Annotated in this window: 43 protein-coding genes and 1 pseudogene (1 of these 44 cut by a window edge); 24 read left to right on the top strand and 20 right to left on the bottom strand. The window is 43.3% G+C overall.

Annotation, left to right across the window (positions count from 1 at the left end; translation table 11 throughout):
- The first annotated feature begins 118 nt into the window (after positions 1-118).
- The 9 genes from V7R35_RS12855 (at position 119) to V7R35_RS12815 (ending at position 5,289) form a co-directional block, all read left to right on the top strand.
- Positions 119-802: a hypothetical protein gene (locus V7R35_RS12855; protein WP_334015263.1), complete on the top strand. Its 684-nt coding sequence runs from the start codon at positions 119-121 to the stop codon at positions 800-802.
- Positions 803-885: 83 nt separating this feature from the next.
- Entirely contained in the window at positions 886-1,245 is a 360-nt protein-coding gene (locus tag V7R35_RS12850) for a hypothetical protein (protein WP_278712019.1), read from the top strand.
- Positions 1,246-1,360: 115 nt separating this feature from the next.
- Positions 1,361-1,741, top strand: coding sequence for a hypothetical protein (locus tag V7R35_RS12845; RefSeq protein WP_334015262.1), 381 nt, complete (start codon positions 1,361-1,363; stop codon positions 1,739-1,741).
- A gap of 119 nt (positions 1,742-1,860) precedes the next feature.
- Complete coding sequence (locus V7R35_RS12840; RefSeq protein WP_334015261.1) at positions 1,861-2,106, top strand: DUF2164 domain-containing protein; 246 nt, start codon at positions 1,861-1,863, stop codon at positions 2,104-2,106.
- Between the two features lie 206 nt (positions 2,107-2,312).
- A complete protein-coding gene (locus V7R35_RS12835) occupies positions 2,313-2,894 on the top strand; it encodes a hypothetical protein (RefSeq protein WP_334015260.1) in 582 nt (193 codons plus the stop codon).
- 218 nt (positions 2,895-3,112) lie between these two features.
- Positions 3,113-3,493 carry a VOC family protein gene (locus V7R35_RS12830; RefSeq protein ID WP_334015259.1) on the top strand — a complete coding sequence of 127 codons (381 nt, stop codon included), beginning with the start codon at positions 3,113-3,115 and terminating at the stop codon, positions 3,491-3,493.
- 131 nt (positions 3,494-3,624) lie between these two features.
- On the top strand, positions 3,625-4,104 hold the full coding sequence (locus V7R35_RS12825) for a DUF6438 domain-containing protein (protein ID WP_334015258.1): 480 nt from the start codon (positions 3,625-3,627) through the stop codon (positions 4,102-4,104).
- A 97-nt stretch (positions 4,105-4,201) separates the two neighbouring features.
- Entirely contained in the window at positions 4,202-4,681 is a 480-nt protein-coding gene (locus V7R35_RS12820) for a hypothetical protein (protein WP_334015257.1), read from the top strand.
- A 149-nt stretch (positions 4,682-4,830) separates the two neighbouring features.
- Positions 4,831-5,289, top strand: a complete 459-nt coding sequence (locus V7R35_RS12815; protein WP_334015256.1) for a hypothetical protein — start codon at positions 4,831-4,833, stop codon at positions 5,287-5,289.
- 82 nt (positions 5,290-5,371) lie between these two features.
- Here V7R35_RS12815 and ggt read toward each other — a convergent pair whose 3' ends face one another.
- On the bottom strand, positions 5,372-7,132 hold the full coding sequence (ggt, locus tag V7R35_RS12810; RefSeq protein ID WP_438823476.1) for a gamma-glutamyltransferase: 1,761 nt from the start codon (positions 7,130-7,132) through the stop codon (positions 5,372-5,374).
- A 10-nt stretch (positions 7,133-7,142) separates the two neighbouring features.
- On the bottom strand, positions 7,143-7,907 hold the full coding sequence (locus V7R35_RS12805) for an enoyl-CoA hydratase (RefSeq protein ID WP_334015254.1): 765 nt from the start codon (positions 7,905-7,907) through the stop codon (positions 7,143-7,145).
- 110 nt (positions 7,908-8,017) lie between these two features.
- Here V7R35_RS12805 and rrtA point away from each other — a divergent pair, with 110 nt between their 5' ends.
- Entirely contained in the window at positions 8,018-8,602 is a 585-nt protein-coding gene (gene rrtA, locus V7R35_RS12800) for a rhombosortase (RefSeq protein WP_334015253.1), read from the top strand.
- Positions 8,603-8,664: 62 nt separating this feature from the next.
- Here the strand turns inward: rrtA and V7R35_RS12795 are convergent, their stop codons facing one another.
- Positions 8,665-11,160, bottom strand: a complete 2,496-nt coding sequence (locus tag V7R35_RS12795) for a S9 family peptidase (protein ID WP_334015252.1) — start codon at positions 11,158-11,160, stop codon at positions 8,665-8,667.
- 190 nt (positions 11,161-11,350) lie between these two features.
- Between V7R35_RS12795 and V7R35_RS12790 the strand changes: the two genes are divergently transcribed.
- On the top strand, positions 11,351-11,905 hold the full coding sequence (locus V7R35_RS12790; RefSeq protein WP_438823473.1) for a glutathione peroxidase: 555 nt from the start codon (positions 11,351-11,353) through the stop codon (positions 11,903-11,905).
- A 132-nt stretch (positions 11,906-12,037) separates the two neighbouring features.
- On the opposite strand, the gene V7R35_RS12785 is transcribed toward V7R35_RS12790, so the two are convergent.
- Entirely contained in the window at positions 12,038-12,637 is a 600-nt protein-coding gene (locus tag V7R35_RS12785; RefSeq protein WP_334015251.1) for an FMN-dependent NADH-azoreductase, read from the bottom strand.
- 255 nt (positions 12,638-12,892) lie between these two features.
- On the opposite strand from V7R35_RS12785, the gene V7R35_RS12780 reads away from it, so the two are divergent.
- Positions 12,893-15,364: a CHRD domain-containing protein gene (locus tag V7R35_RS12780; protein WP_334015250.1), complete on the top strand. Its 2,472-nt coding sequence runs from the start codon at positions 12,893-12,895 to the stop codon at positions 15,362-15,364.
- Between the two features lie 143 nt (positions 15,365-15,507).
- On the opposite strand, the gene V7R35_RS12775 is transcribed toward V7R35_RS12780, so the two are convergent.
- Both V7R35_RS12775 and V7R35_RS12770 read right to left on the bottom strand, forming a co-directional pair.
- Positions 15,508-16,749: a cystathionine gamma-synthase family protein gene (locus tag V7R35_RS12775; RefSeq protein WP_334015249.1), complete on the bottom strand. Its 1,242-nt coding sequence runs from the start codon at positions 16,747-16,749 to the stop codon at positions 15,508-15,510.
- 88 nt (positions 16,750-16,837) lie between these two features.
- Complete coding sequence (locus tag V7R35_RS12770) at positions 16,838-17,485, bottom strand: 1-acyl-sn-glycerol-3-phosphate acyltransferase (protein WP_334015248.1); 648 nt, start codon at positions 17,483-17,485, stop codon at positions 16,838-16,840.
- 265 nt (positions 17,486-17,750) lie between these two features.
- Here V7R35_RS12770 and V7R35_RS12765 point away from each other — a divergent pair, with 265 nt between their 5' ends.
- The 3 genes from V7R35_RS12765 (at position 17,751) to V7R35_RS12755 (ending at position 22,450) form a co-directional block, all read left to right on the top strand.
- On the top strand, positions 17,751-18,560 hold the full coding sequence (locus V7R35_RS12765; protein ID WP_334015247.1) for an NRDE family protein: 810 nt from the start codon (positions 17,751-17,753) through the stop codon (positions 18,558-18,560).
- 286 nt (positions 18,561-18,846) lie between these two features.
- Positions 18,847-21,012: a S46 family peptidase gene (locus V7R35_RS12760; protein WP_334015246.1), complete on the top strand. Its 2,166-nt coding sequence runs from the start codon at positions 18,847-18,849 to the stop codon at positions 21,010-21,012.
- Between the two features lie 247 nt (positions 21,013-21,259).
- Entirely contained in the window at positions 21,260-22,450 is a 1,191-nt protein-coding gene (locus V7R35_RS12755) for an amino acid aminotransferase (protein WP_334015245.1), read from the top strand.
- Positions 22,451-22,529: 79 nt separating this feature from the next.
- On the opposite strand, the gene V7R35_RS12750 is transcribed toward V7R35_RS12755, so the two are convergent.
- From V7R35_RS12750 to V7R35_RS12730, 5 genes are all read right to left on the bottom strand, one after another.
- Complete coding sequence (locus tag V7R35_RS12750) at positions 22,530-24,092, bottom strand: hypothetical protein (protein WP_334015244.1); 1,563 nt, start codon at positions 24,090-24,092, stop codon at positions 22,530-22,532.
- A 237-nt stretch (positions 24,093-24,329) separates the two neighbouring features.
- Positions 24,330-24,794: a YaiI/YqxD family protein gene (locus V7R35_RS12745; RefSeq protein ID WP_334015243.1), complete on the bottom strand. Its 465-nt coding sequence runs from the start codon at positions 24,792-24,794 to the stop codon at positions 24,330-24,332.
- 28 nt (positions 24,795-24,822) lie between these two features.
- On the bottom strand, positions 24,823-25,584 hold the full coding sequence (locus tag V7R35_RS12740; RefSeq protein ID WP_334015242.1) for an SDR family oxidoreductase: 762 nt from the start codon (positions 25,582-25,584) through the stop codon (positions 24,823-24,825).
- A 30-nt stretch (positions 25,585-25,614) separates the two neighbouring features.
- Positions 25,615-26,382, bottom strand: a complete 768-nt coding sequence (locus V7R35_RS12735) for an SDR family NAD(P)-dependent oxidoreductase (RefSeq protein ID WP_334015241.1) — start codon at positions 26,380-26,382, stop codon at positions 25,615-25,617.
- An 88-nt stretch (positions 26,383-26,470) separates the two neighbouring features.
- A complete protein-coding gene (locus V7R35_RS12730) occupies positions 26,471-28,273 on the bottom strand; it encodes an acyl-CoA dehydrogenase (RefSeq protein WP_334015239.1) in 1,803 nt (600 codons plus the stop codon).
- 137 nt (positions 28,274-28,410) lie between these two features.
- Between V7R35_RS12730 and V7R35_RS12725 the strand changes: the two genes are divergently transcribed.
- Positions 28,411-29,403 carry a GlxA family transcriptional regulator gene (locus tag V7R35_RS12725; RefSeq protein WP_334015271.1) on the top strand — a complete coding sequence of 331 codons (993 nt, stop codon included), beginning with the start codon at positions 28,411-28,413 and terminating at the stop codon, positions 29,401-29,403.
- 234 nt (positions 29,404-29,637) lie between these two features.
- A pseudogene (locus tag V7R35_RS12720) lies at positions 29,638-31,914 on the top strand (TonB-dependent receptor).
- A gap of 76 nt (positions 31,915-31,990) precedes the next feature.
- On the opposite strand, the gene V7R35_RS12715 reads toward V7R35_RS12720, so the two are convergent.
- The 4 genes from V7R35_RS12715 to V7R35_RS12700 all read right to left on the bottom strand — a co-directional run bounded on the left by V7R35_RS12715 (position 31,991) and on the right by V7R35_RS12700 (position 39,075).
- Entirely contained in the window at positions 31,991-32,347 is a 357-nt protein-coding gene (locus tag V7R35_RS12715) for a hypothetical protein (RefSeq protein WP_334015238.1), read from the bottom strand.
- 162 nt (positions 32,348-32,509) lie between these two features.
- Positions 32,510-34,666, bottom strand: a complete 2,157-nt coding sequence (locus tag V7R35_RS12710; RefSeq protein WP_334015236.1) for a prolyl oligopeptidase family serine peptidase — start codon at positions 34,664-34,666, stop codon at positions 32,510-32,512.
- A 47-nt stretch (positions 34,667-34,713) separates the two neighbouring features.
- Entirely contained in the window at positions 34,714-37,848 is a 3,135-nt protein-coding gene (locus V7R35_RS12705) for an efflux RND transporter permease subunit (RefSeq protein WP_334015235.1), read from the bottom strand.
- On the bottom strand, positions 37,849-39,075 hold the full coding sequence (locus tag V7R35_RS12700) for an efflux RND transporter periplasmic adaptor subunit (RefSeq protein ID WP_334015234.1): 1,227 nt from the start codon (positions 39,073-39,075) through the stop codon (positions 37,849-37,851).
- 458 nt (positions 39,076-39,533) lie between these two features.
- Here V7R35_RS12700 and V7R35_RS12695 point away from each other — a divergent pair, with 458 nt between their 5' ends.
- Positions 39,534-39,842 (top strand): isoamylase early set domain-containing protein, encoded by a 309-nt coding sequence (locus tag V7R35_RS12695; protein WP_334015233.1) that lies wholly within the window; start codon positions 39,534-39,536, stop codon positions 39,840-39,842.
- A gap of 131 nt (positions 39,843-39,973) precedes the next feature.
- Here the strand turns inward: V7R35_RS12695 and V7R35_RS12690 are convergent, their stop codons facing one another.
- The 3 genes from V7R35_RS12690 to V7R35_RS12680 form a co-directional block, all read right to left on the bottom strand.
- Positions 39,974-40,792 carry a PEP-CTERM sorting domain-containing protein gene (locus tag V7R35_RS12690; RefSeq protein ID WP_334015232.1) on the bottom strand — a complete coding sequence of 273 codons (819 nt, stop codon included), beginning with the start codon at positions 40,790-40,792 and terminating at the stop codon, positions 39,974-39,976.
- A 328-nt stretch (positions 40,793-41,120) separates the two neighbouring features.
- A complete protein-coding gene (locus tag V7R35_RS12685) occupies positions 41,121-42,047 on the bottom strand; it encodes an electron transfer flavoprotein subunit alpha/FixB family protein (RefSeq protein ID WP_334015231.1) in 927 nt (308 codons plus the stop codon).
- A complete protein-coding gene (locus tag V7R35_RS12680) occupies positions 42,044-42,796 on the bottom strand; it encodes an electron transfer flavoprotein subunit beta/FixA family protein (protein WP_334015229.1) in 753 nt (250 codons plus the stop codon). Before V7R35_RS12680 ends, V7R35_RS12685 begins: the two co-directional genes overlap by 4 nt.
- A gap of 370 nt (positions 42,797-43,166) precedes the next feature.
- Here V7R35_RS12680 and V7R35_RS12675 point away from each other — a divergent pair, with 370 nt between their 5' ends.
- The 5 genes from V7R35_RS12675 to fldA all read left to right on the top strand — a co-directional run bounded on the left by V7R35_RS12675 (position 43,167) and on the right by fldA (position 47,110).
- Complete coding sequence (locus V7R35_RS12675; protein WP_334015228.1) at positions 43,167-44,816, top strand: electron transfer flavoprotein-ubiquinone oxidoreductase; 1,650 nt, start codon at positions 43,167-43,169, stop codon at positions 44,814-44,816.
- Positions 44,817-44,931: 115 nt separating this feature from the next.
- On the top strand, positions 44,932-45,330 hold the full coding sequence (locus tag V7R35_RS12670; protein WP_334015227.1) for an H-NS histone family protein: 399 nt from the start codon (positions 44,932-44,934) through the stop codon (positions 45,328-45,330).
- 76 nt (positions 45,331-45,406) lie between these two features.
- The gene (locus V7R35_RS12665) at positions 45,407-46,180 is read left to right on the top strand and encodes an alpha/beta fold hydrolase (RefSeq protein WP_334015226.1); all 774 of its coding nucleotides are present in this window, start codon (positions 45,407-45,409) and stop codon (positions 46,178-46,180) included.
- 160 nt (positions 46,181-46,340) lie between these two features.
- Positions 46,341-46,559: a DUF2788 domain-containing protein gene (locus V7R35_RS12660; RefSeq protein WP_334015225.1), complete on the top strand. Its 219-nt coding sequence runs from the start codon at positions 46,341-46,343 to the stop codon at positions 46,557-46,559.
- Positions 46,560-46,585: 26 nt separating this feature from the next.
- Complete coding sequence (fldA, locus tag V7R35_RS12655; protein WP_334015224.1) at positions 46,586-47,110, top strand: flavodoxin FldA; 525 nt, start codon at positions 46,586-46,588, stop codon at positions 47,108-47,110.
- A gap of 67 nt (positions 47,111-47,177) precedes the next feature.
- On the opposite strand, the gene V7R35_RS12650 is transcribed toward fldA, so the two are convergent.
- Positions 47,178-49,184 carry a methyl-accepting chemotaxis protein gene (locus V7R35_RS12650; protein WP_334015223.1) on the bottom strand — a complete coding sequence of 669 codons (2,007 nt, stop codon included), beginning with the start codon at positions 49,182-49,184 and terminating at the stop codon, positions 47,178-47,180.
- Between the two features lie 354 nt (positions 49,185-49,538).
- Here V7R35_RS12650 and fur point away from each other — a divergent pair, with 354 nt between their 5' ends.
- Positions 49,539-49,967 (top strand): ferric iron uptake transcriptional regulator, encoded by a 429-nt coding sequence (gene fur, locus V7R35_RS12645; protein ID WP_334015222.1) that lies wholly within the window; start codon positions 49,539-49,541, stop codon positions 49,965-49,967.
- Positions 49,968-50,103: 136 nt separating this feature from the next.
- Here fur and V7R35_RS12640 read toward each other — a convergent pair whose 3' ends face one another.
- A protein-coding gene (locus tag V7R35_RS12640) for a D-amino acid aminotransferase (RefSeq protein ID WP_334015221.1) crosses the window boundary here: on the bottom strand, positions 50,104-50,618 show its 3' portion. Its footprint extends 352 nt past the window's final position; 515 of the gene's 867 nt are visible here — the last part of the coding sequence; the start codon falls outside the window, past its right edge; it ends in the stop codon at positions 50,104-50,106.

Below are 50,618 nucleotides of genomic sequence, written 5' to 3'. Positions count from 1 at the left end.
CCCAATCAACTCACTCACTTCGTTCGCTGGGACGCATACACGCGGGGCGGCTTCGCCATTGTGCCCCACATGTCTGCGCCCGTTATTGGAAAGTTAAGTTTCATCGAATTGGATACTTATGGATAAATTAGAAGGACATTGGGCAAAAAGGACGATTCTCGAACCTGACACTGGAAATGCCTATAACAAATATTTTTACAAGAGAAAGCCTGCTGATCGGGTAGTAGTAGATACCCCAAAAGCAAATGTTCTAGCTGGTTATACTTTGATTGAAAAAGATCTTCGCAGCGCCCTGATCTGGATGCGCCACATTAAAGAATTACTATCTGATGACCCTAATTTTACAGACCCTAAAGGGCATATTAAGGCTACCTATGACCGAGATCGATTCAACATTGTGAAAGGATTGTTTGTTGCGTCACTTACATTCTATGGTAAGTCATTTGCCACGTGTGAAGGTAGAAGGGTCAAGCTGGAGAAAAAGAATCTCGATGAAGAATTCCATGAAGAGCATGACAACGCGATGGAGTTTAGGCACAACTTCGCAGCTCATAGCGGAGCAAAACAGCTTGAACGAGCGAGTGTGGTCCTAGCTATCGACAAAAAGAGAAGAGAATTGCCGTATTTCGTAAGGGAGCTAATTCAACCGGACACTCTTAGCACCCATGACTTAGACGATTTTATCAAACTATTTGAGCACGCTAGGACTTTTACAGAAAACAAAATTAGAACATTAGCTGAGAAAGTCTACAAAGAAGACGTGTTAGCCAAAGGGCCAGAATATTGGTATGCAAAAACTTAACAAGTCAATCAACTTCGCGCCTTCGGCGCCGGACGCAGCAAAGCTGCGCCGGTTATTGATGCGTTGTGTGCAAGGAGTAATCGTTGAATTCAATGGATGGAATTGATCTTCAAGACTCTTTTATACTGGGCTGGACAGTCTCAGAAAACGAGTTTTCCATACAGCTGGAAGCTAGTATCTGGCCTTCATCCGTTCATTACACTAAACCAAAGCCCAATGAGTACACTTGTTATAAAAAAGCAGTTTTAACGTTCTCTGACTTTTCAGATATTAAAAGTATTAAAGAACAATCGGAAATAACACCGACAACGGATTTAGACGGCTCACTGGACTATGGCAACATAGATAGCTTTAGCAAAACAGAATCGGGCTTTTTCATTTCAGCGTGCTTTGGTAGTGTCACTATCAATAGTGGTAAGGTTGTTTTGAGTGTTTGCACATAACAAGCAAATTAAGTCACTCACTGCGTTCGCTGGGACGCATACACGTGGGCTGCTTTGCATTATAGCCCACATGTATGCGCCCCTTATTTAAAAGTTATGCGTCAAGGACACTTCTATGAGTAACCATGCTCAATACGGATTTATAGCCATCCTACTGGGTTTATTAATGTGTTTCGCGTACCTTTCTTTTATGCCAGAAGAAAAAGTACTCGTACTGAATACAGTTAATCATGACCGGGTTATTTGTGGGTTAGCCACATGTGGTCACCATGCGATTATTTTAAAATCTAACACAGTGGTTAATTTAAACGGGGAAGACATTTTACTAAGCGAATTCATTTCTCGCTTGGGTAAAGGACTAGACCAATGTGAGGCTAGAACGCTATTTATAGCAGCAAACCCGGACTTAGACAGCGGGTTGGTAATCGAGCTTTCAAACTTAATCACCGCTAAGATTCCAGACATCAAAATTGGCTGGGGCAGCAATGACGCATAACAACCGATCAAGCTCAATCGCTCCGCTCGCTGAGCCGCCTCCTCGCACGGGGACTTGATATTCTCTTGTGCAAGCAATTACTTAGCATAAAACATGCACCAAAAAGGAAATTGAACTCAATGTCTACAATCGACTTCACAAATAAAGAAAAAGAAGCAATGGTTGAAAAGCTGCAAGCGTATTTTGAGAAAGAGTTAGAGCAAGACCTAGGACAATTTGATGCTGAGTTTTTGCTAGATTTTGTTTCTAAAGAGTTGGGCGCATACTTTTACAATAGAGGGCTGCATGATGCCAGAGCAGTTCTTGAAAATAAGTTAAGTACAATCGACGAAGACCTATACGCAATTGAAAAAGAAACAAACTAATGCAGCACATATATAAATAGCGTGTTGTAGGTGATGAAAAACTATTTTTGGCAGCAATAATTAGCGCTTTCCATATAATGCCTTGGAAGTAATAAGTTAATCAGACGAGCATAACTCATAAACCAAGCCCTTAATATCTTTTGGTTCCCCTTCCCTTTTTAATCGTTTATGGTTACTAAGCTGCTATTACCTATAAGGAAATTTCAATGAAACACATGGCTGTTGTACCTTTATTTATTGCCCTTTTAGCCGGTTGTAAAACTACCGAAAACCTCGCTCCTGTTTCTCAAATTGCGCCTAGTGTTGCGAAAGAAGGCTCTTTAGCGAACGAAACGCTAGCAGCAGACACAAAAGCCGGCTTAGAAGAAGTTATCAACAACGCTATAGCTAGCAGCGAATTATTGAAATTTGTTATACAGCAACCCGTTGGCGAGGTAGGTTCTCGCGCTTGGCGTGAAATGTGGATTGTAAAATCGTCGAAAAGTACGTCTCAGTTTTTAATCACGTTTACAGAATCGGGCTTAGACGCCGCTAATTTTGAGATAAAACCAATGGGCAGCGATAGTAAAGATGCTCCCTGTCCTGCAAATAAAGCGCAGTTTCCCATTGGCATTACAACATCAGAGCAGGTTTTACGCTGCATGGGGAAACCACAGCATGAAAATTATAACCCTGACGGTCGCTTTGTTTACCTATACGAAAGCAAACAGAATTTAATTCTTACCTATCTCTTTAGCCCGGATAAAAAACTTCTAAAAATTGTGGGTTATGAGAAAACCGACCGCTAATGTTAAAACTTGCTGAATGTTAGGCGCATTTCTTGAGGAACAAATTAAAAAAGGGCGTTGATTCGTTGGGTGTACTAGACGGCGAAACAAATGCAGGCAAACCATGCTTATTCAACTTACAGCTAGATAAAAAGAGACTTGGTTCATGAGGATAACGCACCGGTTTCGAATGTATAAACAGTAAATCATGTAACCCCTAAAGTAGAGAAAACGCAATAATGGAAATGAATCAAGTAACACTTCCAGTAAAGAACATGGATACTGCTGTAAAGTTCTATTTAACACTGGGTTTTACGCAAATAGTAGATACTCCCCACTATGCAAGGTTTTCATGCCCAAAGGGCAACTCAACTTTTTCGCTTGCCCTTGATGAAGGTGATTACAGCAATGGCGCTGTAATTTACTTTGAAACTGAAAAGCTCGACTCACTGGTAGATGAACTTGTGCAAAAAGGCGTAGTGTTCGAACAACAGCCTACTGAACAACGTTATTTGTGGAAGGAAGCGATTTTAAAAGACCCATCTGGAAACAAAATAAAACTATTCTGGGCTGGTGAAAACAGATTGTCTCCACCGTGGAAAGTGAATAAGCGTGCATAACCTTTATTGGCAAAACGCTTAGCTGTACACGTTTACCTTTGATCACATAGGGCTGAATACAAGTGCATTTCACCCCTTTAGTTGATACGACGCGTTGTACTTACAAAACATACCAATTAAAGGAAAACGCAGTGAAGACATTAATAGCTACTTTTCTTCTTTTAGTTACAAGTACCACCACGCAAGCGAATTCGACCGACGTATTTACCTTTACCAAAACGCATTGTTTTGGCACCTGCCCTGCTTTTGAAGTAAATGTATTCGCAGACGGGGTTATAAGCTTTCATGGCCAAGCTTATACCCAAAAAGAAGGCGTTTATAGGCTTCCAAATAACCCAGAGCTGTTTAACCGTATTGTGCAGCAACTTGATGAACATAGCTTTACTCAATTTCTCGACCATTACGGATGGGGTGAAGACGAAGAGGAAAGCCCATGCAAAGAGTTATGGACTGACGCATCTAGCACTGTTATCACGCTGCAATTTGCTAATACAAAGAAGACGGTATATCACTATCATGGTTGCATAGGGTTTGAACGGGAGGATGAGCTTTTTCTGTTAGAAAAGTTATTGTTTGAAATGATTGGTTTAAAAGACTATGTGGGCACCTAGCAGTGAGCTTTAGCAGGCGTTTTTAGACTTAAGATATAGACTTAGTCTTTAAAAAACAGCACTATGGCATTTTCAGGCTAGTTATTTAAGGACAAATATGAAAACGCTCAGCTCACTTGCCCTTGCATTATTCATTGCGGGTTGCGCATCAACCGCGAAAAACGACACCACAAAATACAGCACTGCCACGGTATCTAACGTTAAGTCAGAAGAAATAGATAACTTAAGCAATCGCGAACACGAATTTAAAGTTACGTTCGACTATGCCATTGAAGATTACGAAGCCGGCGTAAACAAATACACATGCTCTGTTCAATTTGCGAATACTGACGGTACGTCAACCACCAAATTTGTTGGAGGCCGTTACCCATGCCGTTTAGACAGCGCACAAGGTACAGTAACGGTAGAATGGCCATCACCACTCGACAAAGACGTGATCCTTACTAAAAAAGAAGCATTAAAACTTAAGGTTCCTATCGAATACTTTGTAGCCGTGCACCAAAAGTCGGGGCGCTATAGTACGAAAATTATCGGCAAATCTGCGTCCATGCTTAGCCAAGCGAACGTTATTCGTTAATTTCACCTATGAACTTGCACCTACAAGTATAATTGTCCACTATTTAAGCACGCGGTTTTAGCTTGCGTTGAAAATGACGGAAGCTACAAATTTTGGCTATACATTGCTTGTGGTGCATGGTTTCTATTTTTGGATAAAAGGTTATTACAATGACAACACGTATGAAGTGCGCTTTATTTGGCCTTCTCACCCTTTTCTTCCTTGGTGGGTGTCAGGAGAAAGAAGAAGGGCTTGGACGCTTTGGAATGCTAGACGACAGCACTCCCGAATACACCGCCGTAGCGTTTTTACGCGGTATATACGAAGACGACAATTTAGATTTTGCTAAAACCCTAGCAAGTAAGAAAATGAAGCGCATCCTTACTCGATATCACACCAACGGTAACGTACAACGTCATTTGCTAAATTTGAAGTACGACACTGTTACAATTACTCCACAAAGCGCGGGCTCTGTAGGACGAAGTGAGTTCGCAGATAAATCTACTGTAACTATATTTTTAAGCGGTATGTATAACGATAATAAAGTAGAAGACCTTCGAAGCCTTAATTTGATAAAAGAGGGCGGCGATTGGAAGGTTAACGAAATTGAAGCTGATACTTACTTATAGAAAATAATAGTTTCTAAAAAGCAAATCGCCGCCATGTTAAACAACTAATCTTTGGCGGCGATTTAAACATTCATTTCTATTACTAACGCCCTACTGCAACACCTTCCCTTCTTGGGTCGGCGCCACCAACTAGCTTGCCAGATTTGAACTGAATACCGTGCAGCCCGCTGTTCAAGTCTACGACTTTCACATTGTGACCAAGTGCTTTAAGCGGCGTCTCCAGATCGGCAATAGGCGTGCCTTTTTCAAGTGCAGTATAATCATTTCTATTGGTAATTTTAGGCAGGTTTATTGCCTGCTGAATATCCAAGTTAAAGTCTAAAACCCCAATAAGTGTTTGCGCCACATAACTTACTATTCTAGAGCCGCCAGGAGAGCCTAAAACTAGCTCTAAGTTACCGTTTTTGTCGAACACCATTGTTGGGCTCATTGCGCTACGCGGGCGTTTACCAGGCTCAACTCGGTTTGGCACAGGAAAGCGGTTAGCTGTTGGCGTAAACGAAAAGTCGGTTAATTGGTTGTTTAGTAAGAAGCCCTCTACCATGATACCCGAGCCAAACATAAACTCGATACTGGTGGTCATAGAGATAGCGTTGCCTTCTTTATCTACAATAGACACATGTGAAGTGTTAGGCAGCTCCATCGAACTACCTAAAGCAACATTTGCGTCAGCGTAAGGGTTACCGGCTCTTGCCCTGCGCCATGATTTATCAATGCCAATTTCTTGTGCGCGGCGCTCTAGATAGGCTTTGTTGATCATTGCCGCGAACGGCAGGTTAGTGAAATCACTGTCGGCAATATATTTTTCTCTATCCGCATACGAACGGGCGCTGGCCTGCGTATATAAATGTGCAAATTCAACAGAGTTAGGTTCATATTGACTTAGGTTAAACTCTTCCAACATTTTGAGAATTTGAAACACATTAACACCACCAGAACTTGGCGGGGGCATGCCACATATGCGTTTGTCATGATACGTGCCACACACCGGGTCACGTTTTATGGGCTCGTAATTTGCCAGGTCTTCTAACGTCAGACTACCGGGGTTAATCTCGGCGGTATTTACGGCATCAACAATTTTCTTTGCCACTTCGCCTTTTAATAAATAGTCACTGCCTTGCTCGGCTATACCTTTGAGGGTTTTTGCTAATTTTTTATTTTTCTTGTTTACACCTTCTTGCAAAGGTTGTCCTGCTGGAAAGAAGTATACCGAGCTTGATGTAAAGTTTTTAAGCCCTGGGTGATAGTCTAATGCCACCAGCTTGGCCAAGCGGGGGGATACGGTAAAGCCTTGCTCAGCCGTTTTAATTGTATCGTCAAACAGCGTGTTCCAAGGCAGTTTTCCAAATTCGCTTTGCGCCATCTCTAAGGCTTTTACGGCACCCGGAACGCCGACAGACTTACCGCCCACTACCGCGTCAATCCAGCGCATGGGCTTGTTGCCCTGCATAAACCAATGCGCATTCACCGACGCAGGCGCCGTTTCTCGCCCGTCGAAGGTGTGAAGCACCTTATTTTTGTTATCCCAATACAAAATGAAAGCACCGCCACCAATACCTGAAGACTGAGGCTCTACTAAAGAAAGCATAGCCTGAACGGCCACTGCGGCGTCTATTGCGCTACCGCCTTTCTCTATAACGTTTTTACCGGCCCACGATGCGTAAGGATTTGCCGCAACCACCATGTACTCTTTGGCTTCAAACGCTTTCTTCTCGTTATATCCCGTTGCGGCCTCTGGCTCCCCTACTTCTCGCGCTTGCTTTGCATTTACGTTAAACGCGAAACACGCTGAAAGTGCAAGAGATACTATTGAAGCTCGCAACAAAACACTGGGTCTCAAAATAGGTTTCCTTTTACTTAAATTTTTCTGGATTAATTGGGCGCTTTTTCAAAAACGCGTCAAACGCTTCCTGTGCCGCAGGCGCACTTAACGCCTCAAGAAATATGTCGAACTCTTCGCTCATTTGTTGATTAATGCGATCGTTTTCACCTTTCAACAAGGCTTTTGTTTGGCGAAGCGAAAATGCTGGCTTAGCCACTAGCTTAGCAACTGTTGACGATACTACCGAATCGATTTCGGTCTCATCTACAATTTTAGTAAGCATGCCAAATTGATAAGCATCGTTTGCAGAAAACGGTTCGCCTAACATTAACCATTCCGACGCTTTAATGTGCCCTACCATTTTAGGCAAAAGATAACTTGATGCATATTCGGGAACAAGCCCTAGGTTGATGAATGGTAGTACAAATCGGGTGTCTGGTGTAGCGTAAACAAAATCACAGTGTAACAACAACGTGGTACCAATGCCTACCGCCATACCGTGTACTTGCGCTATAACAGGCAGTTCAGTTGCCGCTAGTGCGCGCATGAAAGCAGACGTTTCAGGCACGTTTGCGTTTTCACTTTGCTGAGCGAAATCGCTAATGTCGTTGCCGGCAGTAAAACAATCGCCCTCACCTTTAATAACGATAGCTTTGGTGCTGCCATCGTTTTTAACACTTAAAATGGCGTGCGCCATATCTTGGTACATATCGCGGGTAAGCGCATTTTTCTTATCGGCGCGATTAATGGTAATTGTTAAACACTGATCTTCAATGTGAGCATTGATGTGAGACATAGTGAGTCCTTTATTCAATCGTTATTCTATTAGGCTTACTTAAGTTTCCACCCCTGTGTCATTTCTGTATCATAGCGACCAAATTTGAAAATAAACAATAACTAACACTGATGATATCACTGCCGTTTTCGCTGAAGTACAGTGCTGGACCGTTAATAATTGCGCTGTGCGCAGTAATCGCTTTTTTCTTCGAACCATTATCGGGTAATTATCTTGCATACGACCGCTATGCTATTCAAGGTCTTGAAACGTGGCGTGTAGTAACAGGTAACGTGGTGCACACCAATGGCTATCACCTACTGTTAAACTTAGCGGGATTATTGCTTTTATGGGCGTTGCATGGTGACCACTACCGCATAGGTATGTTCTTAAAAGTGTTTGTTTGGTGCTGTATTGGAACTAGCGCAGGTCTTTATTTTTTCGCACCCGATTTAATTTGGTATGCAGGGCTTTCAGGTGCCTTACATGGCATTTTTTCTTGGGGCGCCTGTATGGATATCAAAGAAAAGATGAAGTCGGGCTGGTTACTGCTGATAGGGCTTGCCATTAAAGTAGGATACGAGCAAGTAGATGGAAGTAGCCAACAGGTAGCAAATTTAATTGATGCAAAAGTTGCAGTAGATGCGCATTTGTTTGGTGCACTAAGCGGCATTATTATTTTCTTGCTCATGTACGCAACGGCCAAACGAAGTTAAGAAGAATGTAAAAAGCCCAAGCATTTGCTTGGGCTTTGTCATTTATATTAAATGCGTATTACTTACAGGTTTTCTTCAAATAACTTGTAAATACGACGATATTCGTCAAGCCACGAACTTGGCTGAACAAAGCCGTGTGGTTCAACGGGATAGATTGCCGTTTCAAAGTTTTCTTTCTCAAGCTCAATCAAGCGCTGTACTAGGCGCACTGTATCGTGGAAGAAAACATTATCATCAACCATTGGCGCATTAATTAGCAGTGGTTTTTCTAGGCCTTCTGCAAAATAAATTGGCGAGCTTCGCTCGTAAGCAATCGGATCGATACTTGGCGTATTCAAAATGTTCGCTGTGTAAGGCGTATTGTAATGTGCCCAATCGGTAACAGGACGAAGTGCCGCGCCAGCTGCAAATAAATCAGGTGCAGTAAACATAGACATGAAGGTTAGGAAACCACCGTAAGAACCACCATAGGTACCTATACGATTGCGATCAACGTTGGCATTGTTTACTAAATAGTTAACGCCATCGCGCAGATCTTGTACTTCAGGCGTGCCCATCTGACGATAAATAGCGGTTCTCCAATCGCGGCCATAGCCTGCACTTGCACGATAATCCATATCCATAACCACATAACCCTGCTGCACTAACATGCTGTGGAACATGTACTCTCTGAAGTAACCCGACCACCCCATATGTGCATTTTGCAGATAACCAGCGCCGTGGTTGAATACTACGGCTTTGTTTGGCGTGCTGCTGTCATAGTTTTCCGGCAAATATACGCGTGCATATATAGGCGCATCGGTATGAGAAGATTCAATGGCAACAATTTGTGGTACAGCCCATGGTAATGCATTAAACGCCTCACTAGTGCTATTAGTAATTTGTTTCGCCGTTTCGTCCGGGGTTGCTGATTTAACAAATAACTCAGCTGGCTTATTTACTTTGCTGTGGCTAAGAAGCAACTGGTTCTCATCAGGGCTAAGCACATAATCGGTAATGCCGTTTAGATCGGTCATAGTGTCGATAGTGTTATCTGAAAGATCAGCTCGATAAATTTCGTACAGTCCCGGATGCTCCATATTCGCTTTGAAGTAAATATGGCTGTCATCAGACGTAAGCGTTAAATCGTCAACAATATAGTTACCGCTTGTTAGCGCCACAGGCGCCTCGCCAGGCTTTTGAATGTATAAATGCGCATAACCACTATGCTCAGACTGGTAATAAAGTGTTTCGCTGTTATTTAACCAATCAAACGCATTAAAACGGTAGTTTACCCACGCGTCATCATGCAAACGGTGCTGGTTTTCCAAGGTTTTAGACGCTAAATCTACTGTCGCTATCCAGCGGTCTTTGTTGTCCCAGGCCTCTAGCATTACGGCAACCGCTTCGCCGTTTTTGTGCCAACGAATAGACGGCTTCGTCCAATACCAGCTTTGCAACAGCGTAATAGGTCGCGGAAGACGGTTAACCTCGTAGGTTTCGCCGTTTGCTTTCGCATTTTCAGTTTTCACGCTTGCCAAAACGTCGTCGTTATAGCCTGGCAAATTAAAGTATTTGAGTTCGCTTTTTTCGCCAGTTTCAAGGTTGAGCAGCCACAATTCATGATTCACTGGCTCTGCATCGGCTACACGCTGACGTACTGGCTTAGCCGCTATACGACTGTCTTCTTGAATATAATGCGGCATGATGTCGGAATCATCGCGCGTTGCCTTGTTCTCAGTTGTTGCAATAACGGCGAAATTACCTTTAGGCGACACACTAATGCCCGCTAAACGGTGGCTTTTGTCGAAATAAAAAGGTGTGGGTGCTACGCTGTTATTCGCCTTAGCTAGCTCATCGCTTGCATGTTGGCGGTCTTGTCTGTTCTTACGCTGTAGCGCAATGTACTGAATAAGCGTTTGCTGCTCTTCTGCTATGTAATCCTCAGCGGGTTTTACTGCTTCAGGCTTATCGGCAAACTCCCAGCTAAGTAACTCTTCTCTACTGCCATTTTCCAAATTAATAGCAACAACTTTGCTGCCACTAAACGCCATTAGACGGCCATCGGTCATAAATGAAAGACTTGAAAGCGTATTACCGCCGCGCGTTAACTGAACCGTGTCGCCATTGGTAAATTGCACATATACGCTATCTTCAAATGAATAGGCTACTACACCGTCGTTGCGCACTACTCGCTCGTCAAAGCGGTACTTGTGAAGGTCAGAAAGAGGCGCTTTAACAGCATTTTCTGGGCTGCTTACGTCGGCAATGTATACATCAGACAATGCGCTGTCTTTACGCTCACGTTCGAAAACGATTTTATCTGAGTTAACCGACCACCCCATATTGGTAGGCAATGCACCAATCCACTGAGGATCTGCCATTATTTGCTTTAGGGTTATTTCACCTGTAGCAGCGGTAGCATTTTGCGGTGAAGCAACGACCGGCATAACCGTTGATTGTTCTACTTGAGCGCTGGTGCTTTTTGTTTGTGTGTTTGTGTCACTGGCCGTGCTCGCACAGCCCCCTAGCGCAACCGTAACGCTAGCGGCAATAAGTAAAGAAGCGTATTTTTTCATTATTTTCTATCGTTTTATATTTATCCCATCAATATTATACGCAGAGCGAAAGGGATTTAGCCAACGTTCGTCGATAGTGTTTGTGAACCAAACGTATTCAAAACGCGTTATTGCCTAATCAACATAAAAATGATGTTCCACATGTTGTAGCAAAACAATGATAAACAACACCATACAGAAGGTAACAATAATGAAAGTCATCGGATTATTTGCGTTAACAGCGCTATCGTTTGCGTTGTTCAGTGCACCAAGCATGGCAAACGAATGCCCTAGCGTGCTGAAATTTATGAAACGAAAACTCAATTCACAAGAAACAGTGAATTTGTGTAATGAATATGCTGGAAAAACGCTTCTTGTAGTTAATACGGCCAGCTACTGTGGGTTCACGCCTCAATTTGAAGGCTTAGAAACACTGTATAGCGACTATAAAGACAAAGACTTTGTAGTGTTAGGCTTTCCGTCTCACGACTTTAACCAAGAAGATAACGATGAAGGTAAAACCGCAGAGCTTTGCGAGCTAACCTATGGCGTAAAATTCCCCATGTTCGAACCAACGTCGGTAAAAGGTGATGATGCCGACCCCATGTACCGCATGTTGAAGGCCGCTACAGGAAAAGAACCGTCTTGGAATTTCAATAAGTACCTAATTGATAGCACTGGTACCAAAATTACTCACTACCCAAGCTCGACAAAACCAACAGACGCAGCTTTTATTGCAGATGTTGAAGCGCTTTTAAACGAATAGCGGTTATTAAGAATGCATAAAAAAGCCCCGCGTTTTTACGCGGGGCAATCAAGCACACTCAACTTGGAACACACTAATTAGCAAAAACGCATTTCCGAGGTTTTCACTAACCGTATTCATTTAGGGTATGTGTTACGCAGATAGTTCAATAATTTTTTCACTTGCGGCAGCAAATGCTGTTTTTGCTTGTTCTTCACCCATCGCCAACCCTTCTGCATAAACAAAGTTCACATCAGAGATGCCAACGAAACCCAAGAAGTGCTGTAGAAATGGTGATTGCGTATCGAACTCTGTTCCTGCATACACGCCACCTCGCGCTGCAAATACTGTGGCAGATTTATTTTCTAGTAAGCCTACTGGGCCATTCTCTGTGTACTTAAACGTAATGCCAGCGCGAGCAATACGATCGAAATACGCTTTTAAGCTAGAGGGAACGCCAAAGTTGTACATTGGCACTGCTAGCACCAATTCATCGGCTTGCTTAACCGCTTCAACAATATCGTCAGAGCGTTTCGCCAACGCGTGTTGTGCGTCGGTTCTTTCGTCGGCCGGTGTCATCCAAGACTGCATTTCATCGCTAGATAAATGCGGAAGGTCAAGTTTAGAAAGGTCGACGCGTTTTACGGTTACGTCATGATTCTTTTCAAGTGTTGCAAGGTATTCGTTTGCTAGTTTTGAAGAGTTACCTTGTTCGCCATTTAGGCTTGAGAAAATTGCTAGTACTGTTTTCATAATTCGCTCCATTGTTTGACACGAGTAAGTGTTATGACTCTATGTTAGTGCAACGGGGCAGAATAAAAATATCAAAAATGTACCGCAACCATTCTACTTAATAGAATGAAACGCGAGTGTAAGACTTATTGGATGTTTATAAAGTGTTACTTATTTGGAAATATTACATTGAAGTAATGTTGCAAGGAGTTTGATCTTCTCATACTTAAGTCGCGTAATCGAGTTTGCCACAACACAATTATGAGGATAAAAGATATGAGAAGGACCAAGACGCTCCTTGCATGTTCCATATTACCATTATTTTTAATCGGCTGCTCGGATGACGACGACGATAATGTTGTACAGCCTACTCCAGAGCCAGATCCAACGTTTGCAAACGTTCGTGTTATTCACGCTTCATCTGACGCTCCCCTTGTTACAATTACAGCCAATGACGCAGTACTTAACGATTTAGAAAATGTTGACTACCAAACCGCTTCAGCGCGTTTTGAAGTGGCAACGGGTAGTTACGACATTGGCGTTACGGGAATACTTCCAGGTGATGATGCTGAAGTACTTCAAGCTGATGTAACGCTAGAAGAAGACATTAACTATGACATTTTCGCTGTAGGTAACGTGGGCGATGAATCGCTAGAGTTGCTAACGGTTACAAGTTCAGAAACAGCAGTTGACGCGGGCAATGCACAGGTACAAATTGTTCACGCAGCCTCGATGGCGCCAACGGTAGACATTTACGTTACCGCGCCAGACACTGACATTACAGCAGAGCAGCCTCTGGTTACAGCAGAGTTTAAAGATTTCACAGACTTACTACAGGTACCTGCGGGTGACTATCAAATTCGTATAACGCCAGCCGGTGAGACAACAGTGGTATACGATTCTGGTACGGTAAACCTTGCTGATGGTGCTGACTTATTGATTGCGGCAACAAATAATGTAGGTACTGGTGACTCGCCAGTAACCTTACTTGCAGCCGATGGAACCGAGAGTTTCAAAGTATGGGATGCAGACGCTACTGCCGATATTCGTGTTGTGCACGGCATTAGTGATGCACCTGCAGTCGACGTTATAGCAAATAACGAAGTATTGTTGGTTGATGGAATTCAATTCCCTCGCACCACCGATTACTTGTCGGTAGCGCCAGGCGACTATTTAATCGATGTTGTGGCTGATGCCGACAACAGTGTTGTGGCGGTTGATGACGCCGAACTTACATTAGAAGTTGGTATGTCGTACACCGCTATCGCAAACAACACGTTGGCTATGGCAGAGTTAGATGCTTTAGTAGACAACACTCGCGCAGTTGCTACTGAAGCACGCGTTCGTATTGTTCACGCTTCACCGTCAGCAGGTAATGTAGACATTTATGTTACAGCAGATGGAGAGATTGATGCTGTGGACCCAGCGTTTGCAGACATTGCATACTCGACAGAAGATTTGGTAGAGACTGGCTACGTAAGCTTAGCTGAAGGCGACTATGTTGTAACCGTTACGCCTACAGGTACAAAAACTGCAGCCATTGAAACAGGTGTACTGTCGTTAGAAAACGGCGAAATCTACACTGCTATTGCGTTAGACGGCGCAATGGAAGGCGACCTACCACAACTAGCATTGCTTGACGGTCTTGCGCCACCACCACCAGCATTTAATGCAGACATGACTTACAACGTAAGCCTAAGCGGTTCGCAGGAAGTGCCTGCCGTTGACACCATGTCTACTGCTACTGCAGTGGTTGAAATTGACGAAGACCTACCGGCATTTAGCGTATCTGTTGATGTTTCAGGTTTAACTGACGTAACAGGCGTACACGTACACGATGGCGGCATTGGTATGAATGGCCCAGTAGCCTTCCCACTAACTGACGCAGGCAATGGCACATATGTACTAGCTGAAACAAATATTTCACCAAGTAATTTTGAAGCACTTACAAACGGTGAATGGTACTTAAATGTACATACCGAAACTAACCCGAGCGGTGAAGTTCGCGGTCAAATTGTACCGGACACTACAGCAGTTGTAACATTTGGCTTAAGCGGAAGCCAGTCTGTACCAGCGGTAACGACTATGGCTTCAGGGTCGGGTTATGCGCTGTTTGATACAACCAATAACTCTGTGTCGCTTGTTGCGGTGACCACTATTGAAAACGCTACTATGGCGCACATACATAGCGGGTTTGCCGGCGAAACAGGCGGTGTTGTTGTTGCACTCTCTGAAAGCATGATGACAGCAGGCACGTGGATGACAGATGGCTATATTATGTTAGATGAAGCAACCGCAACGCAGCTTCTCTCTGGTGGTCATTACGTTAACATTCACACAGAAGCTAATCCTAGCGGTGAAATACGCGGCCAAATTACACCAGATAACATTCAGGTATACGGCATTATTGCAAGTGGCGCACAAGAAGTGCCAGCAGTAGCTACAGACGCAACTGGTGCGGGCGCATTTACATTGAATACCACAACAGGTGCGTTGTCGGGCGCAGTAACCATTTCGGGAATGACTGCCACAATGGCGCATATTCACGAAGGTGCGGCAGGCGAAAATGGTCCTGTGTTGGTAGGCCTAGGTGAAGGTTCAACTAACGTTTGGTCAGTACCTATGAGCACAACACTTACCGCGGAACAAATGGAAACCATGGCAGCTGGTGGATTATATACAAACTTCCATTCAGCCGCGTTCGGAAGCGGTGAGATTAGAGGCCAAATTACGCTTGGCTTCGAATAGTCGCTGACTTTGCATTTTTGTATTGAAGTGAATTAAAAAAGGGGCGAAAGCCCCTTTTTTGTTGTCTGATACGTTTAATACGTTCTGCAACTGCTTTTCACCATCACCTTTACGCTTTTAGCCTTAAATAAGCCGATAGTATTTTACAAGGTAGACAGTGCGTGCTCGAAATCAGCAATTAAGTCTTGTGTATCTTCTATCCCTACCGACAGCCTGATCATATTCTCTGAGATACCCATATTTTCGCGCTCTTCAGCAGTATTCTCGAAATAAATTGTGGGCGCAACAGGAAGTGCTAATGTTCTGTTATCGCCTAAATGAGTAGCACATATAACCAGTTTCATTTCGTTTAAAAATTTAACAGGGCACGCGCCTTCTATTAAATCGAAACTGAGAATGGCGCCATAACCACCTTGAAGGTGCTCACGCGCTGTAAAATGCTGTGGATGATCTGCCAAGCCCGGATAATAAACATTGGCAACCGCATTGTTATTATCTAAGAATGTGGCTAGCTGCATTGCGTTATATTGATTACGAGACATACGTAAATCGAGTGTTTCCATACCAAGGGCAATGGCTGTCGCTGCATTTGGCGACAGTGTTGCACCCAAGTCGCGTAATCCTTTCTTTTTAATTTGGGTAAGGCCCCACTGAGCCTTGTCTTCAACCTGATACACTGGCTTTATATTATCAAAGCCCTGCCAGTTGAAATTGCCCGTATCAACTACTGCTCCACCCAGCACGTTGCCATGCCCTGCGATGTATTTAGTTAGCGAGCAAAATACTAGTGACGCCTTCACAGACTTAGCAAAAAACAGTGGCGGCGGTGTCATGGTGTTGTCTACCATAAACAGAATGTTCTTTTCTTCACAGAATTGACCAATGCCACGAAGGTCTGCAACTTGCGTAACTGGGTTTGCCACGGTTTCGGTATAAACGCCTTTAGTGTTGGGCTGAAAAGCGTGTTTCACTTCTTCAATATCGGTTACGTCGGTAAATGTTACCTGAACGCCGAAGTCTTTTAAGGTTTCGAAAAAGCTGCGCGTATTACCGAACAAAAACTGACTCACCACAAGATGATCGCCTGCTTTTACTAGCGCAAAAATGGCGCTGCTGATGGCAGCCATTCCGGTAGCAAAACAAAGTGCTCCTACACCACCTTCCAAATCGTTTAACATGTTTTGTAACGCAGAAACAGACGGCGAAGAGGAACGCGAATAAACGTGCGCCGCTTTCTTTCCTTGAAACGCATCAATAATGCCTTGTGCATCTGAAAATTCGAAAAGCACTGAGTTTGAAGTACTGCTATGAACGCCACCATGCTCTGGGGCGTTAAGCATACGATCGGCATGTACTTGTCGGGTTGTGAATCCCATTTTTGTCACGGGTGAAGCTCCGATTAATAAGTAGGCAACACGCATTTACGGGAAGCGATTTAAAAGCCCTCAACATTAAAGGTGTGGGCAAACGCATCTAACGCTGTGTTATGCAGTTTTCTGGATATTTTGCGCAAACATTATCATAAAACCCATAAATAGTTTGCATTTGTTCGTCTATGTTAGTCACTTTATGAATAATTGGGCCAAGCACAATGGCTTTCTTTTTATAATCTATTCCAATGGTTTGAATAGGTATTTCAGCCTCGCGAGCAATGTGCATAAAACCTGTTTTCCATGGATAAATAGGGCTGCGCGTGCCCTCTGGTGCTAACGCTAATATTAAGTCGTCGGCATGCTTAATTTGCGTGGCAATGGTAGTAACCACACCGTGTGCTTTGCTGCGCTCGATAGGTATGCCGCCTAGCCTGCGCACTATTGAACCCAACGGCGGCGTAAAAATGGTGTGTTTTCCAAAGAAATTTAGGTTTAAGCGAAAAGAAAACACCACAAATAGCCCAATGAAAAAATCCCAGTTAGACGTATGAGGTGCTACTGCCAAAATGGCTTTTCGGCTATTTATGAATTCGCCTTCTACCGCCCACCCTCTTTTTTCCAAAAGCCATGACGCAAATCGTGATAACCACATAGGCCATTTACGAGACACATTATTGCCGATGGTTACCTGTGACAATGGGCGTCGTTGAACATTTTGATTCGCGCTGTAACTTGAAGGGGTTGTCATTGTTATTATTCTCTTACTACTAAAATGCGCGTATAGCACAGCTAAAAGAACTGCATTGACGCTAAAACTGAAAGAAATTCTACTTATGAATTTACGATGAAGTGATAATAATAAAACCGCGCACACAAGGCCACCAATAACAAACCATTAACATATTTTTTGCCCAAGGATGCTATTCTACGAGAAAACCACGGCGTGCTGGTTTCAACAAAAGTCTTCCGCCGTTTGTCTTGTGCTTTTTATAACACCACCTTTAAGAGTGACTATGTGCATACTGTTTATTGCTAACAATATTCGAGAAGACTACCCCCTTATTATCGCAGCTAACAGAGATGAGTTTCACGCGCGCCCAACGGCACCATCACAGTTTTGGGATGAATACCCTAATTTATTAGCTGGCCGTGATTTGGAAGCAAAAGGCACTTGGATGGGAGTTACGCGTAACGGAAAAATAGCAGCTCTTACAAATGTGCGACAGCCAGACAACATCAAGCAAAACGCGGTCTCGCGAGGAGAGTTGGCAGTAAACTGGTTATTAAGCACTTCTGATTACGGTGCATCGGCACACGCCACCAGGTTACACGCCACAACATTAGAGGCCACGCGCGAGCAATATAATGGTTACAACCTAGTTTTTGGCCAAGTTACCGAACAAGGCACGGGCAATTTGAGTGTGTATAACAACGCAAACAATACTCTGCATACTATTGAAGACGGCGTAATTGGTTTATCGAATGCCGACATAGTAACGCCATGGCCAAAAGTAACCCAGGGCGTTAATGCCCTAACAGATTACACTAGAAATTCGGCTACTATTCACACTGAAGCACTGTTTGCAATTTTACGCCAAGACAACAAGGCCGCGGATGAAGTGTTACCCAATACCGGCATTGGATATGAGTGGGAAAAAGCACTTTCCTCAATTTTTATACAAACCCCTGAGTATGGTACCCGCACTTCTACCCTTTTAATGGTTGATAACAACAAACAAGTAAGATGGTTAGAGCGCCAATTCTCTGTATCTGGGGACACAATGGATACACGCGAGTATGCATTTCGCATTGTTGATGCCTGATTTTCTATGACACCTCACGCTTTTTTGGTTATTTAAAAAAGTGAAGTGTTTACATTTTCTAACATAAGCTAGCGTTGTTTTTGCAAGAAAGCTTAGATTCGTTTACGCATTAGTGTTACAAAATAACACTACATTTAGCGAATACCTTAAATAATACCTTAAGGAAATATTTTGAGAGCACACGTTGAAAGCATACGCTACAAACAAACACGTATAGCTTCAACCAACGCTTTCAACAGCTAATAATAAAAACGTAAGAATAAACGACAGTTAAAAAGGATAATCAATGTCTAAGATAAGTGTATTGTGTTTATCAGCGGCGCTTTTAGGTAGCGCGCTGCACGTTGAAGCAAAGGAAGGCATGTTCACGCCTGAACAGCTCCCCTCTATTGCTGGCGACTTAAAAAAGACAGGTCTTGCTATTCCAGCAAATAGCATTAACGACCTTACCGCATTTCCTATGGGCGCTATTGTCTCATTAGGCGGCTGCTCCGCTTCATTTGTTTCTGACAAAGGGCTAGCGGTAACCAATCACCACTGCGCTCGCGGTTCGGTACAGTACAACAGCACACCAGAAAATAATTATTTAAAAGATGGTTTCCTTGCCAAGAAAATTGGTGAAGAGCTGCCAGCAGCGCCGGGAACAAGAATGTTTGTTACCGTAGATTTTGCTGACGTAACCGACAAGGTGACAGGCACTATCGACAGCGCCATTCAAGGTCGTGAACGCTACGACCTAATAGAAGCAAACCGCAAAGCCTTAATTGCAGAGTGTGAGTCTGAAGCTGGCTTTCGTTGCTCTGTGCCGTCGTTTTTCCAAGGTCTTGAATACAAGCTTATAAAGCAAATGGAAATTCGCGACGTGCGTATTGCCTATGCACCTGCCGACTCAATTGGCAAATACGGTGGCGATATAGACAACTGGATGTGGCCAAGACACACTGGCGACTTCTCATTTTATCGCGCTTACGTAGGTAAAGACGGTAAACCTGCCGATTTCAGTGAAGACAACGTGCCTTATAAACCAGAGCATTTCTTGAAAGTCTCAGCAGCAGGTTTGAAAGACGGCGATTTCGTTATGGCTGCAGGCTACCCAGGCTCAACAAATCGTTATGCTCGCTTATCGCAAGTGGAATACACGTTTGATTGGCTTTACCCCACTTACCTAACGCTAGTTGACGAGTGGATTGACACTATTGAAAACGCCTCTGAAGAAGGCAGCGACGCTCGTATTAAGTACGAAGCGTTACTAGCCGGTTTGAATAACTTTCACAAGAACACATTAGGTCAGTTGTCGGGTGCCAAGCGTGTAGGTCTAGTACCACGCCGTGCCCAGCGCGAAGAGCAACTATCAGCGTGGCTTGAAAAGAACGACAAACAAGCACTTAAAACGGCGCTTGCTGAGCTAGACGCGGTTAGCGTTGAGCAAATGCAAATGAACAAGCAAAACTTTTGGTACAACAACCTAAGTCGTGCTCAGCTTCTATCGTCTGCACAAACCCTTTATCGCAATGCAATTGAACGCGAAAAGCCTGATGCGAAAAGAGAATCGGGGTACCAAGAGCGCGATCAAATTCGATTAAAAGAAAGTGTAGAGCGTATTGAGCGCCGCTTCGAGCCTTCAGTAGACATGGCCGTGTGGCACAAAATGATTAGCATGTATCTTCAGCAGCCTGAAGAGAATCGCGTAGCCGCTTTTGACAAAGCAGTAGGCATTACCAGCGACACCAGCAGCGAAGAACTTAAATCACTGCTATCAGCGTTTTATGCTAATACCACACTGACCGACACAGAAACGCGACTAAAACTGCTTAGCGCAAGCCGTGAAGATTTTGAGAAGAGTGAAGACCCATTCATTCAGCTAGCGGTAGCGCTTTTTGATACTGAGATGGCCATTGAAGACAAACGCAAAGCACTAAGTGGCCAAGCCGCAGCGCTTCGACCTCAGTACATGCAGGCAATTATTGAATGGCAGAAGTCGATGGGAAGCCTAGCGTACCCTGACGCCAACAGTACGCTTCGCGTAACTTATGGCAATGTAATGGGTGGTTCGCCTAAAGACGGGCTTATTTACGAGCCGTTCACGCGTTTAGAAGGTATAACAGAAAAGGATACTGGCGAAACGCCATTCGATTCACCGAAAAAGCAACTAACGCTTATCAATGACAAACAATACGGCCCTTATAAACTAGATGCTATTAACAGCGTACCTGTAAATTTCCTTACCGATTTAGACTCGACCGGTGGCAATTCAGGATCGGCTACGCTAAATGCAAACGCTGAGCTTATTGGCCTACTGTTTGACGGTACGTTTGAAAGCGTAAACTCTGACTGGGATTTCGACCCTAAAACCACTCGAACAATTCATGTAGACAGTCGCTACATGCTTTGGGTGATGGAATACGTAGATGGTGCTAACAATCTTATTGAAGAAATGACGATTGTTAAATAACACCACGGTACTCAAAGTGTGATTAAGTTTGTATAACGTTTAAAAGGCCATGTTTTTACGTGGCCTTTTTTATACCTGAAGCTTACACATAAATTTCTAATTGACGGCATTTTTGAAATAGCGCTTTCGTTTACAGCTTTACAAACAGATTAATTGAAATATTTTCAACCATTAGGGGTCGTTTTTTCTACCATCAATGGCATAATGCCAGCCTGCTAATATTTGCATACCAACGTGAGGACATATCGTGTTTGAAGTATTACCCCATCTTGCCCCAGATCCAATTCTTGGCCTTTCAGCCTCTTATCGCGAAGACACCAACCCAAATAAAATTGATTTAGGTGTTGGCGTTTATAAGGATGAGCAAGGTAATACCCCTATTCTTACTAGTGTTGCAAAAGCACAAAAGGTGCTTTTAGATTCAGAGAAAAGCAAAACCTACATTACGCCGCAGGGAAATCAAGGTTTCATCGACGGCATGCTTGCACTGCTTTTAGGTAAAAGCAGCCCAGTACTACTTGCCGATCGTGTTGCCGCTGTTCAAGCACCAGGTGGTTGCGGTGCCCTACGTATACTTTCAGAATTACTTGCGCGTTGTAACGACAACGCAAAAGTGTGGGTGAGCGATCCTACATGGGCAAACCATATTCCACTTATCGGCTCTGCAGGCCTTACTATTGAAACCTACCCCTACTTCGATAAAGCGTCTGCCAGCATTCGCTTCGATGCGATGATGGATACGCTACGTAAAGTAGAGAAAGGCGATATAGTATTGCTTCACGGCTGCTGTCATAACCCAACGGGTGCTGATTTAACTAACGCACAATGGGATGAAGTACTTGAAGTCGCAAAAGAGCGTGAATTCTTACCTTTCATCGACGTTGCTTACCTAGGCTTCGGCGAAGGTTTAGATGAAGATGCTTACGGCATGCGTCTATTAGTTGAAAACCTACCAGAGGTTATCGTAGCGGCTTCATGTTCGAAAAACTTCGGCCTGTATCGTGAACGTGTAGGACTGGCAGCTATTATTACAGCTGACTCTGAAACCCGTAAAATTGCACAAGGTCAAATTCAGTCTATTGCACGTGGTATCTATTCTATGCCACCAAGCTATGGCGGCGCATTGGTAGACATCATCTTAGCTGATGAAGCCTTGAACAACGAATGGGTAACGGAAGTAAACGATATGCGTAACCGCATGAAGTCTCTACGTGCCATGTTAGTTCAAAACCTTCATGACAATGGCTCGCCTAAAGACTTTAGCTTCGTAAACGAACAAAAAGGCATGTTCTCGTTCTTGTGCATTACACCAGAACAAGTACGTGAAGTACGTGAAAAACACAGCGTATACTTTGTCGATTCAAGCCGTGTAAACATTGCGGGTATCAATCAGCAGAACGTTGAGACGCTTGCAAAAGCACTAGTGTCGGTGCTGTAACACATCAACAGTTTCAACCGCCTGCCACCGTAGGCGGTTTATGAAAACGCACAAAAAAGCCGCTTTAACAGCGGCTTTTTTAATATGAGTCTGGATTATAAGCGCCGTTGTATCGGCGAATTTCATCTCGTTTCCAAAACTCTATAGACGGTACTTGAGTTTCCCAAACGTCTGTTGCGTTCCATGTATATTCTTTTCGATAACGCGCTTCCAGAAACTCTCTATCGAAATGGCTTTCTCGTCGACTTTCAGCAAAAAACAAATTACTTGCTTTCGATATAACTACTTCGGCGTGACTTAAAAACTGTATTTGTCTGCGCGTTATGATTTTACAAATAGGCTCGTCCACATTCTCTGGAAACAGCGAAGACACAATGGCTTTCTCTATTTCACCTGAATCTTTTTGAACAACATAAAGCCCTGACCCCAGTGGAAAACGCCCTACCATTTTACAAAAAGCATTAACGTAGTCGTTTCTGTAGCGATTGGCTGACGCTCCGTCGCTCAGTACATCGTAAGCTTGATAAATTTGCTGATAATCAAACTCTTCTTTAGTAGACAACACAAAAGAGGCGTAAGTCATGGGAATACGCAGTAAGTCACCTAATTCGCTTCGCGGTGCATTCAGCATTCTCAAAAGCTTAAGCATAAAAGCAAGCTGCCGCTTTTCATGCTCTTCAAACGCCGCTTTTTGTTCTTTGCTGTTAAAGGGCATTGATGGAATGCCTATGCCTAATCGTAAATAGTCATTCGTTTTACGCTCAATTATCGACAGCAGTTTTATGCGATCATCGTTATCAAGCTTACGATAACGATCATCACCTAAAAGCGCGTTGGCTTCTGGGCTATGCATCCCAATTGACTGCAATAGCGCAGCTTTAGCAATAGGCTTTAACACGTTTTCACGATACGCCATTTTCATATCAGCTGGCATTGACTTAACATCTCTTGCACTATTTGCGCTGCTGCTAACTTTGTCCGCCATCAGGCTGAAGGTTTCACCATCTGGAAAAATACGGGCAATCTCGTTGCTAAGAAATGGGTCGTCGAAGTGTCTGGTTTTACGCAACTCGTCAAAGAGCGCAATAACTAACGCAGTTACGTAAATAGGTTTGCATCGTTCGTTTCGTACATGACGTACTTTTTCTTGAGGCGATGGCGTTGAAAGCGCAATAGTACCTAAAAACTGACTAAAAATACGCTCGCCATTTAGCAAATTAAGCATGTAGTCGGTTAAATTGTCGACGTGTTCGTAACGCCTGTTGCGCTCTCGCCGAATTTTTTCTTCTAAGGCCCTTAGTTCGTTATCGCTGGATGCTTGCTGCGCGACAAGGCGGGCAATATAACGCTGTGTTGAGGGTTGGCCCTTTATGCTGGGGTACTTTCCTTTTTCTTTTCGGTAGTTTTCAATGACTTCAATTTGATCTTGGTATGTTTTTACTTTGCGTTTTAGAACAGATAGCGTTCTATGATCGTTTTGATAGTCTTCAAAGAAATGCGCAGCGTCTTTTACTAGTTCTTGATAGCTTTGGCGATAGTCCGTGATTTTCCGTGATATCTCGCTCACCATGACGGGAATTTGAGAAAGCTTCTCTTCAGCCCATCCATGCTTTTTAGGTTTTGTCTTGCTATCAATTAGCATTGTTCCCACACTTCTTTTTATCACTGACTTTTTAACGGGTCAGCTGTCATTATTTTTTAGCTAGTAGACGCAACTAAAGAGAAAATCCTCTTTTTACCCAACCCTATTGGCGTAAATCTTTATCGGCGTAAATCTCTATTGGCTTAGTTGCATTAATAGTTATATTGAGAATAAACAGAACGCGCTTACTAATCAACTTAACAGACGCTGGTCGGTACACCTGTTAAAACGGTTGCGTCACTGCCGTTTTTTTGCCTTAAGCCCCTGCGTTAATAATCTATCGAGCGCATTCGCAAAATTTTGCTTATCTCGCTGTGAAAATGCCTTTGGTCCACCAGTATGCTCACCACTAGAGCGCATGGTATCCATAAAATCTCGCATAGTGAGGGCTGCACGAATTGATGACTTGTCAAACTCATCGCCACGTGTGTTAAGTGCAAGCGCGTTTTTACCTAGCACATCAGATGCCAACGGAATATCAGAAGTAATAACAAGATCGCCAGCCTCACACTTCTCAACAATATAATCGTCGGCAGCATCGAAGCCTGATGGCACTAGAGTTAGTGTTATGTGTTTGTCTGGTGGTACAGACATAGAATGGTTAGCCACCAAAGACAAAGGCAACCCTGTACGTCGGGCTGCCTTAAACAAAATATCTTTGATAACGGCTGGGCATGCGTCAGCATCTACCCATATATGCATGTTGTGCTCTCGTAAACGTTATATCTATTTACGCAAGCATACCACCATCTACCACTACTGTCGTGCCGGTAGTGTAGCTTGAAGCATCTGAAACTAGGTACAGTACCGTTCCTGCCATCTCGTCAGGGTCGGCAACGCGGCCCAGTGGAATAACCTTAAGTGCGTGTTTTAAAATCTGCTCGTTAGTGGTTAGTGCAGAAGCGAACTTTGTATCGGTTAGCCCAGGTAAAAGCGCATTTACGCGAATGTTTAACTTACCGCACTCTTTAGCAAACGATTTGGTCATGCTGATAACCGCTGCTTTTGTAATGGAGTAGATACCCTGCATGTCGCCAGGTGTAACACCGTTTACCGACGCCGTATTTAAGATAACGCCACCGCCCTGCTCTTTCATTATTTTGCCAGCTTCAATAGACATAAAGAAGTAACCACGAATATTCACATCTACTGTTTTGTTATAAGCACCTAAATCGGTATCAAGAATATGCCCAAAGAATGGGTTAGCCGCCGCGTTGTTTACTAGAATGTCTAGTTTTCCAAAATCGCGCTTGATGGTTTCAAACGTTGCCGTAATTTGCTCCATCTCGCCTACATGGCACGCAAGCGCAGTTGCCTTTCCACCTGCGTCGCGAATAGAAGAGGCAACCGCTTCACAACCATCAATCTTACGGCTCGATACGATTACGTGAGCGCCGTATTGTGCCAGTAGGCGCGCAATTGACTCACCAATTCCGCGGCTAGCGCCTGTTACTAAAGCCACTTTACCTGTTAAATCGAATAACTCTTTCATGTACGTTTCCTTTGCTTTTTGTTGTTGGCTTTAGGCCAGCATACCACCGTCAAGTACCACCGATTGACCCGTCATAAATGATGACTCGTCGCTACATAACCACGCAATGGCATTGGCAATTTCTTCTGGTTTGCCTAAGCGCTTCATTGGGTTTGCACCTACTAGGCCTTTTTGACCATGTTCGTCTAACTTTGAAAGTACGCCCTGTACCATTGGCGTATCGACAAAACTTGGACATACTGCATTAACACGTATGTTTGCTCGCGCATATTCCACTGCTGCCGATTTTGTTAAGCCGATAACACCATGCTTAGACGCACTGTAAGCACTAATCATGGGAGCTGAGCGTAAACCAGCCACTGAAGCTATATTGATGATATGGCCTCCGCCCGTTGCCGTCATGTGCTTTAGCGCATTTTTCATGCAATACCACACACCCGCTAAATTCACCTGAATGTTTTTCATAAACATAGCATCGTCTACTTCAGTGAGCGGTGCTGGGAAATGGTCTATGCCAGCGTTATTGATGATGACATCAATTTTTTCTGAGTGTGATAGCGCAGTGGTAAACATGGCTTTTACTTGTTCTGGGTCGGTTACATCCACACCAACAGCATAACCTTTACCGCCTGCTTGCTGGATATCAGCAACCACACGTTTTGCATTCTCTTCATTAAGGTCAGCCACACCAACAAGGGCACCGCGTTTTGCTAAAATGAGAGCAGATGCTGCCCCAATACCGGAACCACCGCCGGTGATCACAATATGTTTTCCATTTACGTTTGCTGCTTCGTTCATTGTTATTGCTCCGTTTTAAACAGCGTTGCGTTGTTGTTCGTTACTTATGTATCTGTAAAAAATAAGTGGCTCTGAAAACAGGTCGCACTTAAAAGTAACTTGCTTTAACGTCGTTGCAGGTCGCGTCGTTTGAAGTTAATACTTCAATATCACGAGAGACCAGCGGAAGTTCCCAATTTAAAAAGTATTCTGCTGCTGCAAGTTTACCCTCATAAAAGTCGGAATCTTGTGGGCTGTTATCAGTAAGTAGCGCTTGCTCTGCCACATTGGCCTGGCGAAGCCATATCCAGCTCACGACACAACTTGAGAATATGTTTAAGAAGCAGCTTGCATTCGTTAACAAAACTGATTGATTACTAGAGCGCAAGTCGCCTGCAGCTTGTTGAATAAGTGCGCCTAACTTGTCTAAATAAGGCTTTAACTTTCCGGCCAATGCTTGTGCGCGCGGGGTTTCTGCCCGTTTCATGTCAGCGGTAACGCGTGACAGCAATACCTGTAGGCCTTTACCGTCATGCTGCCATAGCTTACGGCCAAGTAAGTCCAGCGCTTGAATACCATTAGTACCTTCATGTATTGGGTTAAGGCGATTGTCGCGCCAGCACTGTTCAACCGGATATTCTCTTGTATATCCAGCACCACCTAAAATTTGAATAGCTAGGTCGTTGGCTTTAGGGCCAAATTCCGATGGCCAGGCTTTGAATACCGGCGTTAACAAATCAAGTAGTTGTGATAATTCAGTACGTTTGCTTTCGTCAGTCTCTGTTTCAAGCTCGTCAATTAACATGCTGCCATACAAACACAGCGACATACCGCCTTCACAATATGCTTTTTGTGCTAACAACATACGACGCACGTCACCATGATTAATAATAGGCGTTGGGTCGTCTTCCGGCGCTAAGTTAGGCGCTGCACGGCCTTGGGTGCGATCTTTAGCATAGTCTAACGAGTAGCGATAACCACGGTAGCCTATCATTGCGGCACCGTATCCAACGCCAATGCGCGCTTCGTTCATCATCATAAACATATAGCGCAAACCTTGGTGAGGCTCGCCTATGAGATAACCATGACAATCGCCATTTTCACCAAACGTCAACGCAGTTGAAGTCGTACCGCGATAACCCATTTTGTGAATTAGACCTGCTAGCGTTACGTCGTTACGAGCGCCCGGGTTGCCTTCAGCATCTAATCGGTATTTAGGCACAGCAAAAAGGCTTATGCCTTTAACACCGGCTGGACCACCAGGAATTTTCGCTAAAACCAAATGAACTATATTGTCTGAAAGTTCATGCTCACCGCCCGAAATATAAATTTTACTGCCTTTTAAGCGATAAGTGCCGTCGTCTTGTAAGCGCGCTGATGTGCGAATATCGGCAAGCGATGAGCCAGCATGTGGCTCAGTTAGCGCCATGGTGCCGGTAAAATCACCCGTTAGCATTTTCGCTAGAAACGCGTCTTTAATATCGCTTGAGGCAAAATGCTTAATCACGTTAGCGGCTGCCGCAGTGAGAAATGGATAAGCTGTTGTAGACGGGTTAGCTGCTAAAAAATAGCCCGCACAAGCATTCATTACGGTAACCGGAAGCTGCATACCACCGTCTTCAAAGTCAAAATGACCCGCAATAAAACCCGATTCACGATACGTGTCGAACGCTATTTTAACGTCGTCAATCATCGATACTTTTTGGCCATCAAAGGTAGGCTCGTTTTTATCGGCAACGGCATTGTGGGGAAGAAACAGTTCTTCAGCCATTTTTTCAGCCATATCAATGACGGCGTTAAAAGTTTCTGTATTGTGCTCTTCAAAGCGTGTCTTGTTGCATAATTCAGCTGTGTTCAATACTTCATAAAGCTGGAATTGCATTTCACGACGGGGAATGAGTTGATCTGCCATGGTGTCCTCCACGATTTCTTGTTAACACATTGTGGCATATCCGTTACACTCGCTTTATTGTCATTAATGACACAATAATGGTGAAAACCGACACCTATAACTTTTACTTATTACAAAAAATAAATGTAATTACTTATATGAATGAAAATCCATTTGTCGTCACTGTGTTAGGGTTTGATCAAGCATTAGCATCAGCCATTACAGGCGCGCTAGATGTATTCGCTTTTGCCGGTGTAAGTTGGCAGCGAATTCACCAACAGCCCGCCGAACCAAAGTTTAAAGTGCAATTAGCCTCCCCCCATGAGCAGCCAATACGTTGTTCAAATCAGGTTTTACTAACACCGCATATAGCAATAGAGGATGTATCACACACAGATATACTGCTTATTCCAACCATTGGTGGTGACATAGATACTGTGTTGCATGAGATGGCCTCACATCTTGTACACATTAAACGTCTACATAAAATGAACGCAGATATTGCTGCCAACTGTACGGGCACATTTTTGCTAGCTAAAACTGGGTTACTTGATGAAAAAGCGGCGACTACGCATTGGGGTTATGCCGATAAGTTTGAATCTCTGTTTCCTTCGGTGCACTTACAGCCTGACAAAATGGTAACCGAACAGAATGCGATTTACTGCGCAGGCGGCGGTATGGCGTGGATAGATCTTTCTATATTGCTTATAGAGCGTTATTGCGGTCATCAAGTGGCGAGTGACACGGCAAAGTCGCATGTCCTTGATGCATCAAGAACGAATCAGAATATTTACGCAAGCAGTCGCCAACGACACTTTCACTCAGACAATGAAATTAAAAATGTTCAAGCATTCTTAGAAGAAAAGGTAAGTGAAAAATTGCCGCTTTCGTTTATAGCGAAGCATCATAATATGACAGAGCGCACGTTACTCAGACGTTTTAAAAGTGCATGTGACATAACACCACGACAATATCTACAGAACCTTCGAATTGAAAAAGCTCGGAAACTGCTTGAGACCACTAACAGTTCAATTGAAAAGATTGTTGCTGCAGTTGGCTATGAAGATATGAGTTCTTTCACTCGACTATTTAAGAAACAAACTGGACTCTCTCCTTCTCAATATCGCGCCAAGTTTAACCGAGTTAAATAGTTTTCAAACGTTAACTTCAGGTGAAAAATACATCAAAAACTTGTTCATATGGTCAAACTCATTGCGTACTTTTAAAGGGCTGGTGAGGATAAGCGGTAAAAAGCGTGCAAAATGATCATAAATTTGCGGTTTTTATCTTTTACATTGTGTAAAATCGCGGCCCAAGCATGTATCACGTTTTTATATGCGATAAACACTACAAAAGTAAAAACCTAAAAACATCTTGGTGGAAACATGAGAACACATAAAATCGCCACGCTAGCGCTTGCCGTTAGTGCTGCGTTCAGCTCATCAGTTCTTGCACAAGAGGCCGCAACAACAGAAAAAAAAGAAGCCTCACTAGAACAAATTACCGTAACTGCGCAAAAGCGTACTCAGTCAATTCAGGAAGTTCCTATTTCTGTTGCGACACTTAGCGGTGAAAAATTCGAAAGCCTTTTCTCTGGCGGTGAAGATATTCTAGCTTTAGCGGTACGTGTACCAGGCCTATATGCAGAATCATCAAACGGTCGTGTTGCTCCACGTTTCTACATTCGTGGTCTAGGTAACACCGACTTCGACCTTGCAGCTTCTCAGCCTGTTTCTATTATCATGGACGAAGTGGTTATGGAAAACGTTGTACTAAAAAGCTTCCCGCTTTTCGACGTACAACAAGTAGAAGTACTTCGTGGCCCACAAGGTACACTTTTCGGTCGTAACACCACAGCAGGTATCATTAAATTCGATACTGTTAAACCTACTCAAGATCTTGAAGGCTACGCGAAAGCTGGCTTCGGTTCATTCGGTACTATGAACTTCGAAGGCGCAATCAGCGGCGGTCTTACTGACGAGCTTTCTGCACGTTTGTCTGTGCTTTCTCAAGAGCGTGACGACTACATCGACAACGCCTTCACTGGTGAAGACGATGCGATTGGTGGTTATGATGAAAAAGCATTCCGTTTACAGCTTCTTTGGGAGCCATCGGCAGATTTCTCTGCACTACTAAATGTGCATGGCCGTGATCTTGAAGGTACTGCTTCAATTTTCCGTGCTAACGTGTTCGATAAAGGTAGTAACGACCTAAACGCGAACTATGATCGTGAAACAGTATTCTATGATGGCGACCTTCAAGGCGACGGCATCGACAACAACCCTTAAGAATACGACGGTTTCGGTACATCACTGAAACTAGAATACGACATGGATGAAGTAACGTTTACGTCAATCTCTGCGCTTGAAACTGCAGAAGGCTCGAGCTTAGGTGATATCGACGGTGGCTTTAACCGCCCTGACGGTACTTCTGGTCCAGGCTTCATTCCTTTCTCAGCGGTAACTCAAGATCGCCTAAACGACTTAGAGCAGTACACGCAAGAATTCCGCCTATCTAGTAACACACGTGACGCAATGAACTGGCAGATTGGTGCGTTTTACTACGATGCATCTTTCAACGTAACCAGTGTTGACGGTTTCTTCGGTGCGACCACTGTATTCCACGAAAACCAAACGTGGGCACTATTTGGTCAAAGCTCTTACCAAGTTAACGATAAGCTAAACATTACTGGTGGTATTCGCTATACACACGACTCTAAGAGCCTTGTGGTTGGCGAACAGAACGTAGACGGTTTTGCTCTAGTTATCGGCGCAGCGCAAGTCCAAGAGTACGACGACATTGACGTTGATGACGGTCAAGCAAGCTACGAGCTAAGTGCAAATTATCGTTTAACTGACGATATGTCTTTATTCGCTCGTTACGCAAACGGTTTCCGTGCTCAAACTATTCAGGGCCGTGACGTAGCATTTGAAGGCGCGCCTTCAGTAGCTGACGCAGAAACTATTAACTCGTTTGAAGTTGGCTTTAAGTCTGACCTGCTTGACGACACGTTACGTTTAAACGCAGCTGCATTCTTCTACACAGTTGACGATATGCAGTTCTCTGCAATTGGTGGTGGCAACAACTTTACTGCACTTGTAAACGCAGATAAAGGCGAAGCGTATGGTTTTGAAGTTGACGCACAGTGGCTTGCAACTGATGAGCTAACGTTCACAGCGGGTTACAGCTACAATCACACTGAAATTAAAGATGATACGCTAACAGTATCACCTTGTGGTACGAACGCAGGTTTGGATTTCACAGGTAACTGTACAGTAACTGACCCTCGTCCAGATGGCTTTAACGCGCTCATCGACGGTAACCCGTTCCCTCAAGCGCCAGAGTCTATTTTCAACTTCACTGCACGTTACACTGTTCCTATGGGTGACGACGGTGAGTTCTTCGTATTCACAGATTGGGCTTTCCAAGGCGAAACCAATATCTTCCTTTACGAAGCCGTTGAATTTACCACTGACGATAACTTCGAAGGTGGTCTACGTATTGGTTACGAAAACTTTGCGCACAACTACACTGTTGCGCTATTTGGTCGTAACATTACAAACGAAGACAACGTAAAAGGTGCAATCGACTTTAACAACCTAACAGGTATCGTGAACGAGCCTCGTGTTTGGGGTGTTGAGTTCAAGTACACGTACTACTAAGCACAACAGTCACTTAGCCGTTTTAAAAGCGGCTAATGAATCTAAAAACGGTATCGCTTTTGGCGATACCGTTTTTTTATGCCGCTAAATGCACATCGAGTTGGGTTGATTGCACTAATTGCTGAAGCTTTCGGCACACCTGCACCCAACGGCTCACTTTCTGATAATACACTTGCTCAATCAACGCCCCTTTTTCATCAAATAAGAAGCTTGCTAGCTTGCCCTTATTACCCGGCATATAAAAATGATGCACAGTAAAACTTTGTGATAATGGCGCGTACGCCACTTTCTGATACATACAAAATGGCAGCATATTTGCTCGGCTATCACCACCGGTTAACCGCGCCCTTTTTTGAAACTGGTCGTAGCCTTCTTCGCCCATAATTCCATGTTTAGCAAGAAGCTGGTCGACTGCTTTAATACCTGTTTGCATTGATAGTCTCCTACCTAAGAAATAAAGTCTGAAAATCAGACTCAACATTAGACTCAAAATAAACCATACTGATATTTATACAGTATATGGTTATTTGTTTAAAATGCAAACAAAAAAGCCGCTTTAATAAGCGGCTTCATTTTCAAGTATAGAATTACAACGTTATAAGGCTGTTTCTAAAAACGCCCATTGATCGGCGTAGCCTTCAATTCGCATCCATGTAGGTGTTCCTGCTCCGTGGCCTGCACGTGTTTCAACACGCAGCAACACGGGGTTGTTGCAACCCTGATGAGCTTGCAACTGCGCCGCAAACTTGTAGCTATGCCAAGGCACTACTCTATCGTCGTGATCCCCAGTGGTAACTAATGTTGCTGGATAACAAGTGCCTTGCTTAGTATTGTGTAGCGGAGAATAAGCGTACAATGCTTCGAATTCTTCAGCATTTTCACTTAAGCCATAGTCAGAAGACCATGCTCTCGCGTTAGCGCTTGGCGTGTGATAGCGAAGCATATCAAGCACACCTACAGCAGGTAACGCTGCTGCAAAAAGGTCTGGTCGCTGTGTAAGTGCTGCACCTACTAACAAACCACCGTTAGAGCCCCCTTGTATGCCAAGCTTTTCAGGGGCAGTGTAACCTTGCTCAACTAGGTACTCAGCGCCAGCAATAAAATCGTCAAACACATTTTGCTTATCTAGCTTCGTGCCAGCCTTATGCCACTGCTGTCCATATTCACCACCACCACGTAAATTAGCAATGGCAAGTACATTGCCCTGCTCTACCCACACCATTCTAGACACTGAATAATTTGGCAGTAGCGAAATATTAAAACCACCGTACCCATAAAGCAGCGTTTTATTGGTTCCGTCTAGCTTCAAACCTTTTTTGTGCACAATGAACATAGGCACTTTTGTGCCATCTTTGCTGGTATAGAATACTTGCTTGGTTTCGTACTTGTCGTAATTAAGCCCAGTATTTATCGTTTTGAACAGCGTTGACTCACCGGTTTCAACGTTGTATTTAAATACCTGACCAGGGTTTGTGAAGCCTGTTAGCTTGTAGAATGTCGTTGTTGCAGACTCGCCACCAACAAAGCCACTCACGTTGCCGATATCTGAAAATGCTATTTCATCTACCTGCTTACCAGAAAGATCAAACACGCGGACTTGCGCCTTAACGTCTTCCAGGTATTGTGCAAATAACTTCTCGCCCATTAGTGAAACACTGCGTAGCGTATTTGATGAACTATTGATTATCAGTGCCTCGCTTTTAACTTCACCATCAAATGCGACTTTTATGACTTTACCCGTGGGCGCATTTGCAGTTGATGTGAAAAACAAGCTATCGCCACTCTCGCCAATAAGATTGTATCTACCATCCCATTTATCAAAGATAGGTATTACCGTTGCAGTTTCATCTTCCAACGACTTCGCGTAAACCCCATTGGCTTGGTATCCTTCGAACACAGAAATTAGTAGTGTTTTTCCATCTTGAATAACCGATGCATAAGGGTTCCACGTTGGCTTATCGTCAAACGCAAAAACCATCTTATCTTCGCTTTGCACAGTGCCTAGTTTATGAAAGTAAATAGAAACGGTTTGGCTATCGTCGTATTCCCCTGCTGCATTTAGCGGATATCGAGAATAGAAAAAACCACTTTCATCGGGAAGCCACGCTACATTGGTAAATTTAACGCCTTCTATCACGTCTGAAAGATCATTTTTTGTTTTTGTATCTCGAATATGGATGGTTTTCCAGTCGGTACCACCGTCAGACAGAAGATAAGCTAAGTAAGACGCATTCGGGCTCACTTCTGATGACGCCATCGACACAGTGCCATCTTCACTAAGTGAATTTGGGTCGATAAGCACTTCTGCTTCGCCGTTTACACCATTTGCCATATACAGCACATACTGATTTTGAAGACCGTTGTTGTAGCTATAGAAAAGCATGTCTTTCACCATGTATGGGGTTGTATACTTTTCGTAGTCCCATAATGCTGTCAGCCTTTCTTTATACATTTCTCTAGATGGTAACGACGCTAAATAAGGGCGTGCTAGCGTATTTTGCGCTCCCACCCAGCTCTTTATTTCTTCGCCTTCGCCCTCTAACCAACGATAAGGGTCTGATACAGCTGTACCGTGGTAATCATCTACTTGGGAAACCGTTCTTGTCTGCGGATATTGTGAAATACTTGGCAGTGCTGTCTCGTTGGTTACACTCGTTTGGTTTGTCAGCGTATCATTTTGTGAAGCAGTACACGCCAACATTAGCGATACACTTACCCCAACAAACAGCCCCTGTAATAATCTCTTATTCATCTGTCGTCCTTAAAAGCAAAATGCCGGTATGAACCGGCATTTTCTATTTAGTTTTCCGTTGCTAATTGTGCTTTTTCTCTTCCTTTGAACACATTTTTTAAATCGTTCAAAATGAGATACAACGCAGGTACTAGCAGCAATGTAATAATAGTGGCAAACAAAATACCGAATGCCAGCGATATTGCCATAGGTATTACAATTTGTGCTTGAAGGCTTTTTTCAAACACTATAGGCATTAGCCCCATAAAGGTTGTTAACGACGTTAGGATAATGGCTCTGAAGCGCTGAGTACCGGCGCTTATTGCCGCTTCCATTAACGAAAACCCTTCTTTTCGAGCACGGTTAACAAAATCAACCATAATTAAGCTGTCGTTAACTACAACACCAGACAATGCAATAATGCCGCAAATTGACAATACACTGACGGCCATGCCAAGAACTAGATGCCCAATTATGGCACCAACAATACCAAATGGGATCACCGACATAATAATGAACGGTTGGCTGTAAGACTTAAGCGGAATTGCCAGTAGTGTATAAATGGCAAATAGCGCAAACAACAGCCCTTTCATTAGGCTTAGCATTGCATCGGCTTGTTCTTTACTATTTCCTTGCAGTTGGAACTCAACGTTTGGATAGCGTTCAAGCAAATCTGGCATTAGTTTATCAATCACATCATTGGTGACTTCAGACGGATCCATAAGGGCTTTATCTACCGCTGCCGTCACAGTGACAGAACGTTTACCATCTACGCGAATGATTGAATCGAACCCTTGTCCTACTGTAAAAGTAGCAACCTGCTCGAAAGGTATTTCCTGTCCGTTGGGTGCGCGCACACGCATATTTTCTAAGTGCTCAATCGAGCTTCGCTCTGCACGTGGGTAACGAACCATTACCTTTATTTCTTCGTCGTCGCGCTGAATACGCTGAACTTCTGCGCCATAAAAACCAAAGCGTACCTGTTGTCCTAACTGCTGCAGCGTAATGCCAAGTGCATCGGCTTGAGGTTTCAACGCTAACTGAATTTCTTCACTGCCACCTGAGAAGGTATCGTTAATATCGGTAACGCCTTCGTATGCATCCAGTGCTTCTTTAAGTTCATCGCTTATCGCGCGTAGCGCCTTAATGTCGCCTGAACTAAATTCAAAACTTAAGTCTGAGCCGCCACCGGGACCGCCAGGAGAATTGATATTAAACGACTTAACACCTGGAATTTCAGGTAGCTCTTCACGCCACATATCTTGAATTTCAAAATCGGTAAGCGTACGCGTTTCTCCTTTGGTAAGCTCAGCAAAAATCTCGCCGCCAAGGTTGCCATTATCAAACGCGATAGCGTGCTTAATAACGCGCTCACCCGTATCCTGTTCTACTTTTTCATCCATTCTGTGCATTGCTTCACGCAACGTGTTTAACACGCTGTCGCGTTGTTCAAGTGAAGAGCCTGGCTCTAACTCAAAACTGGCAACCATAAAGTCGCTAGGAATACTTGGGAAGAAAACGAAACGAACAATACCGCCACCAAATAAGCCAATAGTTATTATCAGCATAGCCAAGAACGTAGCTACTGTGGTGTAACGATTGCGGATAGCTTTCTCTAGAAATGGTGCATATTTGTTGTTAATAAAGCTCTTTATGCCTTCGCTGAAGAAATCACGAAACTTTTGAAACCCGTTAGCTTTAGCCGGATCATATGGCTTCAAATTCATATGTACCAAGTGTGCAGGAAGAATAAGCTTCGACTCGATAAGCGAGAACACAAGACACACAATTACCACCATGCCGATGGTTTTCCATATGATACCAAATGGGCCAGACACCATTAACATTGGCGAAAACGCGGCAATGGTGGTTAGTACACCAAACGTAGCTGGCATAGCTACCTTTTTTACGCCTGCAATTACGTTATCGGTACTGTGGCCTTTTTTATCAATCTCAGAATATGCCGACTCCCCCATAATGATGGCGTCATCTACCACAATACCTAGTACAAGGATAAACGCGAACAGAGAAAGCATGTTGATTGATACGCCAATCATATCAAGTGGCATAACCAACAGCGTACCGAGAAAACACACCGGTAGACCCACAATTACCCAGAATGCCAATTTAATTTTTAGGAATAACGACAGTACTAAAAATACCAGTAACGCACCGAAGAACATGTTTTCTAACATCATGTTCAGACGGTCGGCTAGGTAGAATGAGCTATCGCCCCATGTGTCAGCGCTTATATGAGCTGGGAACTCGGCTTTTTTAGTATCAATGTAGTTGTTAACTTGTTCAGAGATTTCTAATGCATTCTGATCGCCTACCGCCTGAACACGTAGGCTAACAGCCGGCTTGTCATCGAACAGTGCGTATTGATCGTTTTCAATAAAGCCGTCGTTAATGTATGCAACATCGCCTAACGTAACGCGCGTACCGTTCGCATTAGTAAGCAATACAATTTGAGAAAAGTCCCACCCTGTATAAGCCTGCCCTTTGGTACGTAAAAGAATATCACCGTTCTCTGTGCGAATAGAGCCGCCCGGCAAGTCAACGCTGGTTTGGCTTAAGCGCATTACCACATCGGCAAACGTTAAGTTGTACTTTTGTAGGTCAACTTCCGAGAGTTCTACTGAAATTTCGTAGTCGCGAGCACCTACTACTTGAACACTCGATATGCCAGGCAAGTTGGCAATGTCGTCGCGTAAATCTTTGGCAAACTCTTTAAGTTCTCTTTCTGAAGCATCTCCATAGACAGAGAGCCAAATAACGTCTTGTTGTATTTTTTGTCTATAGACAACTGGTTTTTCGGTGTCAGCAGGAAAACTGGGAATGGCGTCAACCTGAACCTTTACCTCATCAAGAAGAGACTGTACATCGTAGTCTTCCTCTACTTGAATAGACACTGTTCCCATGCCTTCTACGGCGCGAGAATTTAACTGCTTTATGCCTTCAAGGTCTTTTACAGCCTCTTCAATTTTTAGCAGAACGCCTTCTTCCACTTCCTGAGGAGCCGCACCAAGGTATGGCACACGAACATTGATAACGTCGAACTCAAAGTTTGGGAATACTTGCTTTTGAATGCTGAACGCACCAAACAAGCCACCTACAATGAGTAGCCACATTAACAAGTTTGCGGCAACATTATTGCGCGCAAACCACGCAATAAGGCCTTTTTGTGTGTCTATTTGACTCATTTAGCGGCCCCCGCCAGTAGCATTACTTTCTATCGCTTCGTCATCACCCTCTGACGTTGTTTCTTCAGAAGCGACAGGCTCATCACCCGGTAAACGCACTTTCATGCCGTTATAGGGGTTAGGTACAGCACTTGTAACTACCAGGCTCCCTTCTTCAACACCACTGCGAATAAACACCTCTTTGGCCGTGGTGCGCGCAACTTCAACTGGCTTAATTTCAATTTCACGGTTTTCATTAACCGTTAATACGGTATTGTCTAGACGTAAAATGCTGCGTGGTAACACCATTAGCGCTTCGTTTTGGCGCGATGTAATTTCAGCTTCTGCAAACTGTCCGAAACGAATAGGTGCACTGTGGCTCCCTTTCATATTGTAAGGGTCTTTTACTTCAACAATGGCATAAACCACACGGCTTCCCGTATCTAATACACCTTCTGAACGGACTAACTTTCCTTCCCAGCGGCGCGTTAACCCGCCTACGGACGCTTTGAGTGAAACAGGTGCACCATCGGTTGATTGGCTAGCAATATTGACAAACATTAAGTCGCTGTCGGTTATTGGAAGGCGTACTTCAGCAGTATCTGTTGAATAAACGGTACCTATGGCGGCTCCCATAGTAACGAATTGCCCTAAATCGATATTTCGCTCAACGACAATGCCGTTGTAAGGCGCAGTTATCTGAGTACGCGCTAAGTTTCTTTTTGCTCGCTCTAATTTGGCTTCTGCGGCTTTTACGTTGGCTTGCTCCTTTGCTAACTGAGGTTTACGAAGACCTAACTCAGGAGGAGCCACACTATTAACTGAACGCCATTCTTGTTCTGCTACTTTGCCACGCGCTATCTCTTCTTGCAAAGCCGCTTGGGCTTGCGCCAGTTCCGCTTCTGCTAACTTTACATCTGTTTTGTAGTCGTCCTGCTCTAAGGTGGCTAACACATCACCTTTTTTGAAGGTTCCGCCAGCAATGAAACTGTCTGACAAACTGACCACCTGGCCACTTACTTGTGCACTTAGCGCGGTTTTATTACGCGGTACTACGTTGCCTTGAGACTTTACAATAAAACTCACTTGTTCAGATTGGATCTCTTTGGCATCAACGAGGAAGGCAGGTATTTCAACAGGCACTTGTTCTGGTGGCTTTCGGGAACTTACTAGTACAACTGCTATAGCAAGACCGACAAGGATTATGACGAGCGGAAGACCACTTTTCACCAAGATGGAGTTTTTCATTTACTATCCCTAGGAACACGCAGCGTACTAATGCCAAAAGCTTCGCAAAGATATTTTCTGCAAAGCTTTGAAGAAAATGAACTGCATGAGAATTAATTTATTATTGTTACAACACTAGTTTACTGACTTTATTACTTAAGTGCTCACTGAAGTTTGTTAAATTTTGTGTATATTTTTCAAGTGCGCAAGCAATCGAACTTCACCATTTTTCTTTTATAACTATTGGTAAAGCCAACGGTATAAAGTGTACGACATTAATATAAAAAAATATCAAAAGAATAAAAAGTAAGATTGATAAATATGCGGTAATCGATGATTATTTAATCACTCATTGATGATGAGTTAACCACTGGTTGTTTTTTATAGTAAGCGGCAATGCAAATTCAGTATGCCATTTACAATATTAACGCAGTAGCCTGTGATTTTGAGAGTTTGTAAAAATGAAGGGAAAACACATTATGAGTCTTAAAAAGCAATACCTTAAATCGAAACCGCTATGCAAGGTTACATTCAAATTAGATGCGCAGGCAGCACAACATGCACAGAAGGCCGTTTTATGCGGCGATTTCACAGATTGGGATGCGCAGCCGCTTAATATGAAACGACTAAAAAGCGGTGATTTCACGCTAACCGTTAACCTTGAGAAAGATAACGAGTATCAATTTCGCTATTTACTTGACGATGAAAAATGGGAAAACGATTGGGAAGCAGATGCATACATTCCCTCGCCAGTCAGCGTTGAAGACAACTCTGTAGTGCGTGTTTAATAACGCATCACAAATAATATCTAAGTACGTTTATAATAATTCTCATAACACTTCCCTACGCGCACATTGATGTAACATTGTAATGTGCTAAGAAAGCTTAAAAACTTCATAAAAAACAAGTCTGCCAAAGACTACTGAATAAACTCAAAGCCGTTTTGTTTTGAATCAAAGCGGCTTTTTATTCTTCGAGATGCGACACCCAATAAACCTAAAGCGAATAGAGATATGATTGAAGGTTCTGGTACTTGGTTTGTTGTTATTACAGAAGGGCTAGTCACTTGAGCATTTGCTATTGCAAACGTTTTTGGCGGTTGATTGCTTTTTGATGATAATCCGGCAACGTCATTTACAAATAATTGCGCTTTGCTATCACGGGCATTCACATCTTGCCAATCCCATCCTAATGATATTACATTGCCTGAACCGTAAGCCCCTGAAATACCAGCCACTCTTCCGTTGTTAAATGTTGCGATAACATCAACGTTAGCTCCAATGTTTTTAAACTCTTCAAAATACTCAGTAGCGCCATTATTAGAATAAGAAGCGCCTAGTGAGCCGCCTAATCCAAGTGCCTGACCTTCGGGAGTGAAAGTTACCGTTGTGTCTTTTTTGCGGTATGCATATTTTCTAATTGTTGCATCTAACATAGCGTTTTCGGTGACCGCCCAAGTAGATGCGTTCCACTCGGTGATTAAAGTGCCACCATTGAATACATAATCTACCAAGTTCTTATTACCATTAGCTCTGATAAGCCAAATCTGCTCTAGAACAGATAACTCAAGTGGCGTACTAGAAATATCGACAGCAACAGCCGTATGGCCAGCGTTGGTTAAAAGTGTGTTCCATACATCAAATTTCTTACCCCAGATACCAATCAAACCAGCATTAACCGAGCCGCTCACTGCTACAGCAAACCCAAGTATTAAGCCTCTTAAAAGCGTGTTTTTCATTTTAGTTATCCTTTTAATTCCGCTCTACAACGGCTGCAGAGTATTTAATAAAGCTAAAAAATACATAACGGAAACTGAGTAAAAGTATACCTAGTTGAAAACTTCCAACAAATAATACGTAAGTAGCTATTTGCAACTCATTTTAGGAATAATTGTATAATTATCAGTCACTACCATCGACTTTTGATTAAGTTCATACTCAACGTTCTACAAAAGCTTGTTTGTTTTTCTGTGTATTAAATGCAAAAAAAAGCTGCTATCGAAGATAGCAGCTTTTGGTTACTCGATTACATTCAGGCTGTAAGCAACCTGTTTAAACAAAAACGTTTTACAGTGTGCCTTCAAGCTCCGGTAACACGTCAAAAAGATCACCTACCAAGCCGTAATCAGCTACTTGGAAAATAGGTGCTTCTTCGTCTTTGTTAATAGCAACAATAACTTTAGAATCTTTCATACCTGCAAGATGCTGAATAGCGCCTGAGATACCCACTGCAATGTAAAGCTGAGGTGCAACTATTTTACCTGTTTGACCCACTTGCATATCGTTAGGTACGAAACCGGCATCAACCGCCGCACGCGATGCACCAATAGCAGCGCCTAACTTGTCGGCGATACCTTCAAGTAGTTTGAAGTTGTCGCCGTTTTGCATACCGCGACCACCAGAAATTACTACTTCTGCCGCAGTAAGTTCAGGACGCTCTGATTCTGTAAGCTCCGCTGATACAAAGTCAGACTTTTCACTGCCTTTAACCACGTCAATGGCAGTCACTTCTGCACTTCCACCTGTAGCAGCGGCGTCAAATGACGCTGCGCGAACGGTGATAACTTTCTTCGCATCAGACGATTGAACCGTTGCAATCGCATTACCAGCATAAATTGGGCGAACAAAAGTATCTTCGCTTTCTACACCGATGATGTCAGAGATTTGCGCTACATCTAAAAGTGCTGCTACGCGAGGCATAAAGTTTTTACCAGTCGTTGTTGCCGCTGCAACAACGTGGCTGTAATCGTTAGCTAGTTCTACCACTAAGTCAGCCGTATTTTCAGCTAACTGGTGCTTATAAGCAGCGTTGTCTGCAACGATAACTTTTGCTACGCCGTCAATTTGCGCTGCGGCTTCAGCAACTGCTTGGCAACCCTCACCAGCAACTAGTACATGAATGTCGCCACCCATTTTTTGTGCTGCGTTTACAAGCTTGTGCGTTTCGGTTTTTAAGCTTGCGTTATCGTGTTCTGCATATACGAGTACGCTCATGAGATCACCTTTGCTTCATTTTTTAACTTGTCTACTAACTCAGCAACGTCTGCTACCTTAATACCACCCTCACGCTGTGGTGGAGGCGTTACTTTTAGTACTTTAACGTTTGACTCAAGCGCTACGCCAAAATCAGCAGCAGCTTTAACATCAAGCGGCTTACGCTTCGCCTTCATAATATTTGGCAAAGATGCATAACGTGGCTCGTTCAATCGAAGGTCTGTTGTTACTACTGCAGGAAGAGACAGAGCAACCGTTTGAAGACCGCCGTCGATTTCACGGGTCACGTTCACTTTTTCGCCATCAACTACAACTTCAGAAGCGAAAGTACCTTGCGGCATACCTGTAAGTGCAGCAAGCATTTGACCTGTTTGGTTATTGTCAGAGTCGATGCTCTGCTTACCAAGAATAACCAGCTGAGGTTGTTCTTCTTCAACTACTTTTGTTAAAAGCTTTGCCACTTGAAGTGAATCAAGGTTTTGGTCGGTATCAATTTGAATACCACGATCAGCACCTAGGGCTAGTGCTGTACGAATTTGTTCTTGGCAGCTTTTATCACCAATTGAAACAACAACGATTTCTGTGGCTACGCCTTTCTCTTTAAGTCGAACCGCTTCTTCAACTGCAATTTCGCAGAAAGGGTTAATTGCCATTTTCGCATTGGTAAGGTCGACGCCAGATTCATCGGCCTTCACTCTTACCTTCACGTTGTAGTCGATCGCGCGTTTGACCGGTACGAGTATTTTCATATTTACCTCAATTGTTGAGTTCGTCGGTGTCTATTACGTTTTACTAATAATTAACTATTAATAATTAAAAACGTTTTACTTCACCACGCTTTTTGAAACTTTAACAATGTACTTTACGTTAAAAAGGAACCGTGGAATGTACGTTTTATATAGGCTAGCTTTAAAACGGCATTAACACCACGTTCACGAGCATATATAATGCATCGACAGTTAACGTTAACGTAAACTGCTCTGCAATGTACTTACTGTTGACGTAAACGTCAACCTGCATTACCTTTCAGAGCGACAATTAATTTACATGTTTTTGACACATCGCATTATTTGTTTCATCAATAGTGCACTATAAAAATACGAACATAAGGAGCCTCCCGTGGAACGAGAATCGATGGAGTTTGACGTAGTCATCGTCGGTGCCGGCCCAGCTGGATTATCAACTGCTTGCAAGCTTATGCAGCTTGCTAATGAAAAAGACCAAGAACTCATGGTTTGCGTGGTCGAAAAAGGCTCCGAAGTAGGTGCACATATTCTTTCAGGCGCCGTGTTTGAACCACGTGCGTTGAACGAGCTGTTCCCAGACTGGAAAGAAAAAGGCGCACCGCTTAACACGCCAGTTACCGAAGATCATATTTATCTTCTTAAAGATGAAACAAATGCTAAAAAGCTACCGAATAGCATAACGCCTAAAACCATGCATAACGATGGCAACTACATTGTGTCGATGGGCAACGTTACGCGCTGGTTAGCAGAGCAAGCAGAGCAACTGGGTGTAGAGGTATTCCCAGGTTTTGCTGCTTCTGAAGTTATTTACAACGAAGACGGTAGTGTGGGCGGTGTACTTACGGGTGATATGGGCGTTGGCGAAAACGGTGAGCCTAAAGATGGTTACATGCCTGGTATGGAACTTCGTGCCAAATACACCGTGTTTGCAGAAGGTTGTCGCGGTCACCTTGGAAAAGAGCTTATTTCTCACTTCGAGTTAGACAAAGAAAGCTCTCCTCAACACTATGCAATTGGCTTTAAAGAGATTTGGGACATCGACCCAGCTAAACATCAGCCAGGCCTTGTTGTGCACAGCGCTGGATGGCCATTAGATGAAGCTACAGGCGGAAGCTACCTTTATCACGCCGAAGACAACCAAGTATTTGTGGGTTTAATTGTAGACCTTAACTACGACAACCCATACTTGAGCCCCTTCGATGAGTTCCAACGCTTAAAACATCACCCAGTGATGAAGCAATATCTTGAAGGCGGTAAACGCGTTTCTTACGGTGCACGCGCAATTGCTAAAGGCGGCTTTAACTCGTTGCCTAAAATGACATTCCCGGGCGGCCTATTAGTAGGTTGCGACGCTGGTACGCTGAACTTTGCAAAGATAAAGGGTAACCACACGGCAATGAAGTCGGGCATGCTAGCGGCAGAGAGTATTTTTGAAGCCATCAGCGAAAACGCTGAAGCGCCAACGAAAGAACTAACAAGCTTTACAGAGAAGTTTAAGTCTTCATGGCTTTACGATGAGCTTTTCCGCTCGCGTAATTTTGGCCCTGCTATTCATAAATTGGGTAATTTCTGGGGCGGTGCATTTAATACATTAGAGCAAAACTTCTTCAATGGTAATTTGTTCTTTACCATGAAAGATGAGCACAAAGACCACGCTCAACTTAAAGAAGCGAAAGATGCCACTGAAATTAACTACCCTAAACCAGATGGTGTGCTGAGCTTTGACAAGCTCTCATCGGTATTTTTATCGAACACAAACCACGAGGAAGACCAACCTTGCCACCTACAGTTAAAAGATCCATCAATTCCGTTGCAGGTAAACTTACCTAAGTATGCCGAACCTGCACAGCGCTACTGCCCTGCAGGCGTTTATGAGGTAATTGAGGAGGAAGGTGAGAAACGCTTCCAAATTAATGCACAAAACTGTGTGCATTGTAAAACCTGCGATATAAAAGATCCTAGCCAAAATATTCGATGGGTAGTACCTGAAGGTGCTGGCGGTCCTAATTATCCAAACATGTAATAGTTTATTTTGCTATTCAACTTATAAAATTTAAAAGCGGGCGTTGCCCGCTTTTTTTTTGTGCTACTTTTAATTACTATTATTTAAGATAAGTACAACGTATTAAGGTTAATGAATGAGTGACTTTACCGATATTTTAACCCATGGAAGACGTTTACAAGGTGCTGTTAAGGAATTAAGCCTTGAAGAACTTGAAGCTGTTCAAGAAAAACTAGGCAGTATTATTGAAAAAAGAAAGGAAAAAGCACTGGCGCTTGAAAAAGCAGAACAAGAAAAAAGAGAAATGCTTGCTTCTATTCAAAAGCAAATGGAAGAAGCTGGACTTAATGTTGAAGACCTTCAAGCGCTTACCAGTGAAAAAAGTAAGAAAACAGGCAAAAAACGCCCAGTGAAATACACGCTCACTGACACCGCAGGTAACACACATTCATGGACCGGTATTGGACGAATGCCCCGAGTTTATAAAGAAGCACTTGATAGCGGTAAGGCATTAGAAGACTTCGCTGTAAATTAATACATTCTTTTCTTTTTTAATAAGGTCTGTCTTACAGGCCTTATTTTATTTATACGCCAATTAACGCGAGTAAATAGTGAATTTAAACTACAAACTTTCTAAAAGTGACGATACACACCCTTGGCTAATTTTAATTCATGGGCTTTTTGGAAACGCCGACAATTTAGCCGGTATAAAGCGTCATTTTGAATCTTCTTATAATATCGTATCGTTTGATTTGCCCGACCATGGTGAATCACCATGGACAGATGGTTTCAATGTTAAGGAAGCTGCTGAAGCCATTTCGAACATTTTAAAAACGCTAAATATAAGTAAAACCGCCGTTCTTGGGCATTCGTTAGGTGGAAAAGTGGCTATGGCACTAGCACTTAACCACCCTCACCTTGTGTCACATTTAATTGTTGCTGATATTGCCCCAGTATCTTACCAGCATAGCCATCAAGCGGTCTTTGACGGGCTAGATGCAGTGCCATTAGCAAGTATAAGCAGTAGAAAAGATGCTGAAACCGCCATGCGAGAGCACATAAAAGAGCCTGGCGTTCGCCAGTTCTTACTTAAAAGCCTTTACCAAAATGAAGAAGGAACATGGGCTTGGCGCTTTAATGTTGCGGGTTTAAAAAGTAGTTATGGGCATATTATTGATTGGGAACAAAGTTCTCAGCAGTTTGACGGTGTAACCTTATTTATTAAGGGAGCATTATCTGATTACATTACATCAGCACACCGTGAAGACATTGCGCGTTATTTTCCGAAGGCGAAAGCACATGTAATTGAAGGCACCGGCCACTGGCTTCACGCTGAAAAGCCTGCAGCATTTAACGCGATTGTTGAACGCACTTTAGCCAAATAATGTGAACCGGCGTTGGTTAAGCAGTATTTTGAGTGTGAACCACGCAGTGTAGTTTGTAAAAATGATAAACCGTTCTATTACATAATTTTGAACGTTTTGTTCTCTGACACCTGCGCATACTGTGATATAGTTGCGCCAGATTTTTTTAAGTAATAACACTATGCTTGCAGAAAACTACGAACTGATAGAGTCCATTATGTTGTACGGCGGTTTATTTACGCTGTTTTTATTAATGGGTTTTGCTGTTCATGATGTATTACGAAAGAATGATGTACCGCTTATCGGAAAAGTGGTGACTTATGGCGTGCTTGGACTAGGCGCACTAGGCTTTCTTGCGAAAGGCATCATCGAATGGTTCTGGCTAAGCACTGGCGTTTAATTAGTAACGATTAATAGAGGTTAGATATGGCAAGCGTTGGCCTATTTTTCGGAAGTGACACGGGTAACACCGAACATGTTGCGAAAATGATCCAGAAGGAATTGGGTAAACAGCTAATTGATGTGAAAGACATTGCCAAGAGCAGTAAAGAAGACATCGCAGATTTCGACTTACTTATTTTCGGCATTCCTACATGGTACTACGGTGAAGCACAATGTGACTGGGACGACTTTTTCCCAGAACTTGAGCAAATTGACTTTGAAGACAAGCTTGTAGCTATTTTCGGTTGTGGTGACCAAGAAGATTACGCAGAGTACTTCCTTGATGCTATGGGCATGGTACGTGACATTGTAGAAGCTAAAGGCGCTATTTTAGTGGGCCAGTGGTCTACTGAAGGTTACGACTTTGAAGCATCAAAAGGCATGGCTGACGACAACCATTTTGTGGGTCTTGGTATCGATGAAGACCGCCAGCCAGAATTAACTGAATCACGCGTAAAAGCATGGTGTAAGCAAATTCACGACGAACTTTGCCTTGCTGAATTAGCGTAAAGTAAACACGCATTAAAAAACCGCTCTAAGAGCGGTTTTTTTGTTTTTGTTACTTAGTGATTAGCGTTTATAGCTGAAAACGCTCAACGGCTTTTCGCAAACTTTCTGTTTGTGCATCCAACATCATGGTTGATTCGTTAGATTGCCTTGTACTTTCAGCGCTCGCATCAGCTAAATCTACAATTCTGTTCAAACTTTCTGCTACATCACCTAACAGCACATCTTGTTGCTGAGTGTCTGCAACAATGTGATCGTTAATGTCGCTTAAACGTTGAATGATAGTGCGAACATTCTCTACCTGCTCAGATACGTTCTGAGTAAGTTGAACACCCTCTTGTGCTTGCTCCCTGCCCGCTTTAATGGCTTTTACTGCCTCTGCGGCATCTTTTTGCAAGTTGCCAATCATTTGTTCAATTTCTTCAGTAGAGTCGTGGGTTCTATTTGCTAACGTTCTTACTTCATCAGCTACCACAGCAAAACCTCTGCCCTGCTCGCCAGCTCGCGCCGCTTCAATCGCTGCGTTAAGTGCTAGCAAATTGGTTTGTTCGGCAATGGTCTTAATAACATCTAGAATACTGCCTATGTTGCGTGAATTTTCATCTAAGCGACCAATAATTTGCGCAGAAGTGTCGGCCTGTTTTGCCTGCGCCTCAACCTGTTGGCGATTGCGTTCGACCAAATGCCCAATATCGGTGCTTTGCTGTGTAATGTCTTTGAGCGCATGCATGGCGTCATCTATTTGCGCCAAGTTACTACGGCTCTTATCCTGCACGTCCTTGGTGTTGCTTGACGTTATCGTTACCTGTTCGCGTTGCTTGTCAACTTCGGCAAGACTCTTATCACCTAACTCAACGCTTTCTTTTGTAATTTCAATAAGACGCTTTTCTTGTTCAAGTATGTTACCAACCAGCTCTCTCAAGCTCTCGGTTAGGCTGTTTACTTTAGCTGATAGCGCAGAGAACTCGTCTTTACCCTCTTCTGAAAGTCGTGTACTCAGGTCACCCTTACTTAATAATGACAGCCCCTTGTTAATTCTTCCAAGTGGTTTAGAGATACTGCGAGTTACAATAACAGCTAGCGCAATAGCAGCCACCAGGCCAACAACAGCCACAATTAGATTGCGTACAAGGTTTGCCTGTACCGATTCAAGTATGGCGTTTTGTCCGTCCAATGACTGTTTTTGCACCGTGTCGAACAAAGTGTTTATATCGGCAAGTGCAGTAGCTAAAGCGGTTTTAGCGCTTTTCTGTGATTTCGCAGCACTCTCTATTTGTGCTAGCTTTTCTTTTTGCAGTGCCACCAGCCCTGCGCTGCCGTTTATGGCTTCTAATAACAAGTCGTACTGTTCGTTGAACGCACTCACTGTGCCGCCGTCATCAACACCTGACGCTAGACGATTAACATAGTCTTTGTCTACTTGAAGGTTGCTTAGCTGATATGAAAGGTCTTCGATGATATTTGCACTTTGGTCTGCGCTACTCGACTCTGCAAGCTCTACAAACGAGTCGTTCATTGTCAGCAGTTTATTGTCGATGGCAGTACCAGCCCCAATAAGGGTTTCAATACTTGGATTAGAACCCTCAAGATAAGACAGGTCGAGCATTAGCGCGCTGGCTTCATCAGCGAACATAAGCACTTTCTCAAGTTGCGCGGCAAGTTCTTGCTCTATTTGCATGCGCTTTGAAATAGCGTCGTACATATCGTTCGAGTGACTGACGTACGTCGAGCTTACCTCAATGGCTTTTGCAGCGGTGGCATTCGACGCCATCAACGATTTTAATTTGGCAAGGTCGTTTGAAAACACAGAAGACAATTCGTCAAAGGTGGTTTTATTCGACGTCAGCTCTTGACGGTTTTCTACGTGATACCCGTTTGCAGTAATAACCGATAGAGAGAGTATTTCTGTTTTTACTTTTACCATGCTGGTTTGCACAGGCATTTTTTGTTCAACAACATCAAGTGCGGAATCTTTAATACCACTGAGGCCAAAATAAGAAAGAATACTAGTGAGTAATAAGAGGCAACCAAAGAGGCCAAAACCTAATGTGATTTTATTTATTATTGTTAACTGCATGGGCATTCCACCGATAAAACATGCCAAAATATAAGGATCATAGTCCCCTTTTTAAGTTTAGTTTAACAGGATGTTAATTCAATGCACCAAAAGTTTAATTTCCACTGCATATTTGTTAGTCTAATCCAGCACTTACACACTGGTCAGGCCACGTAACACAAGGGCTTTGAAAAAGTTAGTCAAATTTTTACCCAACTAGTAAGCATATCGGCATTCTTCGGATAATGTTGAGACAAAAAATTGGGATGCATAATTTTTCATCGCTAATCGAAAGATTCCACGGTTTTGCTTTTAAATTGTTTTAACTTACCTATAATAACCCAAAATATTTTCATGAGTTCTTAGTGGGTTGTAATGGATCAAAATAAAGAATTGAAAAAAGCAGGGCTTAAAGTCACTCTGCCTCGCCTAAAAATCTTACAAATTCTGCAAGAGCCAGAAAACCAGCATATTAGCGCGGAAGATGTTTACAAAATTCTTATCGAGCAAGGTGAAGAAATTGGTCTCGCGACAGTTTACCGCGTATTAAACCAATTTGATGATGCGGGTATTTTGAATCGCCATCACTTCGAAGGCGGTAAATCTGTTTTTGAAATAAGCCACAAAGATCATCACGACCACTTGGTATGCTTAAAGTGTGGAAAAGTGATTGAATTTGAAGATGAGATCATTGAAGAACGTCAAGAGTTGATGGCAAAAAAGCATAACATGAAGCTTACTCATCACAGCCTTTACTTATATGGCGAGTGCACTGACGATAACTGCGACAGCGCCGCAGACTAAGTGCAGTAAAACGTAACATGCGCGAGTTAGCTTGTTAGTGCTTAGAAAACGCTAGCTTCGCATAGAACAATGAGAACCTTAAAAATAAAAGCCTGCAATGTTAGCAGGCTTTTTTGTTTTTATAGATTGTGGCTAGTTATGCATCAAACTTATAAGCATGATAGGCACGAATTGCTTTTTCCCATACTGGGCCAATAATGCCCTCTCCTATTTGCTTGCCATTTACTTCGGTAACCGCAGCGACCTCTTTACTTGATGACGTTAGCCATACCTCATCAGCATTAAGTAAATCCTCCTTCGAGAACCAGTCTTCTTTTACATCAAGCCCAGCGTTTTTAAATGCAGTAATGGCAATTGCCCGCGTTATACCGGGCAACAGTTGGTGGTTTAACGGTGGTGTCGTAATAACATTGTCTTTTACCATAAACACATTACAGGCACTGGCTTCGGTAATCATGCCTTCACTGTTAAACAGGATTGTTTCGTTAACACCAGCATCCGCCCCCGCTTGAAAATGCATTACGTTACCAAGTAGAGATGTTGATTTGATATGGCAACGCTGCCATCGTTTGTCTTCTTCCAGCGCTACTTTTAACGCCTTTGCACTTTGTTTGTTTGTAGGTTGCGGTGGCGCAATTTCAAAAGCAAAAC

This window comes from Alteromonas sp. S167 (assembly GCF_036864375.1).
In the GTDB taxonomy this organism is placed as follows: Bacteria; Pseudomonadota; Gammaproteobacteria; order Enterobacterales; family Alteromonadaceae; genus Alteromonas.
Note: the sequence above shows the minus strand (reverse complement) of the source record. Positions and strands in the feature narration are given on the sequence as shown.

What these genes read in the sequence shown, in the direction of transcription:
- V7R35_RS12855 (WP_334015263.1), top strand. Translation starts at nt 119, where the DNA reads ATGGATAAATTAGAAGGACATTGGGCAAAAAGGACGATTCTCGAACCT.
- V7R35_RS12845 (WP_334015262.1), top strand. Translation starts at nt 1,361, where the DNA reads ATGAGTAACCATGCTCAATACGGATTTATAGCCATCCTACTGGGTTTA.
- V7R35_RS12840 (WP_334015261.1), top strand. Translation starts at nt 1,861, where the DNA reads ATGTCTACAATCGACTTCACAAATAAAGAAAAAGAAGCAATGGTTGAA.
- V7R35_RS12835 (WP_334015260.1), top strand. Translation starts at nt 2,313, where the DNA reads ATGAAACACATGGCTGTTGTACCTTTATTTATTGCCCTTTTAGCCGGT.
- V7R35_RS12830 (WP_334015259.1), top strand. Translation starts at nt 3,113, where the DNA reads ATGGAAATGAATCAAGTAACACTTCCAGTAAAGAACATGGATACTGCT.
- V7R35_RS12820 (WP_334015257.1), top strand. Translation starts at nt 4,202, where the DNA reads ATGAAAACGCTCAGCTCACTTGCCCTTGCATTATTCATTGCGGGTTGC.
- V7R35_RS12815 (WP_334015256.1), top strand. Translation starts at nt 4,831, where the DNA reads ATGACAACACGTATGAAGTGCGCTTTATTTGGCCTTCTCACCCTTTTC.
- V7R35_RS12805 (WP_334015254.1), bottom strand. Translation starts at nt 7,907, where the DNA reads ATGTCTCACATCAATGCTCACATTGAAGATCAGTGTTTAACAATTACC.
- rrtA (WP_334015253.1), top strand. Translation starts at nt 8,018, where the DNA reads ATGATATCACTGCCGTTTTCGCTGAAGTACAGTGCTGGACCGTTAATA.
- V7R35_RS12795 (WP_334015252.1), bottom strand. Translation starts at nt 11,160, where the DNA reads ATGAAAAAATACGCTTCTTTACTTATTGCCGCTAGCGTTACGGTTGCG.
- V7R35_RS12790 (WP_438823473.1), top strand. Translation starts at nt 11,351, where the DNA reads ATGAAAGTCATCGGATTATTTGCGTTAACAGCGCTATCGTTTGCGTTG.
- V7R35_RS12785 (WP_334015251.1), bottom strand. Translation starts at nt 12,637, where the DNA reads ATGAAAACAGTACTAGCAATTTTCTCAAGCCTAAATGGCGAACAAGGT.
- V7R35_RS12780 (WP_334015250.1), top strand. Translation starts at nt 12,893, where the DNA reads ATGAGAAGGACCAAGACGCTCCTTGCATGTTCCATATTACCATTATTT.
- V7R35_RS12770 (WP_334015248.1), bottom strand. Translation starts at nt 17,485, where the DNA reads ATGACAACCCCTTCAAGTTACAGCGCGAATCAAAATGTTCAACGACGC.
- V7R35_RS12765 (WP_334015247.1), top strand. Translation starts at nt 17,751, where the DNA reads ATGTGCATACTGTTTATTGCTAACAATATTCGAGAAGACTACCCCCTT.
- V7R35_RS12760 (WP_334015246.1), top strand. Translation starts at nt 18,847, where the DNA reads ATGTCTAAGATAAGTGTATTGTGTTTATCAGCGGCGCTTTTAGGTAGC.
- V7R35_RS12750 (WP_334015244.1), bottom strand. Translation starts at nt 24,092, where the DNA reads ATGCTAATTGATAGCAAGACAAAACCTAAAAAGCATGGATGGGCTGAA.
- V7R35_RS12745 (WP_334015243.1), bottom strand. Translation starts at nt 24,794, where the DNA reads ATGCATATATGGGTAGATGCTGACGCATGCCCAGCCGTTATCAAAGAT.
- V7R35_RS12740 (WP_334015242.1), bottom strand. Translation starts at nt 25,584, where the DNA reads ATGAAAGAGTTATTCGATTTAACAGGTAAAGTGGCTTTAGTAACAGGC.
- V7R35_RS12735 (WP_334015241.1), bottom strand. Translation starts at nt 26,382, where the DNA reads ATGAACGAAGCAGCAAACGTAAATGGAAAACATATTGTGATCACCGGC.
- V7R35_RS12730 (WP_334015239.1), bottom strand. Translation starts at nt 28,273, where the DNA reads ATGGCAGATCAACTCATTCCCCGTCGTGAAATGCAATTCCAGCTTTAT.
- V7R35_RS12725 (WP_334015271.1), top strand. Translation starts at nt 28,411, where the DNA reads ATGAATGAAAATCCATTTGTCGTCACTGTGTTAGGGTTTGATCAAGCA.
- V7R35_RS12715 (WP_334015238.1), bottom strand. Translation starts at nt 32,347, where the DNA reads ATGCAAACAGGTATTAAAGCAGTCGACCAGCTTCTTGCTAAACATGGA.
- V7R35_RS12710 (WP_334015236.1), bottom strand. Translation starts at nt 34,666, where the DNA reads ATGAATAAGAGATTATTACAGGGGCTGTTTGTTGGGGTAAGTGTATCG.
- V7R35_RS12705 (WP_334015235.1), bottom strand. Translation starts at nt 37,848, where the DNA reads ATGAGTCAAATAGACACACAAAAAGGCCTTATTGCGTGGTTTGCGCGC.
- V7R35_RS12700 (WP_334015234.1), bottom strand. Translation starts at nt 39,075, where the DNA reads ATGAAAAACTCCATCTTGGTGAAAAGTGGTCTTCCGCTCGTCATAATC.
- V7R35_RS12695 (WP_334015233.1), top strand. Translation starts at nt 39,534, where the DNA reads ATGAGTCTTAAAAAGCAATACCTTAAATCGAAACCGCTATGCAAGGTT.
- V7R35_RS12690 (WP_334015232.1), bottom strand. Translation starts at nt 40,792, where the DNA reads ATGAAAAACACGCTTTTAAGAGGCTTAATACTTGGGTTTGCTGTAGCA.
- V7R35_RS12685 (WP_334015231.1), bottom strand. Translation starts at nt 42,047, where the DNA reads ATGAGCGTACTCGTATATGCAGAACACGATAACGCAAGCTTAAAAACC.
- V7R35_RS12680 (WP_334015229.1), bottom strand. Translation starts at nt 42,796, where the DNA reads ATGAAAATACTCGTACCGGTCAAACGCGCGATCGACTACAACGTGAAG.
- V7R35_RS12670 (WP_334015227.1), top strand. Translation starts at nt 44,932, where the DNA reads ATGAGTGACTTTACCGATATTTTAACCCATGGAAGACGTTTACAAGGT.
- V7R35_RS12660 (WP_334015225.1), top strand. Translation starts at nt 46,341, where the DNA reads ATGCTTGCAGAAAACTACGAACTGATAGAGTCCATTATGTTGTACGGC.
- fldA (WP_334015224.1), top strand. Translation starts at nt 46,586, where the DNA reads ATGGCAAGCGTTGGCCTATTTTTCGGAAGTGACACGGGTAACACCGAA.
- V7R35_RS12650 (WP_334015223.1), bottom strand. Translation starts at nt 49,184, where the DNA reads ATGCAGTTAACAATAATAAATAAAATCACATTAGGTTTTGGCCTCTTT.
- fur (WP_334015222.1), top strand. Translation starts at nt 49,539, where the DNA reads ATGGATCAAAATAAAGAATTGAAAAAAGCAGGGCTTAAAGTCACTCTG.